Here is a 47652-nt window from a genome sequence, read left to right as displayed (position 1 = left end):
CGGACCGTCCGCGCCTCGACCGTCCGCGCCTCGACCGTCCGCGCCTCGACCGTCCGCGCCTCGACCGTCCGCGCCTCGACCGTCCGCGCCTCGACCGTCCGCGCCTCGACCGCCCGCGCTCCCGGCGTCGCCCGCGGCTTCGGGCTGCCCGTAGGACGATGATGGGCACACTATGGACGGCCGTCACGAAACTGCCGTATGTTCGCCGTCATGGACTTGCGAGGGAAGGTCGCCGTGGTCACCGGCAGTGGCCGCGGGCTGGGGCGGGCGTACGCGGAGGCCCTGGCGGCAGCGGGCGCGGCGGTCGTCGTCAACGACGTGGACGCCGAGGCCGCCGCCTCGACCGTCAAGGCGATCGAGGCGGCGGGCGGGCGCGCGGTCGCGGTGGTCGCGCCGGTCGGACCCACCGCGACCGCCGACCGGCTCGTCGCGGCCGCCGTCGAGGAGTTCGGCGGGCTCGACGTGCTGGTCGCCAACGCGGGCATCCTGCGCGACAAGGTGCTGTGGAAGATGTCCGACGAGGACTTCGACGCGGTGGTCGACGTCCACCTGCGGGGCACGTTCACCTGCGCCCGCGCGGCGGCGGTCCGGATGCGCGAGCAGGGCCGGGGCGGCAGCCTGGTGCTGATCTCGTCGCCCGCGGGCCAGCGCGGCAACTTCGGGCAGACCAACTACGCGGCGGCGAAGGCGGGCATCGTCGCGTTCGCCCGCACCTGGGCGCTGGAGCTGGCCCGGTCCGGGATCGCGGTCAACGCCGTGGTGCCGGTCGCCGCGACCGAGATGACCCGGACCATCCCCGCGTTCGCGCCCGTCATCGAGCACGCCGAGCGCACCGGCGAGCCGTTCCCGGACTGGCTGCGCAAGGACGAGGGCCTCGGCACGGTCGAGGACGCCGCGTCGCTGATCGTCTTCCTCGCCTCCGACGCGGCCCGGGGGATCACCGGCCAGGCGATCGGCATCGGCGGCGACCGGCTGGCCCTCTGGGCGCACCCGGCCGAGAAGGCCGTGGCGTTCGCCGACGGCGGCTGGACCGCGGCCGCGATCGCGGAGTCGTGGGCGACCGGCGTCGGCGCGGAGCCCGAGCCCTACGGCATCCCCGCCCCGACCCCGCCGGCGGCCTGACGTGGTCCTCGCCCTGGACGACCTGGTGGCCATCGACGTCCACACCCACGCCGAGGTGTCGCGCGACGGCCACCCGTCGCTGCCGCCGGACCTGCTCGAAGCGTCCGCGAAGTACTTCGGCGCGCACGGCCACCGGCAGCCGACCATCGACGAGCTGGCCGCGCACTACCGGGAACGGCGGATGGCGGCGGTCGTGTTCACCGTCGACGCCGAGCACGCCACCGGCCACCCGCGCATCGCCAACGAGGAGGTCGCGGAGAACTGCGCCGAGCACGACGACGTGCTCATCCCGTTCGCGAGCGTCGACCCGTGGAAGGGCCGCGCGGGCGCGCGGGAGGCGCGCCGACTGGTCGAGCGGCACGGCGTGCGCGGCTTCAAGTTCCACCCGAGCCTCCAGGGCTTCGCGCCGAACGACCCGATGGCCTACCCGCTGTACGAGGTGATCGAGGAACTCGGCGTGCCCGCGCTGTTCCACAGCGGGCAGACGGGGATCGGCGCGGGCGTGCCCGGCGGTGGCGGCATCCGGCTGCGGTACTCCGACCCCATGCTGGTGGACGACGTCGCGGTGGACTTCCCGGAGCTGCGGATCGTCCTGGCGCACCCGTCGTTCCCGTGGCAGGACGAGGCGCTGGCGGTGGCCACGCACAAGCCGCACGTCCACATCGACCTGTCCGGGTGGTCGCCCAAGTACTTCCCGCCGCAGCTCGTCCGCTACGCCAACTCCCTGTTGCAGGACAAGGTGCTGTTCGGCTCGGACTACCCGGTGCTCACGCCGGACCGCTGGCTCGCCGACTTCGAGGCGCTGGACCTGAAGCCGTCCGTCCGACCCAAGATCCTCAAGCTCAACGCGGCCAGGCTGCTCGGCCTGACCGCCGACACCGCGGAGCGCACATGACCACGACCGTGACCGGGCCGGCGGCCCTCCTCGCGCTGGCGGGGCAGGACCTCGGGCACACCGGGTGGCGCGAGATCACCCAGGACCGGATCGACACCTTCGCCGACGCCACCGACGACCACCAGTGGATCCACGTCGACCCCGTCCGGGCGGCGTCCGGGCCGTTCGGCGTCACCGTCGCGCACGGCTACCTCACGTTGGCGCTGATCATCCCCATGTTCGGGGAGCTGCTGGCGGTCGACGGCGTGCGGATGAGCGTCAACTACGGGCTGGACAAGGTGCGGTTCCCCAACCCCGTGCGCGTCGGCGACAAGATCAGGCTCGCGGGCCGGGTCGTCTCGGCGGACGAGGTCGAGGGCGGCGGCGTGCACCTGGTGCTCGACTTCACCGTCGAGATCGACGGCGTGGACAAGCCCGCGTGCGTCGCGCGCGCCGCGTACCGGCACTACGCCTGAAGGCCGCCATGCCGACCACGCCGAACGTGCAACTGCGCCGCGCCGTCGCGTCGAGCTTCCTCGGCAGCGTGATCGAGTACTACGACTTCCTGCTCTACGCCACCGCGTCCGCCGTGGTGTTCAACAAGGTCTTCTTCTCCTCGCTCGACCCGCTCGTGGCCACCATCGCGAGCTTCGGCACGTTCGCCACCGGCTACCTGGCCCGCCCGCTCGGCGGGGTGGTGTTCGGGCACTTCGGCGACCTGCTGGGGCGCAAGCGGGTGCTCGTGCTGACCATGGTGCTGATGGGCGTGGCCAGCTTCCTCATCGGACTGCTGCCGACCTACGCGCAGGTGGGCTGGCTCGCGCCGGTCGGCCTGGTGCTGTTGCGCGTGGTGCAGGGCATCGCGGTCGGCGGCGAGTGGGGCGGTGCGGTGCTGATGTCGGCCGAGCACGCCACGCGCAGGCGCGGGCTGTGGGCCGGGTTCACCAACGCGGGCGCGCCGTGCGGGATGGTGCTGTCCACGTTGGCGCTGACCGGGACCGCCGCGCTGGTGGGCGACCGCGCGTTCCTCGACTGGGGCTGGCGGATCCCGTTCCTGATCAGCGTCGTGCTGCTCGGCGTGGGGTTGTTCGTGCGGCACCGGGTGGAGGAGACGCCCGCGTTCCGCGCGGTGGTCGAGGCGGGCGGCAGGCGTCGCGCCCCGGTCGTGGAGGTGCTGCGCGGCCAGCCGCGCGTGCTGCTGCTGGGCATCGGGGTCGGGTTGGCCGCGTTCGTCGCGCAGTCCACGTTGACGACGTTCGTGCTGGCGCACGGCGTGGCCGCCGGTCACCCGCGCCAGACCGTGCTCAACGCGCTCACGCTGTCCTCCGCCTGTGCCGTGGTGGGGATCCTGGGCTGGGCGGCGGCGTCGGACCGGTTCGGCCGGCGGCCCGTCGTGGTGGCGGGCGCGGTGGCGATGGCGGTGTTCGCGTTCCTGCTGTTCCCCATGGTGGACAGCGGGAACGCGGCGTTGTTGACGTTCGCGCTGGTGCTCGGCCAGGGCGTCATCCACCCGATGATGTACGGGCCGCTGGCCGCCCTGTACAGCGAGCTGTTCCGGACGGAGAACCGCTACACGGGCGCGTCGTTGGGCTACCAGCTCGCCGGCCTGGGCGCGGGCGTCGCGCCGGTGCTGTTCGCCGCGATCCAGCGGGCGAGCGGCGGCGGCGGGCTGGTCCTGATCTCGGCCACCATCGCCGCCTTCTGCCTCCTCACCGTCGTGTGCGTGCTGGCCCTGCGCGAAACCAACACCCACACCCTCCAACCCTCGTGAGTCCCACGTTCACGTCGCGCGTGTCCTACGTTCGCGTCACGCGTGTCCTACGTTCAGGTACCCCGAGTTGAACATCCAGGACCGCCGACCCCGCCCGCCTGCGCGGCGAGCGGGGCTCCGGCGCTGCGGGCTGTCGCCGAGCGCCGGTCAGGCCAGGAGGTCTTCGGCCACCTTCCGCAGGTCCGGGACCTTCCTCCCGAGCATCCAGTACAGCTTCTCCGCCGCGTCGGGGCTCATGGCCAACGTCGCCACGCCGCCGAAGCTGATCTCGTAGTCGCCGTCGGCGGTGACGGACTCCACGAAGTCGGCCTCGCACAGCACCCGGATGTACGACGTCTGCTCGACCGCGTCGGCGGGCTGCATCACCATCTGCGCACAACTCCCTTTCTGCCACTCGGTACGTCATCCGCGCCGGCGGTGGTGCCGACGCGCGATTGCGTGTGTGAACAGCAGGTTAGGTCGAGGTGCGGAGGTGAAGTGACAAGGAACTGACAATTGTCCCGGGGTGCGTGAACGCAGCGGTACAATTGCAATGCGGAGGAGGTGGCGCTGCCATGGGATTCGAAAGCGACGGCGTGGCCGCACGGGTTGTCGAGGCGCGGAAACTCGCCGGCCTCACACAGGTGCAACTGGCGGCACGTGCCAACATTTCGCCATCACTCCTCAGGAAGGTGGAGCAAGGCACGGTGGCGGCCTCGCCGATGTTCATCGCGTCCGCCGCACGGGCGCTCGGCCTGCTCGTCACCGATCTGACCGATCCGCGCGACTTCGATTCGCTGCACGGCCGCTACGGGTCGGACAAGCGGTTCATCCCCGACCTCGAACGCGCGGTCATCGAAGGTGAGAACCCGCTCCTGGACGGCCCCCTCCGCCCGCCGGCCGAGCTTTCCGCCACCCTGCGGTACGTCATCGCCAGAGGACGGGTCAGCCGGTACTCCGACATCCTCGAAGTCTTGCCCGACCTGCTGCGCCACCTGAGCGTCCAGTCCGTCGTGGCGCCTCCGGCACGGCTCGAGGAAGTGAACCGGCTCCTCGCCCAGGCGTATTACTCGGCGATGTTCGCCGCCTACAAGTTCGGCTATCTCTCCTTGAGCGCCTGGGCCGCCGAGAGGATGTCCACCGCGGCGAGTCGCAGCGGTGACCCGATGTGGTCGGCGATGGGGCTCTACAGTCGTTCCCAAGCCCTCATGTTCAGCGGGAGCTATCAGGCGAGTGCGCTGATGCTCGACAAGCTCGACGCCGAACTGCGAGGACAGAAGGACGTCCGCAGGATGGAAGTGCTCGGCGCGGCCCACCTCGCCGGCTCGATAGTTTCCGCGCGCCTGGGCGACCGCGCGACGTCCGACGCGCACTTGCAGGAGGCACGCGACCTGGCCCGCCACCTCGGCACGGTGGGCGACCAGTTCGACACGGCATTCTCCGCCGCCAACGTGGAGATCCACGCCGTGGCAGCCGCCGTGGAGTCGGCGGAACCGGCCGTGGCTTTGCAACGTGGCGCGGGACTGGATCCGGCGGGAAAACTCTACCCGTCACGGATGGGCCACTACCACATCGATGTGGCGCGTGCCTATCTGATGCAGGGCGATTACGACAACGTGATCGGTGAGATCCACCGGGCTCGGCAGCTCTCGCCGCAGCAAACGCGTTACCACCCGCAGGTCCACGAGATGATCCGTGCGCTCGCTCGGGCGCGACGGCGCACCGAACCGGTCGCCCGACTGGCGGCGTGGGCAGGGTTGACATAACCCCTGCCCCCACCGGAAACGAATCCGGGCAGCGCTCCCGCGCTCAGGAGGACCGGACCGCGTCGTCCAGGCGGCGGGCGATGGCGTCGGCGGCGGCGCGCAGGTCGGGTACCAGGCGGTGCAGGTCGGTGCGGACCGAGCGGACCACGATGCCCAGGGCGCCGGTCGGTTCGTGGTCGCCCGGGATGGCGACGGCCACCGAGGACGAGCCCAGCGTCATCTCCTCGCTGGTCAACGCGTACCCCCGGGCGGCGGTCACGCGCAGGTCCCGCAGCAGCCTGGCCCGCTCGGTGATCGTGTACGGGGTGAAGCGGCGCAGGGGGCGTTCGGTGTAGGCACGCACGAAGGCCGCGTCGGCGCGGGCCAGGAGGGCCTTGCCCACGCCCGTCGAGTGCATCGGCAGCCGCGCGCCGATCCGCGAGATCACGGGCACCGAGCGGTGCCCCGAGAGCTTCTCCACGTACAACGCGTCGAAGCCGTCGTGCACGGCCAGGTGGATGTTCTCGCGGGTCGCCTCGTAGAGGTCCTGCATGAACGGCAGGGCGATCTCGCGCAGCCGGCCGGACACCGGCGCGAGCGTCGCCGCCTCCCACAGCCGCAACCCGATCCGGTAGAACCCGCGCGCGTCGCGCTCCAACGCGCCCCACGCCACCAGCTCCCCGGCCAGCCGGTGGACCGTCGGCAACGGGAGGGACGTGCGGCGGGCCAGGTCGGTCAGCTTCAACCGCGGGTGGTCGGCGTCGAACACGCCGAGCAGCGCCAGCGCCCGCCCGGCCGTGGAACGCCGGGGCGCGTCACCGTCGACCGCCATGCCGCACCCCCTCGAACGCCGAACGTAACGGCCTCGCGGCCACCGGATCGCCGCCACTTTCACCCAGTGGAAGTCGATCCTGGCGAAGCCACGCCGGTCGTCCTTGGGTTGACCCATGAGAACGAGAGTCGGGATCGTCGGCGCCGGTCCGGCCGGACTGGTGCTGTCCCACCTGCTGGCCGAACGCGGCATCGACTCGGTGGTCGTCGAGACGCGCGACCGCGAGGCCATCGAGCAGACCATCCGCGCCGGCGTCCTGGAACAGGGCACGGTGGAGCTGTTGACCGCGATGGGCGTCGGCGCGCGGGCGCGGGCCGAGGGCGCGCGGCACGAGGGCGTCGAGCTGAGGTTCGGCGGCCGGGGCCACCGGATCGACTTCACCGAGCTGACCGGCCGCGCCGTCTGGCTCTACCCGCAGCACGAGGTGCTCAAGGACCTGATCGCGGCACGCCTCGCCGCCGGCGCGGACCTCCGCTTCGGCGCGCGTGACGTGGAACTGCGCGGTGTCACCACCGACGAACCGGTCATCGCCTTCACCGACGCCGACGGCACGCCGGTGGAGCTGCGGTGCGACGTGATCGCCGGGTGCGACGGGTCCTCGGGCGTCAGCAGGCGCTCCATCCCGGACGGTGCGCGCACGGACTACTTCCGGGCTTACCCGTTCGGGTGGTTCGGCATCCTGGCCGAGGCGCCACCGTCCTCGAAGGAGCTGGTCTACGCCCACTCCGAGCGGGGCTTCGCCCTGATCAGCACCCGCACCCCGCAGGTGCAGCGGATGTACTTCCAGTGCGACCCCGGCGAACGCGCCGAGGACTGGAGCGACGACCGGATCTGGGCCGAGCTGAACGCCCGGGTGGCGGGGGACGGGTTCAGCCTCGCCGAGGGCCGCATCTTCGACCGCGGCGTCATCCCCATGCGCAGCTACGTGTGCGAGCCGATGCGGCACGGCCGGCTGTTCCTGGCCGGGGACGCCGCGCACGTCGTGCCGCCCACCGGCGCGAAGGGGCTCAACCTCGCGGTGGCCGACGTGGCCGTGCTGGCCCGCGCGCTGGAGCGGCACTTCGCCACCGGGTCCACCGAGCCGCTGGACGCCTACGGCCCGACCGCGTCCCGCCGGGTGTGGCGGGCGCAGCACTTCTCCTGGTGGATGACGTCGATGCTGCACACCGACCCGGCGGGCGGCCCGTTCGACGTCAAGCGGCAGCTCGGCGAGCTGGAGCTGGTCACCTCCAGCACGGCCGCCGCCACCCACCTCGCCGAGGCGTACACGGGGTGGCCGATCGAATTCTGAGACCAGGCCGAGGCGGTGGCGGGACAGGTGCGATCGGCGTAATCCGGTGCCGGTAATCGGACCAGACTGCAACAGAAAGTTGCGAATATTCTTTCGAACTTTTTCGAAGCTTGTCGCGCGGTGTGGTCCCGCATCCTGGTCGGCGGCCGGTATCGGTTCAGACACCCGGCAAACCTATCCCCACCAGGGGATCTGACGCCGGCGGCCGACTTGTGGACTGTCGATTCAGGTCACGTCCCACCACCGGCGAACCGGACTTGTCCGGGAGGTGTGGACGCATGAGCCCGCAAGCCCGCGCTGTTTCGGTGCTTGCCAGACCTATCTGTTTCGGCTAATACTTCTAAAAGTTTCAGGCCGGGTTCCGTCGCCGGCGGTCCCGCCTGCGCTGCGCACGCTCTGGAGGAACGACTCGAAGGAGTGGAGTGACCGCTTCGACGGCCAGGTGACCGGCTCCGGCCCGTCCGCGGCACCGGCCGACGACTGTCGTTGGCGAGGGGGAGTCCCGTGGCACCGGGACCCCCGCGCCAAGTGTGCGGATCCGGACCACCCCGCCCCGGCGGTTCGGGTCGCCCAACCAACCCAACCACCTGCCGAACCCCCGCAGGTGCTCCCAGAAGGTGCGATACATGAAGCTGACATCGAGGTCAGTGTTGCGAGCGGCTCTCGTGTCGACGTTGGTGACCGCCACCACGGGTGCCGCGGTGCTCCTGGCGACCTCGGCCAGCGCCGGGACGACGCTCGGCGCCTCGGCGGCCGAGTCGGGTCGCTACTTCGGCACGGCCGTCGCGGCGAACAAGCTCAGCGACTCCACGTACGTCGGCATCCTCAACCGTGAGTTCAACATGGTCACGGCCGAGAACGAGATGAAGATCGACGCGACCGAGCCGCAGCAGAACCAGTTCAACTACACCAACGCGGACCGGATCGTCAACCACGCCCGCAGCCAGGGCATGCGCGTGCGCGGGCACACGCTGGCGTGGCACTCGCAGCAGCCGGGCTGGATGCAGAACATGTCGGGCAGCGCGCTGCGGTCGGCGATGCTGAACCACGTCACCAAGGTCGCCTCCTACTACGCGGGCAAGATCTACGCGTGGGACGTGGTGAACGAGGCGTTCGCCGACGGTTCCACCGGGGCGCGTCGTGACTCGAACCTCCAGCGGACGGGTGACGACTGGATCGAGGCCGCGTTCCGCGCCGCGCGGGCGGCGGACCCGAACGCGAAGCTCTGCTACAACGACTACAACACCGACGACTGGACCCACGCCAAGACCCAGGCCGTCTACCGCATGGTCCAGGACTTCAAGCAGCGCGGCGTGCCGATCGACTGCGTCGGCCTCCAGTCGCACTTCAACCCGCAGAGCCCGGTGCCGAGCAACTACCAGACGACGCTGCAGAACTTCGCCAACCTCGGCGTGGACGTGCAGATCACCGAGCTGGACATCGAGGGCTCCGGCAGCGCCCAGGCGGCCAACTACGAGCGCGTCGTCAAGGCGTGCCTGGCCGTGACCCGCTGCACCGGCATCACCGTGTGGGGCATCCGCGACAGCGACTCGTGGCGCGCCTCGGGCACCCCGCTGCTGTTCGACAGCTCGGGCAACAAGAAGGCCGCCTACACCTCCACCCTGAACGCCCTCAACGGCGGCGGCTCGACCGTGCCCACGTCGACCACGACCTCGACGACGTCCCCGACCGGCCCCACCACCACGACCACGATCCCCGGCCCGGGTGGCTGCACCGCGACGGTGTCGCTGAACTCCTGGAACGGCGGTTTCGTGGCCACGGTGAGGGTCACCGCCGGGTCGTCGGCGATCAACGGCTGGACGGTCACGGCCAACCTGCCGTCCGGCGCGACGGTCACCAACGCGTGGAACGCCGACCGCAGCGGCAACACCGGTGCCGTCCAGTTCCGCAACGTCAGCTACAACGGCCGCCTCGCCGCCGGGACGTCGACCGAGTTCGGCTTCCAGGGCACGGGTTCCGGCTCCGGCATCACGCCGACCTGCTCCGCCAGCTGATCACCACACGGGAACCCCGGTGCGGGACGCTCGCCGTCCCGCACCGGGGTTCCCCCGTGCGCGGCGACCACCTCACGCGCCCGTGGTCGAGCCGGGGCGCACGATCATCAGCACGACGACGGCCGCCCACAGCAGGTTGAACACGCCGGTGGTCATGGCCAGCCGCTTCACGGCGTCGGCGCGCCCGGCGAGCACCCGCCCCTGCGCCGGCAGGATCCGCCACGCCAGCAGTCCCGCCGCCACCGCGGTCAGCACCACGGACGCGAGCAGCCACGCGTCGCCGAGGACGCCCAGGCTCGCGCCCGTGGCGACGCCGAAGACCGGCACGAAGACCCCGACGACCGCGTACGTGCGGCACGTGCGGTGCAGGAAGACCGCGACCCCGGTCGGCGACTCGCGCGCGAAGCGGGGGAACAGCGACGCGGCCACCGCGATCGGGCCGACGGCGAGGATCGCGAAGAGGACGTGGACCGACAGCAGCAGCTTGGTCACCGGGGCTCCTTGGTTAAGTAGGCAGCCAACATATGTCGGCTGCCAATAGGTACCACAGCTACTTAACTCCTGTGTAGGCTGCCGACTCGTGGAGGCGGACGCGGTGCGCGGGCACCTGGACGCGATGCTGTTGGCGGTGCTCGAACCGGGGCCGCTGCACGGCTACGCGGTCATCACGGCGGTGCGGCGGCGCAGCGGGGGAGCGCTCGCGCTGCGCACGGGCACGGTCTACCCGGCGTTGCACCGGCTGGAGCGCCTGGGGCTGCTGCGCAGCCGTCGGCGGTCCGTGGCGGACCGGTCGCGGCGCTGCTACGAGCTGACGGACGCCGGCCGGCGCGGCCTCACCGCCGCCCGGTCGACCTGGCGCGAGTTCACCGCCGCGATCGGCGCGGTGCTCGACCTGGCGCCGGGGTCCGCCCCGTGAACGCCGCACCGGACCGCGACCCGGTCGAGGACTGCGTGGCGGCGCTCGCCGCGTCCCTGCACGGCCCGGCGCGCGCGAAGGCCGCCATGATGCGCGAGGTGCGCGACGGCCTCCACGACGCGGTGGAGGCGCAGACCCGGTTCGGCGTGCCCCGCGGGCAGGCCGCGCGGCGCGCGGTGCTGGACTTCGGCTCCGCCGACGAGGTCGCGCCGTCGTTCCAGCGGGAGCTGACCATCGCGCAGACCCGCCGCACGGCCCGCGTCGCGGCGGTCGCCGTGCCGGTCCTGGTCGTCTGCCACGTCCTGGTGCACGCCGCGGCGCGCGACCCCGACTGGCGGCTGGGCGCGCTCGCCGCGCACCTGGGCGCCGTGGCGACCGCCGCCGGCCTGCTCGCGGTGGCGGCGCTGACCGCCACCGGCCGGCTCACCCGGCTCGTGCCCACGCCGCACCGGTTGCCGGCGGTCGTGGCCTGGACGGCTTCGGCCGCCGCGGTGGGCATGGCGCTCGCGGCCATCGCACTGGGCGTGACCTCGGCGTTGTCCGCCGAGTGGCCCCTGACCGCGCTCGCCGCCGTGCTGGCCATCGCGGCGCACGGGGTGGTCGCGGCGTCGGCCCGCGCATGTCGCGAGTGCGCGCGGGCGGGACGCGCCTCCGGGCTGCCGGTCGAGGGCTGACGACCACTCTCCGTCACGGCCGCGTGTCACTCCGCGAGACGCGGTCTGTACGCGCGCACCGGTCGCGGTGTACGTTCCCCGGCGGGTCTGGGAGCGCTCCCAGACATCCCACGATGAATGAGGAGGGGCTCAGTGAAGCGCTCCACCGCCGTACTAGCGGCATGTGCGGTGGCCTTCGGTTCCGCGGCGATCACGGTGATCCCGCAGGCCGTGGCCGCGGCGCAGGGCTGCAAGGTCGATTACACGGTCACCAGCCAGTGGTCGGGTGGTTTCCAGGCCACCGTGAAGGTCACCAACCTCGGTGACGTCGTCAACGGCTGGACGCTCGCCGTGGTGTTCCCGAACACCTCGCAGCGGGTCACCCAGGGCTGGAACGCCACGTGGACCCAGTCGGGCTCCACGGCGACCGCGACCAACGTCGACTGGAACCGGACGCTCGGCACCGGCGCGTCGACCGACCTCGGGTTCGTCGGCTCGTTCTCGGGCAGCAACCCCACGCCGACGTCGTTCTCGCTGAACGGCGTGGCCTGCACGGGTTCCACCACGTCCACCAGCACGACGACCACGACGACGACCACCGGCACCCCGCCGGTCGGCCGCACGCCGGTCGAGATCAACGGGCAGCTGCGGGTCTGCGGCGTCAACCTGTGCAACCAGTACAACCGCCCGATCCAGCTGCGCGGCATGAGCACGCACGGCATCCAGTGGTTCGACAAGTGCTACAACAACAACTCGTTGAACGCGCTGGCGAACGACTGGAAGTCCGACCTGTTCCGCATCGCGATGTACGTGCAGGAGCAGGGCTACGAGACCAACCCGTCCGGGTTCACCAGCCGGGTCAACAGCCTGGTCGACATGGCCGAGGCGCGCGGGATGTACGCGTTGATCGACTTCCACATCCTCACGCCGGGCGACCCGAACTACAACCTCGACCGGGCCAAGACCTTCTTCGCCTCCGTGGCGCAGCGCAACGCGGCCAAGAAGAACGTGATCTACGAGATCGCGAACGAGCCCAACGGCGTGAGCTGGGCGTCCATCAAGAGCTACGCCGAGCAGGTCATCCCGGTGATCCGCGCGGCCGACCCGGACGCCGTGGTCATCGTGGGCACCCGCGCCTGGTCGTCGCTGGGCGTGTCCGAGGGCTCGAACGAGTCCGAGGTCATCAACAACCCGGTCAACGCGACCAACATCATGTACGCGTTCCACTTCTACGCGGCGTCGCACAAGGACAACTACCGCGCCGCGGTCAGCCGTGCCGCGTCGCGGCTGCCGCTGTTCGTGACCGAGTTCGGGACGGTGCTGGCCACCGGTGGCGGCACGTTCGACCGCACGAGCACCGTCGCCTGGCTGGACCTGCTCGACCAGCTCAAGATCAGCTACGCGAACTGGACGTACTCGGACGCGAACGAGAGCAGCGCCGCGCTGCGGCCGGGCACGTGCAACGGCAGCGACTACTCCAGCAGCGGTGTGCTCACCGAGTCGGGCGCGCTGCTGAAGGCCCGGATCAGCACGGCGGACAACTTCCCGACCAGCTGACACCCACCGGATCGGACGGGGTTCCGCACGGCCGTGCGGAACCCCGTTCCCGCTTTTCACGGTCGCGCCGGCCCGGTTGGCGCCAGGTTGCGGCCATGGGAGACGTTGCCGCCCTCCGCCGGCTCGCGTGGACCTCCGGCGTGCCGGCGCTGGGTGCGGTCGCCTCGTTCACCGTGAGCGCCGGCGGCCCGAACCTGCTGTCCACCCGCGCCGCGGTCTGGCTGGACCAGTACGCCGTGGTGATGCTCACGCCGGTGTGGGCGACCCTGCTCGGCATCGCCACCGTGCTGCCGGCGGTCATCGCCGTCCTGGATCACCGGCGGCGGGGGATCGACACCCCGGACGACGCCGGTGTCGCTGACCACGCCGGCACCGCCCCGCGCGTGAGCACGGTCCTCCCTTGACTACTGCGGGGGCGTCCTGCGGTGGCGGTCGGTGTGGCCGAGGTCGCGGTCGGGGGCGATGCGGTCGCGCACCAGCTGCTTGAGCACGGCGAGGTCGGGGAAGCCCTCCCGTTCCTTGCGCGACCACAGGGTCTCGCCGTCGAGCCGGATGTCGAACACGCCGCCGGTGCCCGGCACGAGCGCGACTTCGCCCAGCTCGGTGGTGAAGGTCGTCAACAACTCCTGCGCGGTCCAGCCGGCCCGCAGCAACCAGCGGCACTGCGTGCAGTACTCGATCTCCAGGCGGGGCGCTCTCGCGGTCACGGCACCCAGTATCGCCCGCCTTGGACCCTCGCGGACCGGTGAGGCCGCCGACGGCCCGCGGCCTCCGTGGTCGGCGTGCCCGGGGGAGCGGCCCGCCGACCGGGACGACCGCGTGCCGGGCAGTGGCGGGCGGCCCGCTCGTCGCTACTGTCTGCGGCATGTACGTCAAGTTGTGCGGGCTGCGCACGGCGGCCGACGTGGCCGCGGCGGTGGAGGCCGGGGCCGACGCGGTCGGCTTCGTGCTCAGCGCGAGCGTCCGGCAGGTGGACCCCGACACCGCCCGGCGGCTGGTGCGCGACGTGCCGCCGCACGTGCTCACCGTCGGCGTGGTGAGCGGGGTGGCGGCGGCGGACGTGCGGCGGCTCGTCGAGCGGACCGGGGTCGGCGCGGTGCAGTTGCACGGCGACTACCCGCGCGAGGCGTTCGAGGAGGTGGCCGCGGCGGGCAAGCCGCTGATCCGGGCGGTGTCCCTGACCGCGGACACCGACGTGCGGGTCGGCGCCTACGGCGAGGAGATGCTGCTGCTCGACTCGCCGCAGGCGGGCTCCGGGCACCGGTGGGACCTGGCCGCGCTCGACGGCGCCCGGCCGGACGGCCGGTGGCTGCTCGCGGGCGGTCTCGGGGTGGCCAACGTCGCCGAGGCCGTCTCCCGGGCCCGGCCCTGGGGCGTGGACGTGTCGAGCGGCATCGAGGCGAGCCGCGGGGTCAAGGACCACGGGCTCATGCGGGAGTTCGTCGCCGCCGCGCGGGCCGCACGTCGGTAGGGTCGGGGGCGTGGGTGGCACGCGGGAGCGGTTGTCGGACGTGCTGGCCCGTCGGGTGGTGGTGCTCGACGGCGGGCTGTCGACCGCGCTCGCGGACGCCGGGCACGACCTGTCCGACTCCCTCTGGTCCGCGCGCCTGCTGCTGACCGACCCGGACGCGATCAGGGCCGCCCACCTCGCCTACTTCCGGGCCGGGGCGGAGGTCGCGATCACGTCCAGCTACCAGGCGACGTTCGAGGGCTTCGCCCGGCGCGGGCTGGACCCGCGGGAGACGGCCGGGCTGCTGCGCGACAGCGTGGCGCTGGCCCGTGCGGCGGCGTCCGACGTGGACGGACCGCGGTGGGTGGCGGCGTCGGTCGGCCCGTACGGCGCGATGCTCGCGGACGGCTCGGAGTACCGCGGCCGGTACGGGCTCCCGCCGGCCGCGCTGGAGGCGTTCCACCGGCCCCGGATCGAGGTGCTGGCCGAGGCCGGGGCCGACGTGCTCGCGGTCGAGACGGTCCCCGACGTCGAGGAGGCCGAGGCGGTGCTGCGGGTGGTCGCCGGGTCGGGCGTCCCGCTGTGGCTCTCCTACAGCGCCCGCGGCACCCGGACGTGCGCCGGTCAGCCGTTGGCCGAGGCGTTCGCGGCGGTGCGCGGGGTGGACGAGGTGGTCGCGGTCGGCGTCAACTGCTGCGACCCGGCCGACGTGGGCGAAGCCGTGGCGATCGCGCGGCGGGTCGCCGGCAAGCCCGTCGTGGCGTACCCGAACAGCGGCGAGAGCTGGGATGCGACGGCCCGCGACTGGACCGGCGCGGCGGCCTTCGAGCCCGCCCGCGTGGCCGGGTGGGTCGAGGGCGGCGCGCGGCTCGTCGGCGGCTGCTGCCGGGTCGGTCCGCCGATGATCGGGGAGTTGGCGTCGGCGCTCAGCCCCGGCCGATGAACGGCATGGTGGTGGCCATGACGGTCATGAACTGCACGTTGGCCTCCAGGGGCAGCCCGACCATGTAGCGGACGGCGTCGGCGACGTGCGCGACGTCCATGGTCGGCTCGGCGGCGATCGAGCCGTCGGCCTGCGGCACGCCCCGGGCCATGCGCTCGGTCATGGGCGTCGCGGCGTTGCCGATGTCGATCTGGCCGCACGCGATGCGGTGCCGGCGGCCCTCCAGCGAGATGGCCTTGGTCAGGCCGGTGATGGCGTGCTTGCTCGCGGTGTACGCGACCGCGTCCGGGCGGGGCGCGTGGGCGGACACCGAGCCGTTGTTGATGATCCGGCCGCCCTGCGGGTCCTGGTCGCGCATCACCCGGAACGCGGCGCGGGCGCACAGGAACGAGCCGGTCAGGTTGGTGTCGACGACCTTCGCCCACTGGTCCAGGGTGAAGTCGGGCAACGGGGTCGCGGCGACGTTCGTCCCGGCGTTGTTGAACAGCACGTCCACCCGGCCCCACCGCTCGCGCACCGCGTCGAACAGCGCGTCGACGGACGACTCCACCGTGACGTCGGTGGGCACGACCAGGACCGACCCGGCGGGTGCGCCCGCCGCCGTCGCGGTCAGCGCGTCCGCGCGCCGCCCGGCGAGCGCCACCCGGTGCCCGGCGTCGAGCAGCGCGCGGGCGACCACCCGCCCCACGCCCGAGCCTGCGCCGGTCACGACGGATACCGGGGTCATGCGTCCTCCTCGTGGGTGGGGCGCGCGTGCCTGCTCGGCGACGCCGCCGTCCGGTGAGGACGATGATGACCGACCCGACCCGCCGGTCGGCCGGTGGCGGTCAGGACTTCCAGGTGATCGGCGACTTGTCGTAGCCGTCGCCCTTGTCGAACGTCGCGCCCGCGACCGTCGAGCCCTCGCGCGCGCCCTGCAGGACGCAGGTCTCGAACTTGGCGCCGGCGGTGGCGAAGTCCTTCTTCGCCGTCTCCGACTCGCACTGGGCGGTCTCGCCGCTGATGATCACGCCGGTGCCCTTGCCGTCCGGGCCGACGGCGCGCAGGCTCACCGAGCTGTAGGACAGGTCGGTGCCGCCGACGTTCTCCACCGAGACCCTGATGTAGTACGGCGTGATGCCCTTGGCCTTGTCGCCGAAGGCGGCCAGGTCGGCGTTCGCGCCCTGCTCGATCGCGGTGACCACGATCGCGATCGTGCCGGTCTTGTCCGTGCCGTACTTGAACGGCACCACGGCGCGCTCGCCCACGCGGAGCTGCGTGCCGGGCGGGGTGACGTCCCCGGCGGACGCGTCGGCCGAGGGCTTGGCGGACGCCTCGGTGGTCGTGGTCTCCGCGGCGGCGCTGGACGTGGTCTCGGCGGCCGGTTCGGTGGTGCCGGGCGCGGCGGTGCCCGCGGTGTCGTCCGAGCAGGCCGTCAGCAGCAGCGCGAGCGCGCCGACAGCGGTGACCAGACTGCGATTGACCTGCATGAACGAATCTCCTCGGTGACGCCCGGACGTGGCTGCGCGTGCGATCGCCACGACCGCACGGCCGCACGTTAACCGCAGTCGGGGCAACGTGCTGTGGTCCGTTCGCACCACAAGCGCTCCGGCTCGGCGACGATCCGCGACGGCCACCGGGGATTGCGGTGGCGCCGTGACCGGCTCCGGGCAGCGTCGCCGCGGTCACCCGGGAACCGGGGGCCGGGGAGCCGCGTGGCGTCAGGCCGGGTCGCCCAGGACCGCGGCGGTGAAGCCCGTCGCGCCGGCGAGCGAGCGCAGCTCCTCGGCGTCGGCGTTGGGCAGCAGCACGAGCGGGTAGCAGTCGGACTCGATGTCGAGCACGGCCAGGGTGGTGCCGGCGGCGCGCAGCTCCGCGCCCGCCCGGCCGAGGAAGTCGTAGGCGGGCAGGTCGCCGGCGACCCGGTCCGCCCACGCCCACGCCCACGCCCCCGCCGGGCTGGAGCGCAGGTCGCGCAGTTGGGCGACGATCTCGTCCGCCGCTTCCTTCCAGTCCACCTCGGCCAGCAGGCCGTGGTCGGTGAGCGCGTCCACCAGCGCGATCCACGCCAGCTCGGGGATCGGTTCGTCGATGCCGCGCTCGTCGAGCCGGTCGGCGTGCTCCCGCACGTAGCCCTCGGGATCGTCGTGCGCGGCGACGACGCGGCGGGCCACGTCCGGCTCGCCGGGTGCCAGCAGCGCGGCCAACGAGGCCAGCGCGTCCCGAACCGACGACGTCACGTGGGCCTCCCGAACCGGTTGCGCGGAGCGGCGATCGTAGCAATCGGGTGCGGCCCACCGCCGTGGTCCGGAACCGGCCACCCGGACCGGCCGCGGCGCGCTCCCGGGCGGGCCACCGATCGTGTGAATTCGTCGGGAAACCCCTCGACGGCTGGTCGGGAGCGGTACCCATGGCTCGCCGGGGGGCGTTCGGGGGCGGGGGGAAGCGGTGCTGGAGGTGCGATTGCTGGGCGAGGTGGCCGTCCTCGTGGACGGCCGGCCGGTCGACGCCGGCTCGCCCAGGCAGCGGTGCGTGCTGGCGGCGTTGGCGGTGGACGGCGACCGGGTGGTGTCGGTGGACCGGTTGATGGCCCGCGTCTGGGGCGACGCCACACCGCCCAGGGCGCGCGCGACGCTGGTCAACTACCTGTCCCGGCTGCGCGGGACGGTCGGGGTGGCGGGGACGGCGGGCGTCGTCCGGGGCGCGGGCGGGTACGCGTTGAGGACCGGGGACGGCGTCGTCGACCTCCACCGGTTCCGCGACCTGCGCGCTCGGGCCCGGACGTGCGCCGACGGCGACGGGCGGGTGGCGGACCTGCTCGCGGAAGCGCTCGGGCTGTGGCGCGGGGACGCGTTGACCGGCGTGGACGGGGACTGGGCCGCGGCGGAGCGCGCCCGGCTGCACCGGGAGCGGGCGGACGCCAAGTCCGACCTCACCGACGCGCTGCTGCGGTTGGGGCACGGCGAGGACCTGGTCGCCGAGCTGGCCGACCGGGTCGCCGAGTGGCCGTGGGACGAACGGGTGGCGAGCCGGTTCATGCTGGCGCTGCACCGCGCCGGGCGCACCGCCGACGCCCTGGCGCACTACCGCAGGCTGCGGGACCGGCTGGTGGACGAGCTGGGCAGCGACCCCGGCGCGGCGTTGCGGGAACTGCACCGGCGGATCCTGGCCGACGATCCCGCGCTGCGCCCGGGCTCCCCGGTCGACGCCCCGCGCCCCCGGGCGACCGCCGCGCCGGTGACGCCGTCCCAGCCACCTGCCGTGCCGGTGACGCCGCGGCAGCTGCCCGCCGTGCCGGTGACGCCGCGGCAGTTGCCCGCCGCGCCGGCGTCGTTCGTCGGCCGGCGCGCCGAGCTGGACCGCCTGGACGCCGCCCGCCGCGTCCCCGCCGGCGCGGTGTCGGTCACCTCGATCGCGGGCGCGGGCGGGATCGGCAAGACGTGGTTGGCGCTGCACTGGGCCCACCGGCGCCTGGACGAGTTCCCCGACGGGCAGCTCTTCGTGGACCTGCGGGGGTTCGGCCCGGACTCGCGGCCGATGGAACCCGCGGCGGCGGTCCGGGGGTTCCTCGACGCGCTCGGCGTCGAGCCCGACCGCCTCCCGGCCGACCCGCACGCCCAGGCCGCGCTGTTCCGCAGCCTGGTGGCCGACCGGCGGGTGCTGGTCCTGCTCGACAACGCGGCCACCAGCGATCAGGTCGCACCGCTGTTGCCCGGCGGCGGGAGCTGCACCGTGGTGGTGACCAGCCGCCACCGGCTGCCGGGGCTGGTCGCCCGCCACGGCGTCCGGCCGCTGTTGCTGGACGTGCTGACCGACGCCGAGGCCCACGCCGCGCTGGCCGCGGCGCTGGGGGCGGCGCGGGTGGCGGACGAGCGCCGGGCGGTGGCCGAGCTGGTCCGGGCCTGCGGCGGCTTCCCGCTGGCCCTGGGCGTGATCGCGGCCCACGCCCGCACCCGGCCCGAGGTGCCGCTGGACGAGGTCGCCACCGAGCTGCGCGAATCGGGCCTGGACACGCTGGCGGACGACGACCCGACCGCCAGCCTGCCCGCGGTGCTGTCCTGGTCCCTGCGGCACCTGACGCCCCGGCAACGGGAGGTGTTCGCGCTGCTGGGGATCGCGCCCGGCCGCGACACCGGCGTGCCGGCCGCCGCCTGCCTGACCGACCTGCCGCCGGCCGCGGCCCGCCGGGAGCTGCAAGCCCTGCAGGACGCCTCCCTGGTGGACCGGGACGCCCGCGGCCGGTACGCGATGCACGACCTCGTCCGCGCCTACGCCACGACCCTGGCCCAAGACCTGGCGGAACCGGTGCGGCAGGCGGCGCTGCGCCGGGTGGTCGACTTCTACCTGCACAGCGCGCACCACGCCGCCTGCGTCCTGGACCCCCACCGCACGCCGGTCCCGGTCGGCAAGCCCGCCGCCGGCGTCCACCCCGACCGACCGGCCGACGAAGGCGCGGCGACGGCGTGGCTGGACGTGGAGCGCCCCAACGTGCTGGCCGCCCAGCACACCGCCGCCGCCGCAGGGCGGACCGACGTGGTGTGGCAGCTCGCCGGGGTGCTGAGCACCTTCCACGACCGGCGGGGACACCTCCGCGACGACCTGGTCGTGTGGCGGACCGCGGTGGAGGCCACCGCCGACCTGCCCGACCCGGCGACCCGCGCCCTCGCCCACCGCCGCCTCGGCCGCGCCTGCTCCCGGTCCGGGCGCCACGAGGAGGCCGTCGACCACCTGCGGCAGGCCCTCGACCTGGCTCGGCGGGCACGCGATCCCGCCGAGCAGGCGAACGTCCACCACACGCTCGCCATGGCGTGGGAGCGGCAGGGCGACGACCGCCGCGCGCTGGAGCACGCCGAGCGGGCGCTGGCCCTGCACCGCGCCGCCGGCCACCCGGTGCGCGAAGCCCTCGCGCTCAACTCGGTGGGCTGGTACGCCGCCCGCTGCGGCGACCACGACACCGCCCGCGAGCACTGCCGGGCCGCCCTCGCTTTGCACCGCGACCACGACAACCCCACCGGTGAAGCGGCGACGCTGGACAGCCTGGGCTGGATCGAGCACCACACCGGCCACCACCGGGAAGCCGTCGAGCACTACCGACACGCCCTGGACCGCTATCGCGGGCTCGGCGACACCTACGAGATCGCCGGCACCCTCGACCGCCTGGGCCACCCGCTGGCCGCGCTGGGCCGGCACGACGAGGTCCGCCGCGCGTGGCGGGAGGCGCTGGAGCTGTACCGGGACCAGGGCCGCGACGCCGACGCGGAGCGCGTGCGCCGGCAACTCGACGCCCTGGACGACGACCCCGCCCACCGACACCCGCACGGCCCCTGACCCCGCGAAAGCCCTCGGAACCGGGAAGGGGTCCCTCCCGCGCCGCCCGGCGGACTTCCCGCCCGGCGGCGATGATGGCGGCGACGTCGTCCGGGACAAGGGGTGAATCACCGCGGGCAAAGAAAAGGGCACGGAGAGCACCCTCTCCCTGCCACTCTCAACATATAGCAGACAGGGGGTCTTGCGGCAAGGCCCCGGTCATGCCGCAGAATCTCCCGGCCAAAGCCGAGACCTGCGGAAATGGTGCCAATCGGGCATCGCAGGGCGAACGCGCGCCCGAGCCCGGGGGACCGGGCGCGCCGAACGCGGGAAGCCCGACAGGGCGGACGGGGGACAGTGACCGGATGGGCAACTACGTGCTCGGTTTCCAGGACATCGACCAATCGCGGATCGCGGAGGTCGGTGGCAAGGGCGCGCACCTGGGGGAGCTTTCCCGAATCGGGGGAATCCGGGTGCCGGCCGGGTTCTGCGTGACGACGGACGCGTTCCGGCGGATCGTGCGCGACGCGCCGTCGCTGGGCGAGGCGCTGGACCGGTCGGCACGGCTGGACCCGGAGGACCGCGAGGCGGTCCGCGCCCACAGCGCGGAGATCCGGCGGATCATCGAGGGGATCGCCGTCCCGGACGACGTGGCGGCGGACATCACCGGCGCGCTCGCCGGGCTCGGCGACGGGGTGGCCTGCGCCGTCCGGTCGAGCGCGACGGCCGAGGACCTGCCGGGCGCCTCGTTCGCGGGCCAGCAGGACAGCTACCTCAACGTCGTCGGCGCGGAGGCCGTCCTCCGGCACGTCAGCCGGTGCTGGGCCTCGCTGTTCACCGAGCGGGCCGTGACCTACCGGCTGCGCAACGGCTTCGACCACCGCGAGGTCCACATGGCCGTCGTCGTGCAGCGGATGGTCTTCCCGCACGCGGCCGGCGTCCTGTTCACGGCCGACCCGGTGACGTCCAACCGGAAGGTCGCCTCGGTGGAGGCGACGGTCGGCCTCGGCGAGGCCCTGGTGTCCGGCCTGGTGAACGCGGACTCGTACCAGGTGCGGGACGACCGCGTCGTGGCGAGGGCGATCGCCGCCAAGGGGCTCGCCGTGGAGCCCTTGCCGGGCGGCGGGACGCGGGAGCGGGCGACCGACCCGGCGCGGCGGGACCGGCCCGCGCTGACGGACGGGCAGGTCGTGGAGCTGGTGCGGCTGGGCCGGCGGATCGAAGCGCACTTCGGCCGGCCCCAGGACATCGAGTGGTGCCTGGACGACGACGGCTTCCACATCGTGCAGAGCCGGCCCATCACCACCCTGTTCCCCATCCCCGAGGCCGACGACCGGGAGAACCACGTCTACCTCTCCGTCGGCCACCAGCAGATGATGACCGACGCCATGAAGCCCCTGGGGCTCTCCGTGTGGCAGCTGACGACACCGCGGCCCATGGCCGAGGCGGGCGGCCGCCTGTTCGTCGACGTCACCCGGCAACTGGCCGCGCCCGCGACCCGTGACGGACTCCTGGCGGTCTCGGGGAAGTCCGATCCGCTGATGCAGGACGCGCTGCGGACGGTCCTCGACCGCGACGGCTTCCTCCCGTCGCTCCCGGACGACACCGCCGCCCCGCCGATCCCCGGCGCGGCGCCGGCCGAGGTCGAACCCGACCCGAACCTCGTCACCGAGATGATCAAGCGAGGGGAGGAGTCCGTCGCGGCGGCGCGGCGCGAGATCAGCGCCAAGTCCGGGTCGGAGCTGCTCGACTTCATCCTGACCGACATCCAGGAGCTGAGGCGGCTGCTGTTCGAGCCGCGCAGCATCGAGGTGATCATGGCGGCGATGCAGGCGTCGTGGTGGCTGAACGAGCACCTGCGGGAGTGGCTGGGCGAGCGGAACGCGGCCGACGTGCTCACCCAGTCCGTGCCGCACAACGTCACCTCGGAGATGGGGCTGGCACTGCTCGACGTCGCGGATGTGATCCGCCCGTTCCCGGAGGTCGTCGCCTTCCTGCGCGACGCCGGGGACGACTTCCTCGACCGGCTGGCCGACCTCGACGGCGGGCGGGAGGCGCGCGACGCCATCGTGGCCTACCTGGACAGGTACGGCATGCGCTGCGTCGGCGAGATCGACATCACCAGGCCGCGGTGGGCCGAGCAGCCCACCGCGCTGCTGCCCGTGCTCCTCACCAACGTCGCCGACGTCGAGCCGGGCGAGGCCGCGCGGCGCTTCGAGCGGGGGCGGCGGGAGGCGTGGCAGGCGGAACGGGACCTGCTGGAGCGCCTGCGGGCCCTGCCGGACGGCGAGCGGAAGGCCGAGGAGACCAAGCGGAGGATCGACCTCGTCCGGACGTTCACCGGGTACCGGGAGTACCCGAAGTACGGGATGATCAGCCGGTACTTCGTCTACAAGCAGGCCCTGCTGGGCGAGGCCGGGCGCCTGGTGCGGGCGGGGGTGCTCCGCGAGGCGGAGGACGTCTTCTTCCTGCGGTTCCAGGAATTGCAGGAGGTCGTGCGCTCGAACCGGGTGGACGACGAGCTGATCCGGCGGCGCAAGGACGAGTTCAGGTCGTACCGCGCGCTCACGCCGCCGCGGGTGCTCACCTCGGACGGCGAGGCGGTCAACGGCGCGTACCGGCGCGACGACCTGCCGGCCGGCGCGCTGGTGGGCCTCCCGGTGTCCGCCGGGACCGTCGAGGGGCGGGCCCGGGTCATCCTGGACATGGCGACGGCCGACGTGGAGCCGGGCGACATCCTGGTCACGGCCTACACGGACCCGAGCTGGTCGCCGCTGTTCGTCGCGGTCGCGGGCCTGGTGACCGAGGTCGGGGGCCTCATGACGCACGGCGCGGTGGTCGCGCGCGAGTACGGCCTGCCGGCCGTCGTCGGCGTCGAACGCGCCACGCGCACGATCCGGGACGGGCAGCGCATCCGGGTGAACGGGACCGACGGGTACGTCGAGGTGCTGCCGTCGGAGTGACGGGGACGGTTGCCCCGTTGGCGTGAGGTGGCGGGTCGAGCGGCCGGGCGTTCCGGGGGCGGGATGAGCCGGTCGGTTGCGGGACCGCTCCCGGGTCTCACGGGCGTGCCGCCTGCGGTCGCCGACCCGCTCTGTCATCCCATGACCCGATGGGCGGTCCTCGCCGAAAGCGTTTCGACACACCGGCCCACCCACCGTTGAAGCCACACTCCGGTGGCCGGCGAACGGTGGAAATCAAGCGTTGACATCGGCGGCGACCTGTTTCAGGATCCCCGAAAAGGATTTCGACGGTCCGCCTCCGTGAAGGGGGTGCCCGCTCCATCCCGCCGAGCGCCCCGCGGCCCGGCCACCCGCATGCCGGTGGCCGGCCGCGGCACGCCGGCGGTCGCACGACGACCAGACCCCGTTCGGGAAGGGACGCCCCGCAGTGGCCGACTCCGGCAAGGTTCCGTTCAACCGACGTCTGTTCCTCCAGGTCTCCGCGCTGGGCACCGCCACCGTCGCCGGTGGCGGCCTGCTCGGCGCGCACCCCGCGGCCGCCGCCGCGCCGTTCGCGCTGCCCTACGGGGCCGGTCCGGGCGGCACCGCGCCGGTGCGCCCGTTCCCGCTGCGCGACGTGCGGCTCGGGGCCGGGCTGCTGCAGGAGAAGCGCGACCGCGTCAAGGCGTTCCTGCGCAACTACGACGAGCGCCGGTTCCTCGTGCTGTTCAACCGCCAGGCCGGCAGGCCGAACCCGGCCGGCGTCGCCGTGCCGGGCGGCTGGGAGGACGGCGGCCTGCTCAGCGGCCACTGGGCCGGGCACTTCATGACGGCCCTCGCGCAGGCCTACGCCGACCAGGGGGAGGCGGTCTACAAGGAGAAGCTGGACTGGATGGTCGCGGAGCTGGCCGCGTGCCAGGCGGCGATCACCGCCCGCATGGACTCCGCCCCCGGTGGCGGCGGCGAGCAGCCCGCACCGAAGATCGGCCGGGTGGCGGGCCGGTTCGGCAACGCGTTGAGGCTCAACGGGCCCAGCAGCGCGCAGTACTGCACCCTGCCGCAGGAAGCGATCAACCAGCTCACCGACTTCACCATCGCCACCTGGGTCAACCTCGCCTCCACCGGCAGCTGGAGCAGGTTGTTCGACTTCGGCCAGAACACCACCGTCAACATGTTCCTGACCCCGCGCGCGGGCGTGACCGGCAACGTGCCGCGCTTCGCCATCACCGTGGGCGGTTCGGGCCAGGAGCAGCGGATCGACGGCACGTCGGCGCTGCCCACGAACCGGTGGGTGCACCTCGCGGTGACGCTGGCGGGCCGGACCGGCACCCTCTACGTCGACGGCCGGCCGGCGGGCACGAACGCGAACATGACCCTCAACCCGTCGCACCTCGGCAACCCCGGCAACCGCTGGATCGGGCGGTCCCAGTACGGCGACCCGTTCCTGGACGCGACCGTCGACGAGTTCCACGTCTTCGACCGGGCGCTGACCGAGGCCGAGGTGGGCTCCCTGCTGGAGTCCCCGGCGGGCACGACCGGCGGCGGCAACATCGCGTGGTACCGGTTCGACGAGGCCGACGGCACGACCCTGGAGGACGGCTCGCCGAACAACCGGGACGCGGGCGTCGTGGTCGCCTCCGCCGGCGGGGACGCCGACTGGGTCCCGACCTTCCCCGGCTACCTCGGCGCGATCCCGGAGGACGCGGTGCTGCGCCTCGGCCCGCCGCGCTGGGCGGTCTACGGCGGCAACGCCCAGACGAACACCTGGGCGCCCTGGTACACCCAGCACAAGATCATGCGCGGCCTGCTCGACGCGTACTACAACACCGACAACGCCCAGGCGCTCGACGTCGTCACGAAGATGGCGGACTGGGCGCACCTGGCGCTGACCATCGGCGACAAGAACCACCCGGACTACCCGGGGCCGCTGACCCGCGACGACCTCAACTACATGTGGGACCTCTACATCGGCGGCGAGTTCGGCGGCGCGAACGAGGTCTTCCCGGAGATCGGCCACCTCACCGGCGACCCGAAGCACCTCGAGACCGCCAAGTGCTTCGACAACCGGGAGTCGCTGTTCGGCGCGACCGTGGAGAACCGGGACATCCTCGTGGTCACCCCGCAGAACCGGCCGGGCCGCCGCCGCCCCGAGCGGCTGCACGCCAACACCCACCTGCCGCAGTTCATCGGCTACGTCAGCGTCTACGAGCGGGGCGGCGGGGACGAGTACCTCACGGCGGCGAAGAACTTCTTCGGCATGGTCGTGCCGCACCGCACGTTCGCCCACGGCGGCGTGGGCGGCAACTACCCCGGTTCCAACAACAACCTGGAGCTGTTCCAGAACCGCGGCAACATCGCCAACGCGATCGCCACCAGCGGCGCGGAGACCTGCACCACGTACAACCTGCTCAAGCTGGCCCGCAACCTGTTCCTGCACGAGCACGACCCGGCGTACATGGACTACTACGAGCGCGGCCTGTTCAACATGATCACCGGGTCGCGGGCCGACACCACCGGCACCGCCGACCCCCAGGTGACCTACTTCCAACCCGTCGCCCCGGGCGCCACCCGCAGCTACGGCAACACCGGGACGTGCTGCGGCGGCACGGGCCTGGAGAACCACACCAAGTACCAGGAGACCGTCTTCTTCCGCGACGCCGACGGCAGCGCGTTGTGGGTCAACCTGTACGTGCCCGCCACGCTCACGTGGGCCGAGAAGGGCTTCACCGTCACGCAGGAGACCGCCTTCCCGCGCCAGGACCGCACCAAGCTCACCGTGGACGGCGCGGGCCGGCTGGACCTGAGGCTGCGGGTGCCCGCCTGGGCGCGACGCGGCTTCTTCGTCACGGTCAACGGTCGGGCGCAGAGCCTCGACGCCCGGCCCGGCACGTACGTGACGCTCAGCCGCGACTGGACGCGCGGCGACGTGGTCGAGATCCGGATGCCGTTCGCCATCCGGATCGAGCGGGCCCCCGACCGGCCCGACACCCAGGCGGTCTTCTGGGGGCCGGTGCTGTTGCAGATCACCGGCAACCCGGGCGGCGGCGGGTTCCGGGAGCTGTCGCTGTACCGCCACCTCAAGCGGGACGGCGACTACGGCCGCGCCGCGATCACGGCGGCGTCGGTCACGACGGCCGGGGACCAGACGTTCACCGCGGGCGGGTTCACGCTGCGGCCCTACCACATCAGCGACAACCAGCCGGCGTCCTCCTACTTCCGCCGGGTCGAACCCTCGATCGTGTTCGGCTCGATCGACACCGGCGTGCCCAACCGCAAGCGCGACGACGGCCTGCCGAACTACGACGTCCCGGTCCAGGGCATCACCTCGCCCGGCGACGACGGCCCGACGTTCCTGGACCTGCTCTGGGACCAGGCTCCGTTCGCCGACCACGGCGCGTTCGTCGCCGCGGTCACGGCCCTCGCCGACGCCTTCGTCGCCGCGGGCACGTTCACGGCGGCCGAACGGGCGGCGGTCGTGTCCAAGGCGGCCTCCGCCAACCGGGAGCTGTCGACCACGCGCCTGCTCGACGTCGAGGCGTCCACCCGGCGCATCGGCGCCAACACCTACGTCGCGGTCAACGCCGTGAACACCGCGGACGTGCCCCTCACCGTCGAGATCGCCACGGCGTACGGCTCGCGCACGGTCACCGACGTGGCCCCCGGCAAGGCGGCGTACCAGTCGTTCAACACGCGGGCCGCGTCGGTCCCGGGCGGCACCGTGACCGTCAAGGCCACCGGCACGGTCGACAACGCGACGGTGACCGACGAGTTCACCGCGACCTACGCCTGAGGGCGGGCCGAGGGGCCGGCGTCGCCGCCGGCCCCTCGGTTCCCAGCAGGTGAACGCCCGTCCGCGCGGCCGCCGCGAAAAGGTACGGTTCGTCGCGCCGGCCCCCCGCTACGACATCCGGGGGAGTGCCCGCGCTACGAGCAGGGAGGACGAGGCGTTGCGCCGTCGGAGGTTCGGGACCGCTGTTGCCGCGATCGCGCTGAGCGGTGTCATGGTGGTGAGCGCCTGCGCGAAGGACTCCGGGGGCGGCGTCGCCGGGTCGACCACCGCCGCCGGCGCCGGCTGCGAGTTCGCGACGCCGCCGAGCGCGCCCGCGGACTCCGGCGCCGCGACCCCGGGCAGCGGCAAGCCCGCCGACGGCGAGCGGATCGACGGCAGCGCGCTCAAGCTCGGTCTGGCCTACGACATCGGCGGCCGCGGTGACGCGTCGTTCAACGACCTCGCCGCCGCCGGGTTCGACCAGGCGATCAAGGACCTCGGCATCCGGCCGGAGAACACCCGCGAGCTGTCCGCCGCGCCGAACGAGGACGAGTCGCTCAAGCAGTCCCGCCTGCGCCAACTCGCGCGCGAGGGCTTCGACCCGATCGTCGCCGTCGGCTTCGCCTACACCGAGTCGCTGAAGGTCGTCGCGCCCGAGTTCCCGGACGTGAGGTTCGGCCTGGTCGACTCGGCCGTGCCCGGCGCGGCCAACGTCACGCCGCTGGTGTTCGCCGAGCAGGAGGGCGCGTTCCTGGCCGGCGTCGTGGCCGCGTACCACAGCCGGAAGTGCCACGTCGGCTTCGTCGGCGGCGTCGACATCCCGCTGATCCGCAAGTTCGAGGCCGGGTACGTCCAGGGCGCGAAGACCGCCGCGCCCACCATCGCGGTCGAGACCAAGTACCTCACGCCGGCGACCGACTTCACGGGCTTCCAGGACCCGGCGAAGGGGATGGAGGCCGCGAAGGGCCTCATCGACAAGGGCGCGGACGTCCTCTACCCGGCCGCGGGCGCGTCGGGCATCGGCGTCTTCTCCGCGGTGAAGCAGGCGGGCGTGCTGGGGATCGGGTGCGACGCCGACCAGTACCACCAGCCGGCGCTCGCGGACTCCAGGGACGTGATCGTCGCGTCCAGCCTCAAGCGCGTCGACGTGGCCGTGTACGACTTCGTCAAGGCCGCCGCCGGCGACGACCTGGCCTCGCTGCCGGCGGTGTTCGACCTCGAGGTGGACGGCATCGGCTACGCCACGTCGGGCGGGAAGGTCGACGCGAAGCTCCAGGGCATCCTGGAGGGGTACAAGGCGCAGATCGTCAAGGGCGAGATCAAGGTCGCGGAACAGCCGTAGCGCCGTCGCGGCGGAGGCCGGCGCCACGTTCACGCCGTCCCCGGTCCCGTCGGGGTGACGTCGCCCTGCCGGTAATTCCCGCTCGCCGTTCCCGCCGTGTCGCTAGGCTCGGCGGACGTTCGGCGGGACCCGGGGACAGGTGATGATGTGGGCCCGCAGCTCGCGGTGCTGATCCGCGGCCTTCCGGGAACGGGGAAGACGACGACGGCGGCCTTGCTGAGGGACGCGCTGCCCCCGTCGGTCCGGGTGTCCGACGACTCGGTGCGGTACCTGGCCCACCCGCGCGACTTCACCGCGTTCACGCTGGCCGCGTCCGAGGTCGCCTGCCTGGACCTCGCCCTGTCCTACTGCGACAGCGGGTTCCTGCCGATCATCGACGGCGTGTTCGAGGACGTCGGGTTCCTCGCGAGCCAGGCGTTGAGGTTCGAGCGGCGGGGCCACCGGCTCGTCACGATCTCGCTGACCGCCGACGTCGAAGACCTGCTGCACCGCAACGCGCTCCGCGACCCGCTCCAGCGGATGGACACCGACCGGATCCACCTGCTGCACTCGACGTTCCGGCCGGTCGGCGTGTCGCTGGGGATCCGCGGGAAGGCTCCCGAGGAGGTCTGCGACGACGTGCTCGACCTCATCGGGCCCGCCCGGACCGCGCCGCCGGACGACCACCCCGCCGGGCACGAGGTGGACCTGCTCTTCCTCCGGCACGGCGAGCCCGAGCACCCGGACGGGACCTACCCGGACCCGTTCACGACGCCGCTCTCCGCCGTGGGCCGCGGCGAGGCGCTGGCCGCGCGGGCGGCGGTCCGGCGGTTCGGCCCGGACGTCGTCCTGACCTCGGACTTCGCCTCGGCCTCGGAGACGGCCCGGCTCGCCTGCGCCGGGCTCGACGTCGAGGTCGAGACCGCGCCGGCGTTGCGCGAACGCGTGTTCCACCGGCTCGTCGGCAGGTCCCACGACGAGATCCGGCGCGACCTGGGCGCGGTTGCCGACGGGATCGTCGGCGGTGACGGCGACCTGGTGGAACTCCCGCCGGACGAGTCCTACGAGGCCGCGCGGGCGCGGGCGCTGTCCTTGTTCGACGGGCTCCCCGCCCGGCACGGCGGCCGGAGGGTGCTCGTCGTGGGCCACGGCGGGCCGCACTCGTGGCTGGTCGAACGGGCGCTGGGCGCGGAGCTGAAGGGCGTGCGGCGGCTGCGGTGGGACACCGGGTGCTTCAGCCGGTTCACGCTGTCCGCCGGGCAGACCCGGCTCGAAGCGATGAACATCGCGCCCGGCTCGGTCGTCCGGGGCTTGCGGCTGGGCGCGGTCTGATCGGTTGCGCGCCGGTTCCCCGCGGTCGGGCGCAGTGTGGCCGGTTGCCGCGGTTCCCGACGGCCGGGCGCGGTCTGACCGGTTCCCGACCGCCGGGTGCGGTGCGCGCCGTTCCCGACCGCCGGGTGCGGTGTCCGCCGTTCCCGACCGCAGGGCGCGAGGTCCGCCGTTCCCGACCGCCGGGCACGCCGCCCTCCGGCGGGGTGGTCCGCCTTGACGAGCGGCCGGCGGGGCTCGATACTGCTGGGAAAGCGCTTTCCCAACGGCGAGGAGAGGGACCTTTGAGCGCACTCGCGGTCCGGCACGAGGTCGGGTCTTCGCTGACCGTCGGCGACGGGGAGGTCGACCTCTTCCGCTACGTCTACGTCCCGGACACACCGACGCTGGAGTCGCCCAAGCCGTTCCTGCACCCGCTGCGCACCCGGTCGGGTCGGGTGGTGAGCCTGTTCCGGCCGCACGACCACGTGTGGCACAAGGGCATCGCGTGGTCGTTGCCGCACGTCGGCGACGACAACTTCTGGGGCGGGCCGACCTACGTCCGCGGGCGGTCCTACGTGCAGCTGGACAACAACGGCACGCAGCGGCACCGCCGCGTGGTCGACAGCGGCGCGGACGGCGGGACCGCGTCGTTCACCCACGAGCTGGACTGGATCACCCAGTCCGGGCGCGTCGTCCTCGCCGAGCGCCGGACGATCACCGCGACCCTGCTGTCCGACGCGGCGTGGGCGCTGACCTTCGACACCGGGATGACCAACACCTCGGGCGGCGACCTCGCGTTCGGCTCGCCGACCACGCACGGCCGGGAGAACGCCGGCTACGGCGGGCTGTTCTGGCGCGGCCCGCGCTCCTTCACCGGCGGGACCGTGGTCACGCCCGACGGCGTGGGCGGCGGCGAGTGGCGCGGCTCGCGGGGCGAGTGGATGGCCTTCGCGGGCCGGCACGACGGCGACGACGCGGAGTCGCTGGTCCTGATGGTGGACCACGTCGACAACCCGCACCACCCGCCGCGCTGGTTCGTCCGGTCCGAGGAGTTCGCGTGCCTGAACCCCGCGCCGTTCTTCAGCGAGGAGCTGGTGCTCGCCGACGGCGACGCGGTGCGGTTCCGCTACGGGGCCGGGGTGGCGGACGGCGGGGTGGACGACGCGAAGGCGCTGGCCGACGCCGTCCGGGACGTGCTGCGCCGGGAGGCGTCGGCGTGAGCGGCTTCCCCGGCGGGACGTCGCTGTCGTTCCTGGACGTCTACGACGACGCCGCACCCGACGGCCTGGTCGGCGGCAGCCCGCACCTGCACCTGGCCTCGACCGAGTGCTACGTGGTCGTGGCCGGGCGCGGCGAGCTGCACGCGCTGAACCCCGGCGGCTGCCACGAGATCCCGCTCGAACCCGGCTCGGTGGTCTGGTTCACGCCGGGCACCGTCCACCGGGCCGTCAACCGCGGCGGGCTGCGGGTGGTCGTGCTGATGGACAACGCGGGGCTGCCGGAGGCCGGTGACGCGGTGATGACGTTCCCGCCGGAGGTCGTCGCGGACCCGGACCGCTACCGCGCCGCAGCGGCCCTGCCGGACCGGGGGACGGAGGCCGAGCGCGCCGCGGCCGCCCGCCGGCGGCGCGACCTGGCGGTGCGGGGCTACCTGCCGATCCGGGACGCGCTCCGCGACGGCGACGAGGGGCCGCTGCGCGAGTTCCACGCCGCCGCGGCCGCGCTGGTGCGGGCTCGGGCCGGGAGGTGGGCGGCGATCGTCCGCGACGGCCCGCTGCGGCAGGCGGAGGCCGGCCTCGCGGTGACGACGGACCTGGCCGCGGGCCTGGCCGGGCACCTCGACCGCGCGGCGGTGTTCCGGTCGCCGGACCACGAGACCGGCCCGGTGTTCGGCATGTGCGGCCGCCTGCGCCCGCACACCGCCGCCGGGGCCGTGCCGCTCACGAGCCCGCCGGTCGTCACGAGACCCCTGCCATGACCGGCTCGGCTGTCACGACCGGCCGCCGCCGGACCGTTCCGGTGACCCATCGCCGGGCGACACGGGTTGCGACCGGCCGCCGCGAGACCGTTCCGGTGACCGGTCGCCGCCCGACCCCGGCGGCGACCGGCCGTCGTGCGACACCGGTTGCGACCGGGCGTCGCGGGAGCCCTCTCGTGGCCGGTCGCGCCGCCGTGACCGGGCCGCCCCGGCAGCGCACCACCCATCCCGGCAGCGCACCACCGTCCCACCCGGCAGCCGATGAGGAGCACCCTTCCGTGACCAGTCGCACCTACTCCTGCGCGATCGTCGGCACGGGCGCGATCGCGGGCGCCCACGCCGAGGCGATCACCGACCAGGCCGGGCGATCGCGGCTCGTCGGGGCCGTCGACCTCGACCCCGGCCGGGCGGCCGCGTTCGCCGCCAAGTGGGACGTGCCGACGTACCCCGGTCTCGCCGACCTGCTCGACGCGCAGCGGCCCGACGTGGTCCACCTGTGCACGCCGCCGGGCACCCACCTGGCCCTGGCGCTGGAGTGCCTGGCGGCGGGCGCGGTGCCCGTGGTCGAGAAGCCGCCGGTGCTGTCGCTCGCCGACCTCGACCGGCTGCGCGCGGCGGAGGCCGAGGCCGGGGTGCCGGTGGCGACCGTGTTCCAGCACCGGTTCGGCTCCGGCGCGGTGCGGTTGCGGCGGCTGGTGGCGGAGGGCGCGTTCGGCCGGCCGCTGCTGGCGTCGGCGAACACGCTGTGGTTCCGCGACGACGAGTACTTCGCCGTCCCGTGGCGGGGCCGGTGGGACACCGAGGGCGGCGGGCCGACGATGGGCCACGGCATCCACCAGTTCGACCTGCTGCTGTCGATCCTCGGCCCGTGGACCGAGGTCACCGCCATCGCCGCCCGCCAGGCGAGGCCGACCGACACCGAGGACGTGTCCGCCGCGCTCGTGCGGTTCGCCTCCGGGGCGGTCGCCACCGTGGTCAACTCGCTCGTCTCGCCCCGGCAGACCAGCCGGCTCCGGTTCGACTTCGAGCGCGTCACGGTGGACCTGGAGCACCTCTACGGCTACACCGACGCCCACTGGCGGGTGACCGAGGCCCCGACCGCGCCGGGTGCCGCCGCGGCGTGGGAGACCGGCCCCCGGGACACGCCGAGCGGCCACACCGCGCAGTTCGCCGCCGTGCTGGACGCCCTCGACACCGGCGCGACGCCGCCGGTCTCCACCGCCGACACCCGGATGACCGTGGAGTTCGTCGCCGCGCTCTACGCCTCGGCGTTCACCCGCCGCACGGTGGCGCAGGGCGAGATCGGCGAAGGCGACCCGTTCTACACCGGGATGGCGGGCACCGGCGCGCCCTGGTCGGCCTGAGGCGCGCCCGTTGGTCGATCCGGCGGCATCGCGCGCGAACGGCCGTCGGTCGAACGCACGATGCCCGCACGTCCGCGCCGCCCCTACGTTCGGCACGTGACCAACGACTGGATCAGCAGGCGCTCCCTCCTGCACGGAGCGGTCGCGGCCGGGGTGGTGACCGCGGTCGGCGTCGTGGCGCGGCCGGCCGACGCCGCCGTGCCGGGGTTCTACAACCCGTTCAGCGGTTACGGGATCACCGGGACCTGGCAGGAGCACCTGAACCGGGGCTCGCTCGGCGGCATCGACTACGGCATGCCCGTCGGCACGCGGCTGCCCGCGGCGGGCGGCGGCGTGGTGACCAACATCCCGTACAACGGCACCGGCGGCCACACCGTCACCATCCAGCACGACAACGGCTACCGCACCCAGTACATGCACCTGTCGCAGTTCCTGCTGGCGAACGGCACGCGGGTCGGCATGGGCGCGGTCGTCGGGCTGTCCGGCGGCGCGCCGGGCGCACCCGGCTCCGGCTCGTCCACCGGGCCGCACGTGCACTGGCACATGATCAACCCGAGCGGCACGCGCATCAACCCGCTGACCTACCTGGGCAGCGGCACGGGCCTGCCGAAGACGACCACCGAGCAGGACGGCGTCCCCGGCGCGATCCTGTGGAAGCGCGCGCAGAACTGGTTGCGCATCGAGCACGGGTACACCGGTCCGATCGACGGCGTCCCCGGCGTGAACACGTACGCGGCCTTGCAGCGCGCCATGCGCGGGTACGGCTACACCGGTCCGATCGACGGCGTGCCCGGCCCGAACACGTGGGCGGCGGTGCAGCGGCTGGCCGCGCGGTGGGGGTACACCGGCCCGATCGACGGCGTGATGGGACCCAACTCCTGGCGCGGCTTCGCCCGTTTCCTCAACCAGGACAAGTACGACTGAGGTCGCACGGGTGGTCCGTGACCGCGCGGGCACGCGGCGGCCGGGTCGAGGGGTTCGCCCCTGCGGGACCTGGCACGCCCGTGCCCGGAGCGGGTGTCGTTCGGCGATGGCGGTTCAGGCGTTGGGGTCGAACGGGATGCCCGCGGGCTTGGCCTGGGCGAGGTTGTAGGCGAACGCGCCGTCCTTGATGGCGAGGCTCGCGCTGCCGAAGTCGGCGTTCACCAGGATGTCGCGGATGCCGGCGGGGAAGTGGTCCCAGCTCACCAGGTCGGGGTACTGCCAGGTGCCGTAGTGGTTCTCCGGCTGCTCGGTCGCGCCCGCGAGGCGGAAGCAGTGCGTGCTCAGGCCGTCCTTGTGGTAGACGATCTTCGGGTGCGTGCCCTCCCACGCGACCTGGGAGCGCGGGTAGGTCGAGTACCGGCCGTGCGCGGAGGTGGAGACGTACTGCGCCTGGTCGCCGCTCACCCACACGACGACGTGCTCGATGTCGTGGCGGTGGCCGCAGCAGTCGATCCCCGGCACGGCCTGGTCCTTCTCGAAGTACAGGTCGTAGAGGTAGGCGCACCAGTTGTTGTTGCACTTGGAGCGCGAGTAGGAGTTCGTGTTGTCCAGGTCGGACTGGTCGCGGCACTGGCCGTTGAGCGCGCCGGAGTTCTTCAGGCCCGTGGCGATCGCGCCGGAGGGCGAGACGGCGGGCGTGGGGTAGCAGCCGTCGGTGTCGTAGTCGAACGCGGGCTGCCACTTGCCGTCGGCGGCCGCGTGGCTCGCGGGCAGGGCTTGCGGCGGCTCGGCCCAGGCGGCTCCGGGGACGAGCACCGCGAGCAGGACCGCGGCGAGCAGGGCGGTGAGCGACTTGGTGGCGGTTCGTGCGGCGCTGGGGGTCGTGCGGGGCGGTGTGGCGGTCACGGCGACCATGCCTTCCATCCGGGGGTCGAGTGGCACGGGCGGCGGAGGCGGCCGGTGACGCGGAGATCATCGGCCGGCTCCGAGGTTCCCGGCCGGCGCGTGACGCCGTCAACCCGCCGTTGGTCGCGCCGAGGCGAACAGGTGGCGAACACCGGTGCCCACCCCGATCCGACCGACCGCGCTCGGCCCTGCCTCGCCCCCTGCCCGGCCCCGCCCTGCCTCGTCCGGTCCCGCCTGCCCTGCCTCGTCCGGCCCGGCCCGGCCCGGCCGGGCCGGGCCGGGACCGGCGTGGCCCGGTCCGGCCAATCCCGGCGCGGCTCGGCGCGGTTCCGGGCGGTGCTGGTTTGGCCTGGCGCGAGTGCGGGGTCGGTGGTCCGGAGTGGTGGTCGGTTGCCGGTTCCCGCCAGGCCGGTCCGTGTCGGTTCAGGGCTGGTCGGACAGCGGCAGGGTGAGGCGGAAGCACGCGCCTTCGCCCGCGGCGGTCTCCAGTTCGACGTCGTTAGCGAGCGTCCGCAGGTCCATCGGGGCGCGGTCGAGTTGTCCCTCCGGCGCTTCGTCGAGCCGGGCGAGCAGCAGCAGGTCCTCGGTGAGCGTGGTCAGCCTGGTCGCCTCGCGGTCGATGCGGCGCATCGCCTGGTCGACGTCGGCGCGGTCGGGCATCGCGCCCATCCGGTACAGCACCTCGGGCGGCCCCTGCGCGCTCACGCCGTCGATGATCTCGGTGAACGAACGGAGCTGGGCGTCGATCCGCCCGAGCTGGTAGCGCTCCAGCTGGTCCGCCACCACCGCGCCGACCAGGACCAGCCCGACCAGCAGCAGGCCCGCGGTGAGCAGCAACAGCCTGGCCCGCAACGAGAAGCGCGTCACCGCGCGGGCTCCCGCATCACGTACGGACACCACGCGCCCGGCGTTCTCCATCAGGTAGTGCAGCAGCCGGAACTCCGTGGAGGAGACGCGGACGGGCCGCCCCGCCCGCGTCACCTGGTGCCCTTCGGCGTCCAACGCCACCGTGCCCACGGTCAGCACGTCCGCGTGGTGGCCCGCGGTCCGGCGCAGGATCGCGCGGATGCGGGCGATCAACTCCTCCAGGTGGAACGGCTTGGTCACGTAGTCGTCGGCCCCCAGCGACAGCCCGGTCACCTTGTCCGACTGGCGGTCCCGGGCGGAGGACGCACGACAGCGCGCCGTCCGAGCCCCACGTCCACGGCACGCCCAGCCCGAGCGACAGCACGCCGAACACCGCGGACGGCAGGAGCAGCAGCACACCCCCCGGCCGCCGCACCCCCACGCGACGACCAACCCCGCGCCGAGCAGCCCGCCGAACGCCCACAGCACGGCCCGCAGCACCCCGTCGGCGGCCCGGGACCGCGTGGCCACCCGGCACACCCCGACGACGACCGCCACCAAGCCCACCGCCATCAGCGGCGTCGACCCGACCGGCACGGAGAAGCCCACGTCGAGCGGTCCGTTCCGACCCAACCCGCCGGCGGTCGGCGCACCGCAGACCGAGGCCCCGCCGCCGGACGGCCGCAGCGCCGGCGTGCCGCGTGCCCACCACGTCACCGCGACGAGCCCGGCCGGGAAGGCCACCGCCGCCACCGCGCCGCGGCCGAACAGCCCGCCCCCGCCGCGCCGCAGCACCGCGCCCAGCACCACCACGCCCGCCGGCGAGACCCCCAGCGGCACCACGTCGAGCCCGCCCCGCGCGGCGAGCGGCCCGCGACCGTGGTCGCCGCGACCGGTCCACCGGGAACTCCCAGGATCAGGCGAGGACGAGCCGCGGGTGGTGGACGTCGAGCCAGAGCGCGAAGTCGAGCGCCCGTTCCAGGCCGAGCCGGGTCACCCGGTCGACGGCCGCCGGCTCCAGGCCGCAGGCCCGCTCCAGCCACGGCCGGTCGACCAGCCCGAACACCTCGTGGTCGCGCCGCGCGGCCAGCTCCCTGCCCTGCTCCTGCAACTGCCGCACGTAGTACGGGTCCTGCGTGGACGGGTACGGGCTCTTGACCCGCCAGGCGACCGAGTGCGGCAGCACGTCCTCGACCGCGCCGCGCAGCAGGCTCTTCTCCCGCCCGTCGTAGTTCTTGAACGACCACGGCGCGTTGTAGACGTACTCCACCAGCCGGTGGTCGCAGAACGGCACCCGCACCTCCAGGCCGACCGCCATGCTCAGCCGGTCCTTGCGGTCCAGCAGCCACCGCAGGAACCGCGTGAGGTGCAGGTGGATCATGATCCGCATGCGGTGCTCGTGGTCGTCCCCGGCGTCGCCGCGCTCGACGCCGGCGACCGCGCGCGCGTACTGGTCGCCCCGGTACTCCTCCAGCCGCAGCCGGTCCAGGAACGCCCGGTCCAGCCCGTGGCCGTCCTTGTCCAGCGGCCCGACGTTGAACGCGATCCAGGGGAACGCGCGGGCCCGCTGCACCTGCGGGGTGTGGATGTGCCGGTAGCCGCCGAACAGCTCGTCGGCCGACTCGCCCGACAGCGCCACGGTGGACCGCGCGCGGATCTCCTTGAACAGCAGGTAGAGGGAGAAGTCCATGTCGCCGAGGGTGATCGGCAGGTCGCGGGCGACGATCGCGGCACGGCGGACCTCGGGGTCGGCCAGGCCCTTCGGGTCGAGCACGATGTCGGCGTGCTCGGTGCCGACGTGCCGCACGACGTCCCGCACGAACGGCGCGTCCGGGGTGTCGCGCAGCTCGTCCGGGGTGAAGCGGTCGGTCTGGCCGGTGAAGTCGACCGCGAACGTGCGCACCCGCTCGTCGCCCAGGTGCGCCGCGGCCAGCGCGGTCAACGCGCCGGAGTCCAGGCCGCCGGACAGCAGCAGGCAGCGCGGGACGTCCGCGACGAGCTGCCTGGCCACGGTGTCGTCGAGCAGTTCGCGGACGCGGCCGACCGTGGTCTCCAGGTCGTCCTCGTGCGCGCGGGTCTCCAGCCGCCAGTAGGTGCGCTCCCGCACGCCGCCGGCGTCGGCCGTGACCACCGTGCCGGGCTCGACCTGGCGCATGCCCGCCCAGATGGCGTGGCCCGGAGTGAAGACGTAGGCCAGCGACTCGCGCAGGCCGTCGACGTTGACCACGCGCTCGGCCAGCGGGTTGGCCAGGATCGCCTTCGGCTCCGACCCGAACAGCAGCCCGTCCGCGGTCGGGTAGTAGTAGAGCGGCTTGATGCCGAGCCGGTCGCGGACCATGACGAGCTTCCGGTCGCGGGCGTCCCAGACGGCGAACGCGTACATGCCGTTGAGCCGGTCCGCCACCGCCGCGCCCCACCGCAGGTAGCCGCGCAGCACCACCTCGGTGTCGCTGGACGTGGTGAACCGCTCGCCCAGGCCGACCAGCTCCTCGCGCAGCTCGACGTAGTTGTAGCACTCACCGCTGTAGACGAGGGCGACCTCGCCGCCGGGCGTGCGCGCGGTCATCGGCTGCGCGCCGCCGGGCAGGTCGATCACGGCCAGCCGCCGGTGGCCGAGCGCGGCGTGCCGGTCGGTCCACGTGCCCGAGGCGTCCGGCCCGCGGCACGCCATGGTCCGCGTCATCGCGCCCAGCACCTCCGGCTCGCGGGTGAGGTCGCGGTCGAACGAGACCCAGCCGGTGATTCCGCACATCGTCCGCCTCCTGTGCTCCCCGGAGCGTGCTCCTCGCGCCGCCGGTCGGCAAACCGGCGCCGCCGTGAGGAGCGCGGGGACACCGGCCGACCTGCCCGTTCGTCCCCGCCACGCCAGTTGGTTGCGTCACCGTACTTTCCCGGCGCCGGGTAGGGGGCGCGTGCTTCGGGAAGAGGCGTTGCGGCGCTTCGGGATCGAGCGCCCGGGGTTTCCGGACATTCCCGACAACGGGCGTCAACGGGGCGTGCCGCGTGTCCGTCCGGCGGCCCGAGGCGGCTCGTCGCCGTGCCGCGGTCCGGCCGGTCCGTCGCTACGGTGGATCACGTGCCACGAAACCGCCTGTACCGCGACGGGGTGCTCGCGGAGGAGGACTTCCCGGTCACCGAGGTGTCCCGGCTGCTGTCCGACGAGGACGCCGTCGTGTGGCTGGACCTGTGCGGCCCGTCGGAGTCGGAGATGGCCGCGATCGCGGACGAGCTGGGCCTGCACGCCATGTCCGTGGAGGACGCCCTGGGGACGCACGAGCGGCCCAAGCTGCACCAGTACGACACCCACCTGCTCGTGAACGCGTATGCGGTGAGCCTGGACCGGGTGTCGGGCCGGTTGACCACGGCGGAGCTGTCGGCGTTCGTCACGCCGCGCGCGCTGGTCACGGTGCGCAACGACGACCGGTTCGACATCGACGCGGTGGCGCGGCGGTGGGACGAGTCGGCGAGCCTGGCCGGGAGCGGCGTCGGGTTCCTGCTGCACGGGTTGCTCGACTTCGTGGTGGACAGCCACTTCGAGGCGGTGCAGGCGTTGGACGACCACATCGAGGGCTTGGAGGACCTGGTGTTCTCCGAGCCCCCGAACGACCCGGACATGCAGCGGCGCGCGTTGGCGATGCGCAAGTCCCTGGTGACGTTGCGCCGGGTCGTGCTGCCGATGCGGGAGGTGCTCAACGGGTTGATCCGACGCGACCACACCGTGGTGGACGCGCGGATGGCCCCGTACTACCAGGACGTGTACGACCACGTGCTGCGCGCCTCGGAGTGGACCGAGTCGTTGCGGGACATGGTCGCCACCATCCGGGACATCCAGCTCAACCTCCAGGGCAACCGGCTGAACATGATCATGAAGAAGGTGACCGGGTGGGCGGCGATCATCGCCGTGCCGACCGCCGTGACGGGGTTCTACGGCCAGAACGTGCCTTACCCGGGGTACGGGACGGCCTGGGGCTTCTGGGTGTCCACGGTCGCCATGCTGCTGCTGTCGGCCGGGTTGTACCGGTTGTTCAAGCGGCGCGACTGGATCTGAGCGACGGGCGCGCGGGAGGATGGCGGGGAGAAGGGGGTAGTAGCAGATGACGGAGCAGGACGATCGTCGCGCGCCGGGGGTCGAGGCGTTGACGGACAAGATCAGGCAGCTCGTGCAGGAGGGCAACGCGCGCCGGGTGGTGGTGCGCAACGACAAGGGCGAGCCGGTGCTGGACATCCCGGTGACGGCCGGCGTGGTCGCCGCCGTGGCCGCGCCGGTGGTGACGGCGGTCGCCGCCTTCGCCGCGCTCGCCGGCCCGTGGTCGGTGGCCGTGGAACGCCCGACCGACCCCGACCCGACCGCCACCGCCGACGCCGATGCCGACACGGCCACCGCCGACGCCGGCGATGCCGCCGCCGAAGGCACCGCCGTTGCCGCCGACACCGCCGGCGGGACCGCAGCCACCGAGGCCACCGACACCGCCGCCGACACCAAGGCCGCCGACACCGCCGCCGAGGCCGCGCCCGCCGACACCGACGCCGCCGAGGCCGCTTCCGGGACCGCCGGAACCGCGTCGGGCGAATCCGGATCGGGCGGTGCGCCGCCGTCCGCGAACTGATCACCGCGGCGGCGTCGCGCCACCGCGTTCCCGGCACCGCGTCCCCTCGGGGGCGCGGTGTTTTCGTTCGCCCCCACCACCCCATACCACCGGCTCACGTCCACTTCGGAGGTTCGCAGGTCGGGCCCCGGAGGATGCGACGGCGCGTCTCAATCGGTGCCCCGCTCGTGCGCGACACCCGGCGGACGACCTGTCGGCAAAGTTAACGTGAAGATCGCCCGACGAGCGGCCGGCAGCGACCCCTATATGCTTTCTATATCTCCATGTTAGCCCGGTACCGGGCCGTGCCGGAAGTTCACGGCTGTTCACGCCGGGCCGCGCGCTCGATTTGACAGGCCCTCGGCGCATCGCTACTTTGCCGCGTCCGTCAATGTGAAGCCCGTTCTCGTTCAACGTTCTGACACGGTTTTGCCGTGGTGCTGCGCCAATCGGCTGATTGTGATCCCCCACGTCGGTTGCCAAGGTAGTCGGTGCTGATGAACGGGAACAGGTCACAGCCCGTTAGAACTTAACGAAGCTGTTTCGGTGATCGGCCACTTCTCGCGGTCCGCCGGGGTCGGGGAAGTGATGGCACGCCGGTCGGCGTGCGCAAGACCAGTGACGCGTGGTCCGCCGGCCGCGCGCGAACTTCCATCGAGGACGACGGCAGTGATGACGATCTCCTGTCCCAGGGGCCCGTTCACCGCCGTTCCCGGACGATTCGGGAACGCGGTGCGCGGGGTGGACAAACGTGAGGCGGGCACTACCGGCAGGCACTCGGGCGACGCGGTGGACACCGCCTCGCCAGGCGTTCCGCCGAGTTGTGCGCCCCGATCGCGCCGATGGCGCCGGCCCCGTCCGGCGCGTGCGCCACGGGCGGCGCGGCCCTCCTCCTAGCGCCTCGGCGCTCATTCCGGCACCCCCGCGTGCGCTGCGGGTGAATTGTGTCCGAAAGCCTCGGCTCACGTTCAGGTTCGTGAGCCGCCCACGCCTGTCCGCGCGGCAATGGCGCATGCCATGAATGCGATACCCGACTTCGGGATTTCGCGTGCCGGCGGACCGGGTCCATTCCGCGTCAACGCCCCGGTGGGTGTCCGATGAACGAGGAACGAGGGCAGAGCCATGCTTGTCAACGAACACGGCGGGGAAACACCCCTGGCGCACGTCGCCGAACGCTGCCACGCGCTCGTGGGCGTGCTGCGCGAACGCGGGGTCGGCGACGGTGATCGGGTCGTGCTGTCGGCCCGCAACTCCGACGACTTCGTGGTGGTCCTGTTCGCGCTGATGGAGCTGGGTGTCTCCGTCGGCCTCGTGGACCCCGGCCTGCCGCCCGCGCAGGCCGCCGAGCACGTCGTGGACTCCGGCGCGCGGTGGTTCGTCACCGACGCCGACCAGGCCGACCCGGCGTTCGACCGCGTCGCGGCCGGGCTGCTCGACCTGCACGCGCTGGTCAAGACCGCGCTGGACGTCCCGGTCGCGGACGTGCCCGAGCCGACCTTCGCGCGGTGGGCACAGCGGCGCGACGCGCTGCTGGTGTGGAGTTCCGGCAGCTCGGGCAAGCCCAAGGGCATCGTCCGCTCCGGCGCGTCCGTGCTGCGCAACGTCGAGCGCACCCAGCGGCGCATGGGTTACGTCGAGTCCGACGTGCTGCTGCCGATGCTGCCGTTCACCCACCAGTACGGGCTGTCCATGCTCATGCTCTGGTGGAACGCCCGCGCCACGCTCGTGATCGCGCCCAGCCGGCGCGTCGACCAGGCGCTGGACGTGATCGCCCGGCACCGCGTGACCGTCGTGGACGCGGTCCCCGCCACGTACGACACGATGCTGCGCGTCGTCGACCGCCGCGACACCCGCGACCTCGGCTCGGTGCGCATGTGGTGCGTCGGCGGCGAACCGCTGCGCGACGAGCTGCGCGCCCGCTTCGAGAAGCGGTTCCAGGCCACCCTGCTCGACGGGTACGGCAGCAGCGAGGCGGGCAACATCGCCCTGGCCTCGACCGAGGACCCGACCCACTGCGGCACGCCGCTGGACGGCGTCGTGGTCGAGGTCCGCGACCCGCTCGGCAACCCCGCGCCGGCCGGCGAGGTCGGCGAGGTCGTGGTCCGCACCCCCGACATCATGGTCGGCCTGCTCGAACCCGGCGGCCGGGTGCGCGAGGTCGAGCGGCAGGAGTTCCACACCCGCGACATCGGCTACCTGACCCCGGAGGGGCAGGTCCGCGTGCTGGGCCGCAAGTCGGCCGTGCACCGCTTCGGCCACACGCTCTACCCCGACGCCATCGCGGAGAAGGCGGGCGCGTGCGGCGCGCCGGTGCGGGTGATCCCGGTCGAGGACGAGCAGCGCGGCACCCAGCTCGTGTTCGTGATCACCGACCCGACCGGGCAGCCGGTGGCGCACTGGAAGCGCGCCGTGTCCCGGTTCGTCGCCGCGCACGAGCAGCCCAACCGCGTGGTCGTGGTGAAGGACCTGCCGCTGGGCGGCAACGGCAAGGTGGACCTGCAGGCGCTGCGCGACCTCGCCGAGTCCACCGTGGCGCTCGAAGGCGTCAAGGGCGTGTTCCCCAAGGACCGCGACCACGGCGACGCCGACCTGTCGGCCATCCCGTTCCCCGACCGGCTCTCCCGGCTGACGGACCTCGCCCGCCTGCTGCGCGAGCGCCGCGCCGAGGTGATGTCCCTGCTCACGCAGGTGATGAGCTACAAGACCGCCTACGGCGAGATCGACGCGTCGATCGCCGCCCTGGAGGGCGCGGCGGCCGAGGTGGCCCGGTACCGGCCGCCCGCGGTCGGCCAGATCGGCGTGCTCATGCCGTCGAACATCCCGCTCTACAGCTACGTGCTGTACCTGGCGATCCCCAGCCTCTACAGCGAACGCGTGGTGTTCCGGCCGTCGCGGCGCATCGCCGACCAGCTGCTGAAGCTGCACGAGCTGCTGTCGGGCGTGCACCACCTGCCGATCGTGCTCGACGGGTCCGACCAGCGCGAGTTCCTGGAGGGCGAGGGCGCGCGCTCGGACGTGCTGGTGTTCACCGGCACGTTCAAGAACGCCGAGAAGATCCGCGCCGGCCTGCGCCGCGACCAGATGTTCCTCTACTTCGGACAGGGCGTGAACCCGTTCGTGGTCGGTCCGGACGCCGACATCCCGAAGGCCGTGGACGGGCTGCTGCGGGTGCGGATGCTGAACTCCGGGCAGGACTGCTTCGGCCCGGACGTCGTGTTCGTGCACACCTCGATCAGCGCGCAGTTCTGCAACCTGCTCTGCCGCCGGGTGGACAACCTGCGCTACGGCCGGTTCGACGACCCCAACGCCGACTACAGCCACATGTTCTACCTGGACGCGTTCGACGCGTCGCTCGACTACCTGCGCTCCAGCCGCGAGCACCTGGCCGCGGGCGGCGAGGTCAACTTCGTGGACGACCACCTCAGCCCGACGGTGCTGATCCGGCCCGCCGACACCAAGATGACGCCGCCGGAGCTGTTCGCGCCGATCTTCAACGTGGTGCCGTACACCTCGACGGACTGGCTGCACGGCATGCTCGACCACCAGTACTTCCAGGAGCGGGCCATGGCCGCCACGGTCTACGGCGACCTGCCCGAGACCGTCGAGCTGCTCCGCAAGCGGCACACGGTCAGCCTCAACGAGACCGTGATCGACATCGAGGACGGCAACGCGCCGTTCGGCGGCACGGGCATCCGCGCCAACTACGTCTCGCTGGGCCGCAAGCGCCACGCCGAGCCGCTGCTGATCTCGAAGGCCGTCGCCGACCACCTCGGCGGCGACCGCACGGCCGCGTCCGACGTCGCCGGCCGCACGGCCTGACGACCGCCGAGGAGGAGATGGGGGTGATCGACATGTCCGCGCAGCTCCAGCCGGGCAACGTCCGGGGCGCCTGGCACGCCGTGGCCCGGCTGCTCGCCGAGTCGGGCGTCCGGGTCGTGTTCGGCCTGCCCGACGACGACCTGGACGCGCTCGACGCGCTGCACGCCGCCGGCGTCCGGCTCGTGGTGTGCCGGGACCAGCGCAACGCGGTGTTCATGGCCACCGGCTACGCGATGCGGTCCGGCGCGCTCGGCGTCGCGCTCGTCGGCAAGGGCCCCGCGGTGACCAACACCGCGACCGGCCTGCTGGAGGCGGCGTCCTCCGGCGCGCCCGTGCTGCTGCTGTCCGGCGGCACGGCGGCCGAGCGGCGCGGCAGCGGCGCGTTCCAGGAGCTGGACCAGCAGGCGGTGATCGCGCCCCTGGTGAAGTCCGCGACCCGGGTCGAGCACCCCGACCGGCTGGCGCCCGCGGTGCGCCGGGCCGTCCTCGTCGCCACCAGCGGCGCGACCGGTCCGGTGTACGTGGAGGTGCCCGACCACCTGCTCAAGGTCGACGTGCCCGTGCCGCCGCCCCCGCCGCCGGTCGAACGGCCGGCGGCGGTCGCGGTGGCCGACGACTCGGTCGCGCTGGACGTGCTGCGCACCGCCCGCCGCCCGATCGTGCTGGTCGGCGGCGGCCTGCGGCACCGCAACGCCGACGGCGTCGTGGAGCGGTTCGCCGAACGCGTGGGCGCGGCCCTCGCGTGCACGGCCAGCGGGCGCGGCGTGGTGGACGAGTCGTCCGTGCGGTTCATCGGCCTGGCGGGCCTGTACGCCCCGGAACGGGCCAAGGAGCTGTGGGCCGACACCGACTGCGTGGTCGTGCTCGGCAGCCGGCTGGAGGAGACCGCGACCTACGGCTGGCCCGCCGCCCTCGGCACGACCGTGCCCGTGGTGCAGGTCAACGTGGACGCGGCCGGCGTGGCCACCGGGTACGCCGGCCCGGTCGTGCTGGGCGACGGCGCGGACGTGTGCCGCGCGTGGCTGGAGCAGGTCGTGGACACCGCGCCGGTCGAGTGGTCCAAGCGCGTGGACGAGGTGCACCAGCGGTTGCGCGCCGACCACCGCCGCGAGCTGGCCGACCTGGCCGCGAAGCCGGAGCTGCACGTGGTGGAGGTGCTGGCCGCGCTGGACGCCGAGCTGCCCGCCGACCGCGTCCTGGTGCAGGAGAACGGCTTGCAGGACATGTGGTCCTACAGCTTCCCCCGGTTCGAGTGCGCGCACGGCGCCGGCTCGGTCGTGCCGTCCGAGCAGACCAGCCTCGGGTTCGGCGCGGCGGCGGCGGTCGGCGTGAAGGCGGCGGCGGAGCACCGGCCGGTGGTCGCGTTCGTCGGCGACGGCGCGTTCGGCCTGTTCGACGCCGACCTGCCGACGGCCGTCGCGCTCGGCCGGGGGCTGCTGTACGTGGTGCTGCGCAACGGCGGCTACGGCTGGCTGCACTCCCAGCTCGGCCCGCACAACCGCGACCTGGCGGGCACGGCGCTGGTGGACCCCGACGCCGTCGCGGCGCAGGCCCCCGCGTGGCGCGGCGTGCACCAGGTGACCGTCACCAAGGAGTCGCTGCGCGCCGACGTGGCCGACGCCTGGCGGCGCTCGCAGGAGGGCGAAGTCGTCGTCCTCAACGTCCCCGCGCGCCTGGAAGACGCGTTGTTCGCCGACCACGAACTCGGCGGCAGCTTCCCGGTCGCCGACTGACCCCCGATCGAAGCGAGGAGCAGCACATGGCCGAACGGCACGGCAGGCGGGTCGTCATCACCGGCTGGGGCGTGGTGTCCCCGGTCGGCCTCACCGCCGACGAGACGTGGGACGCGCTGGTCGCGGGGCGCAGCGGGATCGGGCACGTGACCGTCATCGACGCCTCCGACCTGCCCACCGACCTGGCGGGCGAGGTGAAGGGCTTCGAGCCGAAGAAGTACCTCAGCCACAAGCAGCTCCGCCGGATGGACCCGTACGCGCAGTACGCGTACGCCGCCGCCTCCGAGGCCGTCGGCACGGCGAAGCTGGAGATCACCGAGGACAACGGGCACCGCGTCGGCGCGCTCATCGGCAGCGGCTACGGGCCCATGCAGTCGCTCGGCGAGCACGTGGTGGTGCTCAACGAGAAGGGGCCCCGCGCGGTCAGCCCGTTCGCGCCCGTCACCGGCGCCATCGACAGCGCGGCGGGCGAGATCAGCCTGGCGTTCGGGGTGACCGGGCCGACCCGGGCGCTGAGCAGCGCCTGCGCGTCCGGCACCGACGCGATCGGCGAGGCCGCGCGGTGGGTGCGCTACGGCGTGGTCGACGCGGTGATCGCGGGCGGCGCGGAGAACATCCTGACCCGGGTGGACATGGCGGGCAGCGGCAACGCCAAGGCGCTGTCCGGCCGGGTCGACGCGCCGACCGAGGCGTGCCGCCCGTTCGACGAGGACCGCGACGGGTTCGTGATGGCCTCCGGGTCCGGGATCGTGGTGATGGAGTCCGAGGAGCACGCGCTGGCGCGCGGCGCGACGATCCTGGCCGAGGTCGCGGGCTACGCGGCCACGTCCGACGCGCACCACTGGACCGCGCCGCACCCGGAGGGCCGGGGCGCGCGGGCCGCCATGCGGGGCGCGCTGGCCGACGCGGGCCTCACGCCCGAGGACGTCGGCTACGTCAACGCGCACGGCACCAGCACGGTGTTCAACGACCAGTCCGAACTGGACTCGATCCGCGCCGTGTTCGGCGACCACGTCGAGCGCATCCCGGTCAGCTCCACGAAGTCCATGACCGGGCACATGATCGGAGCGGCGGGCGCGGTGGAGGCGATCGTCGGCGCGATGGCGATCAACCGCGGGCTCGTGCCGCCGACGATCAACTGCCACCGGCCGATCGACCCGGCCGTCAACTTCGTCGCCCACGAGGCGCAGGCGCACGACGTGGACGTGGTGATGAGCAATTCCTTCGGCTTCGGCGGCCACAACGCCGTCGTCGTGCTGCGTCGGTGGCAGGGCTAGGGAGGACCAGGGACATGAGCGAGGACAGGCGGCGGTGGCCGCTCTCCCCGGGGCAGCTCGGGATCTGGTACGGCCAGCGGTTGAACCCCGACAACGTGTTCGTCATGTCGGAGTACCTGGAGATCCACGGCGCGGTGGACGTGGCGGCGTTCGAGGAGGCGCTGCGCCGGACCGTGCTGGAGGCCGAGACCGTCCAGGTGCGGTTCACCGAGGACGCCGACGGCGTGTGGCAGTTCCTCGCCCCCGACCCGCACCTGCACTTCTTCGACCACACCGACCGCGCCGACCCCGTCGGTGACGCGGTCGCGTGGATGGACGACGACCTGTACCGGCCGATGGACCTGGAGCGGGGACCGCTGTCGGTCGACGCGTTGTTCAAGGTCGACGAGGACCGGTACCTGTACTACCAGCGCAACCACCACGTCATCGCGGACGGGGTGAG

The 47652-nt window shown here is 73.3% G+C and carries 37 protein-coding genes and 1 pseudogene (1 of these 38 cut by a window edge); 28 read left to right on the top strand and 10 right to left on the bottom strand.

Annotated elements, in window-relative coordinates; all coding sequences use genetic code 11:
• Positions 1-210: 210 nt before the first annotated feature.
• From ACWEFJ_RS09630 to ACWEFJ_RS09615, 4 genes are read left to right on the top strand one after another with little or no spacing between them, the layout of a single operon-like run.
• On the top strand, positions 211-1122 hold the full coding sequence (locus ACWEFJ_RS09630; RefSeq protein WP_449713458.1) for an SDR family oxidoreductase: 912 nt from the start codon (positions 211-213) through the stop codon (positions 1120-1122).
• A gap of 1 nt (position 1123) precedes the next feature.
• Complete coding sequence (locus ACWEFJ_RS09625; RefSeq protein WP_378097254.1) at positions 1124-2017, top strand: amidohydrolase family protein; 894 nt, start codon at positions 1124-1126, stop codon at positions 2015-2017.
• Entirely contained in the window at positions 2014-2472 is a 459-nt protein-coding gene (locus ACWEFJ_RS09620) for a MaoC family dehydratase (RefSeq protein ID WP_378097257.1), read from the top strand. The genes ACWEFJ_RS09625 and ACWEFJ_RS09620 overlap by 4 nt, the downstream gene beginning before the upstream one ends.
• Before the next feature lie 8 nt (positions 2473-2480).
• The gene (locus tag ACWEFJ_RS09615) at positions 2481-3767 is read left to right on the top strand and encodes an MFS transporter (RefSeq protein ID WP_378097261.1); all 1287 of its coding nucleotides are present in this window, start codon (positions 2481-2483) and stop codon (positions 3765-3767) included.
• Positions 3768-3914: 147 nt separating this feature from the next.
• On the opposite strand, the gene ACWEFJ_RS09610 is transcribed toward ACWEFJ_RS09615, so the two are convergent.
• Positions 3915-4136, bottom strand: coding sequence for a hypothetical protein (locus tag ACWEFJ_RS09610; protein WP_449713457.1), 222 nt, complete (start codon positions 4134-4136; stop codon positions 3915-3917).
• A gap of 185 nt (positions 4137-4321) precedes the next feature.
• On the opposite strand from ACWEFJ_RS09610, the gene ACWEFJ_RS09605 reads away from it, so the two are divergent.
• On the top strand, positions 4322-5512 hold the full coding sequence (locus ACWEFJ_RS09605) for a helix-turn-helix domain-containing protein (protein ID WP_449713456.1): 1191 nt from the start codon (positions 4322-4324) through the stop codon (positions 5510-5512).
• A gap of 43 nt (positions 5513-5555) precedes the next feature.
• Here ACWEFJ_RS09605 and ACWEFJ_RS09600 read toward each other — a convergent pair whose 3' ends face one another.
• Positions 5556-6323 (bottom strand): IclR family transcriptional regulator, encoded by a 768-nt coding sequence (locus ACWEFJ_RS09600; RefSeq protein ID WP_378097273.1) that lies wholly within the window; start codon positions 6321-6323, stop codon positions 5556-5558.
• Between the two features lie 115 nt (positions 6324-6438).
• Here ACWEFJ_RS09600 and ACWEFJ_RS09595 point away from each other — a divergent pair, with 115 nt between their 5' ends.
• Complete coding sequence (locus tag ACWEFJ_RS09595) at positions 6439-7614, top strand: 4-hydroxybenzoate 3-monooxygenase (RefSeq protein ID WP_449713455.1); 1176 nt, start codon at positions 6439-6441, stop codon at positions 7612-7614.
• A gap of 626 nt (positions 7615-8240) precedes the next feature.
• Positions 8241-9629 carry an endo-1,4-beta-xylanase gene (locus ACWEFJ_RS09590; RefSeq protein ID WP_378097279.1) on the top strand — a complete coding sequence of 463 codons (1389 nt, stop codon included), beginning with the start codon at positions 8241-8243 and terminating at the stop codon, positions 9627-9629.
• A gap of 72 nt (positions 9630-9701) precedes the next feature.
• Here the strand turns inward: ACWEFJ_RS09590 and ACWEFJ_RS09585 are convergent, their stop codons facing one another.
• Positions 9702-10121, bottom strand: a complete 420-nt coding sequence (locus tag ACWEFJ_RS09585) for a hypothetical protein (protein WP_378098342.1) — start codon at positions 10119-10121, stop codon at positions 9702-9704.
• Between the two features lie 88 nt (positions 10122-10209).
• Here ACWEFJ_RS09585 and ACWEFJ_RS09580 point away from each other — a divergent pair, with 88 nt between their 5' ends.
• From ACWEFJ_RS09580 to ACWEFJ_RS09565, 4 genes are all read left to right on the top strand, one after another.
• Entirely contained in the window at positions 10210-10545 is a 336-nt protein-coding gene (locus ACWEFJ_RS09580) for a PadR family transcriptional regulator (RefSeq protein WP_449713454.1), read from the top strand.
• Positions 10542-11219: a permease prefix domain 1-containing protein gene (locus tag ACWEFJ_RS09575; protein ID WP_449713453.1), complete on the top strand. Its 678-nt coding sequence runs from the start codon at positions 10542-10544 to the stop codon at positions 11217-11219. The genes ACWEFJ_RS09580 and ACWEFJ_RS09575 overlap by 4 nt, the downstream gene beginning before the upstream one ends.
• Before the next feature lie 168 nt (positions 11220-11387).
• On the top strand, positions 11388-12755 hold the full coding sequence (locus tag ACWEFJ_RS09570) for a cellulase family glycosylhydrolase (RefSeq protein WP_449713452.1): 1368 nt from the start codon (positions 11388-11390) through the stop codon (positions 12753-12755).
• A gap of 95 nt (positions 12756-12850) precedes the next feature.
• Complete coding sequence (locus ACWEFJ_RS09565) at positions 12851-13159, top strand: hypothetical protein (protein WP_449713451.1); 309 nt, start codon at positions 12851-12853, stop codon at positions 13157-13159.
• On the opposite strand, the gene ACWEFJ_RS09560 is transcribed toward ACWEFJ_RS09565, so the two are convergent.
• Entirely contained in the window at positions 13160-13462 is a 303-nt protein-coding gene (locus ACWEFJ_RS09560; RefSeq protein WP_449713450.1) for a SelT/SelW/SelH family protein, read from the bottom strand.
• Between the two features lie 158 nt (positions 13463-13620).
• Here ACWEFJ_RS09560 and ACWEFJ_RS09555 point away from each other — a divergent pair, with 158 nt between their 5' ends.
• Entirely contained in the window at positions 13621-14226 is a 606-nt protein-coding gene (locus ACWEFJ_RS09555; protein WP_378089582.1) for a phosphoribosylanthranilate isomerase, read from the top strand.
• Between the two features lie 10 nt (positions 14227-14236).
• Positions 14237-15148: a homocysteine S-methyltransferase gene (gene mmuM, locus ACWEFJ_RS09550; protein ID WP_449713449.1), complete on the top strand. Its 912-nt coding sequence runs from the start codon at positions 14237-14239 to the stop codon at positions 15146-15148.
• Here mmuM and ACWEFJ_RS09545 read toward each other — a convergent pair.
• From ACWEFJ_RS09545 to ACWEFJ_RS09535, 3 genes are all read right to left on the bottom strand, one after another.
• On the bottom strand, positions 15132-15875 hold the full coding sequence (locus ACWEFJ_RS09545; RefSeq protein WP_378089578.1) for an SDR family oxidoreductase: 744 nt from the start codon (positions 15873-15875) through the stop codon (positions 15132-15134). The two genes, mmuM and ACWEFJ_RS09545, sit on opposite strands and share 17 nt — an antisense overlap.
• A 100-nt stretch (positions 15876-15975) precedes the next feature.
• Positions 15976-16617: a hypothetical protein gene (locus ACWEFJ_RS09540; RefSeq protein WP_449713448.1), complete on the bottom strand. Its 642-nt coding sequence runs from the start codon at positions 16615-16617 to the stop codon at positions 15976-15978.
• A gap of 231 nt (positions 16618-16848) precedes the next feature.
• The gene (locus ACWEFJ_RS09535; protein ID WP_449713447.1) at positions 16849-17367 is read right to left on the bottom strand and encodes a DUF6630 family protein; all 519 of its coding nucleotides are present in this window, start codon (positions 17365-17367) and stop codon (positions 16849-16851) included.
• Between the two features lie 208 nt (positions 17368-17575).
• Between ACWEFJ_RS09535 and ACWEFJ_RS09530 the strand changes: the two genes are divergently transcribed.
• The 9 genes from ACWEFJ_RS09530 (at position 17576) to ACWEFJ_RS09490 (ending at position 34043) form a co-directional block, all read left to right on the top strand.
• Complete coding sequence (locus ACWEFJ_RS09530; RefSeq protein WP_449713446.1) at positions 17576-20455, top strand: AfsR/SARP family transcriptional regulator; 2880 nt, start codon at positions 17576-17578, stop codon at positions 20453-20455.
• 344 nt (positions 20456-20799) lie between these two features.
• Positions 20800-23397, top strand: coding sequence for a rifamycin-inactivating phosphotransferase (gene rph / locus ACWEFJ_RS09525; protein WP_449713445.1), 2598 nt, complete (start codon positions 20800-20802; stop codon positions 23395-23397).
• Between the two features lie 427 nt (positions 23398-23824).
• A complete protein-coding gene (locus ACWEFJ_RS09520; RefSeq protein ID WP_449713444.1) occupies positions 23825-27166 on the top strand; it encodes a beta-L-arabinofuranosidase domain-containing protein in 3342 nt (1113 codons plus the stop codon).
• A 211-nt stretch (positions 27167-27377) separates the two neighbouring features.
• Positions 27378-28487, top strand: coding sequence for a BMP family lipoprotein (locus ACWEFJ_RS09515; RefSeq protein WP_378087400.1), 1110 nt, complete (start codon positions 27378-27380; stop codon positions 28485-28487).
• Between the two features lie 147 nt (positions 28488-28634).
• Positions 28635-29798, top strand: a complete 1164-nt coding sequence (locus tag ACWEFJ_RS09510; protein WP_449713443.1) for a histidine phosphatase family protein — start codon at positions 28635-28637, stop codon at positions 29796-29798.
• Between the two features lie 281 nt (positions 29799-30079).
• The gene (locus tag ACWEFJ_RS09505) at positions 30080-30997 is read left to right on the top strand and encodes a DUF6807 domain-containing protein (protein WP_449713442.1); all 918 of its coding nucleotides are present in this window, start codon (positions 30080-30082) and stop codon (positions 30995-30997) included.
• Positions 30994-31755, top strand: a complete 762-nt coding sequence (locus ACWEFJ_RS09500) for a cupin domain-containing protein (protein WP_449713441.1) — start codon at positions 30994-30996, stop codon at positions 31753-31755. The genes ACWEFJ_RS09505 and ACWEFJ_RS09500 overlap by 4 nt, the downstream gene beginning before the upstream one ends.
• Before the next feature lie 278 nt (positions 31756-32033).
• Entirely contained in the window at positions 32034-33119 is a 1086-nt protein-coding gene (locus ACWEFJ_RS09495; RefSeq protein WP_449713440.1) for a Gfo/Idh/MocA family protein, read from the top strand.
• 96 nt (positions 33120-33215) lie between these two features.
• Positions 33216-34043 carry a peptidoglycan DD-metalloendopeptidase family protein gene (locus ACWEFJ_RS09490; RefSeq protein ID WP_378087332.1) on the top strand — a complete coding sequence of 276 codons (828 nt, stop codon included), beginning with the start codon at positions 33216-33218 and terminating at the stop codon, positions 34041-34043.
• Between the two features lie 114 nt (positions 34044-34157).
• On the opposite strand, the gene ACWEFJ_RS09485 is transcribed toward ACWEFJ_RS09490, so the two are convergent.
• The 3 genes and pseudogenes from ACWEFJ_RS09485 to asnB all read right to left on the bottom strand — a co-directional run bounded on the left by ACWEFJ_RS09485 (position 34158) and on the right by asnB (position 38547).
• Positions 34158-34958, bottom strand: coding sequence for an NPP1 family protein (locus tag ACWEFJ_RS09485; RefSeq protein ID WP_378087334.1), 801 nt, complete (start codon positions 34956-34958; stop codon positions 34158-34160).
• Between the two features lie 1038 nt (positions 34959-35996).
• Positions 35997-36101: pseudogene (locus ACWEFJ_RS09480) on the bottom strand (DNA-binding response regulator); the annotation flags it as partial.
• A 610-nt stretch (positions 36102-36711) separates the two neighbouring features.
• On the bottom strand, positions 36712-38547 hold the full coding sequence (gene asnB / locus ACWEFJ_RS09475; protein ID WP_449713439.1) for an asparagine synthase (glutamine-hydrolyzing): 1836 nt from the start codon (positions 38545-38547) through the stop codon (positions 36712-36714).
• Positions 38548-38871: 324 nt separating this feature from the next.
• Between asnB and ACWEFJ_RS09470 the strand changes: the two genes are divergently transcribed.
• The 6 genes from ACWEFJ_RS09470 to ACWEFJ_RS09445 all read left to right on the top strand — a co-directional run.
• Complete coding sequence (locus tag ACWEFJ_RS09470) at positions 38872-39843, top strand: magnesium transporter CorA family protein (RefSeq protein ID WP_378087344.1); 972 nt, start codon at positions 38872-38874, stop codon at positions 39841-39843.
• Between the two features lie 46 nt (positions 39844-39889).
• Complete coding sequence (locus tag ACWEFJ_RS09465) at positions 39890-40402, top strand: DUF4342 domain-containing protein (RefSeq protein ID WP_449713438.1); 513 nt, start codon at positions 39890-39892, stop codon at positions 40400-40402.
• Positions 40403-41503: 1101 nt separating this feature from the next.
• Positions 41504-44200 carry an aldehyde dehydrogenase family protein gene (locus ACWEFJ_RS09460; RefSeq protein ID WP_449713437.1) on the top strand — a complete coding sequence of 899 codons (2697 nt, stop codon included), beginning with the start codon at positions 41504-41506 and terminating at the stop codon, positions 44198-44200.
• Positions 44201-44232: 32 nt separating this feature from the next.
• Positions 44233-45933, top strand: a complete 1701-nt coding sequence (locus ACWEFJ_RS09455; protein ID WP_449713497.1) for a thiamine pyrophosphate-binding protein — start codon at positions 44233-44235, stop codon at positions 45931-45933.
• Between the two features lie 26 nt (positions 45934-45959).
• Positions 45960-47210, top strand: a complete 1251-nt coding sequence (gene fabF, locus ACWEFJ_RS09450) for a beta-ketoacyl-ACP synthase II (RefSeq protein ID WP_378087350.1) — start codon at positions 45960-45962, stop codon at positions 47208-47210.
• A gap of 14 nt (positions 47211-47224) precedes the next feature.
• On the top strand, positions 47225-47652 hold the start of the coding sequence (locus tag ACWEFJ_RS09445) for an amino acid adenylation domain-containing protein (RefSeq protein ID WP_449713436.1). 10756 nt of this gene lie beyond the right edge of the window; only the first 428 of its 11184 coding nucleotides appear in the window; the start codon lies at positions 47225-47227; its stop codon lies beyond the right edge, outside the window.

The sequence above is a fragment of the Actinosynnema sp. NPDC004786 genome (assembly GCF_053601135.1).
Note: the sequence above shows the minus strand (reverse complement) of the source record. Positions and strands in the feature narration are given on the sequence as shown.

Bases quoted from the DNA above. Each gene is read 5' to 3' on its own strand.
- ACWEFJ_RS09590 (WP_378097279.1), top strand. From the start codon at position 8,241: ATGAAGCTGACATCGAGGTCAGTGTTGCGAGCGGCTCTCGTGTCGACG.
- ACWEFJ_RS09515 (WP_378087400.1), top strand. From the start codon at position 27,378: ATGGTGGTGAGCGCCTGCGCGAAGGACTCCGGGGGCGGCGTCGCCGGG.
- ACWEFJ_RS09465 (WP_449713438.1), top strand. From the start codon at position 39,890: ATGACGGAGCAGGACGATCGTCGCGCGCCGGGGGTCGAGGCGTTGACG.
- ACWEFJ_RS09620 (WP_378097257.1), top strand. From the start codon at position 2,014: ATGACCACGACCGTGACCGGGCCGGCGGCCCTCCTCGCGCTGGCGGGG.
- ACWEFJ_RS09565 (WP_449713451.1), top strand. From the start codon at position 12,851: ATGGGAGACGTTGCCGCCCTCCGCCGGCTCGCGTGGACCTCCGGCGTG.
- fabF (WP_378087350.1), top strand. From the start codon at position 45,960: ATGGCCGAACGGCACGGCAGGCGGGTCGTCATCACCGGCTGGGGCGTG.
- ACWEFJ_RS09455 (WP_449713497.1), top strand. From the start codon at position 44,233: ATGTCCGCGCAGCTCCAGCCGGGCAACGTCCGGGGCGCCTGGCACGCC.
- asnB (WP_449713439.1), bottom strand. From the start codon at position 38,547: ATGTGCGGAATCACCGGCTGGGTCTCGTTCGACCGCGACCTCACCCGC.
- ACWEFJ_RS09630 (WP_449713458.1), top strand. From the start codon at position 211: ATGGACTTGCGAGGGAAGGTCGCCGTGGTCACCGGCAGTGGCCGCGGG.
- ACWEFJ_RS09610 (WP_449713457.1), bottom strand. From the start codon at position 4,136: ATGGTGATGCAGCCCGCCGACGCGGTCGAGCAGACGTCGTACATCCGG.
- ACWEFJ_RS09605 (WP_449713456.1), top strand. From the start codon at position 4,322: ATGGGATTCGAAAGCGACGGCGTGGCCGCACGGGTTGTCGAGGCGCGG.
- ACWEFJ_RS09540 (WP_449713448.1), bottom strand. From the start codon at position 16,617: ATGCAGGTCAATCGCAGTCTGGTCACCGCTGTCGGCGCGCTCGCGCTG.
- ACWEFJ_RS09545 (WP_378089578.1), bottom strand. From the start codon at position 15,875: ATGACCCCGGTATCCGTCGTGACCGGCGCAGGCTCGGGCGTGGGGCGG.
- ACWEFJ_RS09460 (WP_449713437.1), top strand. From the start codon at position 41,504: ATGCTTGTCAACGAACACGGCGGGGAAACACCCCTGGCGCACGTCGCC.
- ACWEFJ_RS09595 (WP_449713455.1), top strand. From the start codon at position 6,439: ATGAGAACGAGAGTCGGGATCGTCGGCGCCGGTCCGGCCGGACTGGTG.
- ACWEFJ_RS09485 (WP_378087334.1), bottom strand. From the start codon at position 34,958: ATGGTCGCCGTGACCGCCACACCGCCCCGCACGACCCCCAGCGCCGCA.
- ACWEFJ_RS09615 (WP_378097261.1), top strand. From the start codon at position 2,481: ATGCCGACCACGCCGAACGTGCAACTGCGCCGCGCCGTCGCGTCGAGC.
- ACWEFJ_RS09600 (WP_378097273.1), bottom strand. From the start codon at position 6,323: ATGGCGGTCGACGGTGACGCGCCCCGGCGTTCCACGGCCGGGCGGGCG.
- rph (WP_449713445.1), top strand. From the start codon at position 20,800: ATGGGCAACTACGTGCTCGGTTTCCAGGACATCGACCAATCGCGGATC.
- ACWEFJ_RS09555 (WP_378089582.1), top strand. From the start codon at position 13,621: ATGTACGTCAAGTTGTGCGGGCTGCGCACGGCGGCCGACGTGGCCGCG.